Source organism: Limnovirga soli (assembly GCF_013106755.1).
Classification (GTDB): domain Bacteria; phylum Bacteroidota; class Bacteroidia; order Chitinophagales; family Chitinophagaceae; genus Limnovirga; species Limnovirga soli.
Genome location: NZ_WHPF01000023.1, coordinates 1 through 43,105 on the forward strand (window position 1 = coordinate 1; position 43,105 = coordinate 43,105).

The following is a 43,105-nucleotide window of genomic DNA, read 5'->3' on the forward strand; positions in this document are numbered from 1 at the left end:
TCATCAAACTTGCTCCGTCATTCATCAAATTTGCTCCGTCATCCATTAAACTTGCTTCGTCATTCATCAAACTCGCTCCGTCATCCATAAGTCTAAAAATAGCAGGCTTAAATCTACATTATGGTAAAAGCTAAATAATAATCCAACCGTACAAGTGTGCGACGCAAGGATGCTAAATGGATGAGTTATGGCCCGGCTAATAATGGGCTGTTTTGTTTCAGGGCTTTTTAACCAGGGTACTGTCGGTTATGATAGCGGGGCGGGTGGTATCGGCGGTTAATACATTGGGCTCGTCTTTTGGAAAATCGAAAGTGTACGATATACTTACGCCCTGCCTGATGCGGCGGCCAATTAAGCCGGTACTTACATCTAAGCTGCTTTTATTAAATACAATGGCCCGCAACTTTCTATCTCTTGACAATACAAATTGAACCGAGATATCCGGCAGCCATTGAAAATTACCCGTTTGTACGGCGGAGCCGCTAATATTAAAATCGAGCCCCGTACCAAAAGTGATGATGATTTTATTGTTGGCCAGGCTTTGGCTTAATTTTAAATTGATGGATTGGCGGTCTAACCGGTTACTGGACGCACTGGAGGTATTGCCATATAATTGTGCACTGCTATAGGTAGAAGTGTTTACATCGAACTGTAAACTTTTATCTCCGGTAATTTTTGAGAGCAGGTTGGAGACCAGTTTGTTTACCTCGCCGGTAATTTTTTGTGAGATGGTATTGATACCTGTATTGCGTGCCACATTACCGCCACCGCCGCCAATATCGCCATAGGGCGCAAAGGAATTAAATACAATTAACCAGGTAACCTGTTTCAGCATTTCGTTGTCATCGCTTTGAACTTTGTCCAAAAATAGTTTCAGGTTATTGTCGTTTTTAATGGGGCTGTTATCGGGAAAATCGAACCCGAATTTAATTTGCGGATTGGTGAGTTTGCCGGTGAGGGAAGCCAACACATACACATCGCCTCGATAGCCGCTAACAGTGCCGCCCAGGTTGTAACCGGTATTGGAAAGCAGGTCTCCAAAACCAATATTTTTGGCAGTGTATTGGGCGTCTACATGCATATCGGCCTTATAAGGATCTCCGGTCCATTCTATATAACTACCCGCTTCTCTTTTAAGATCAAAAGGTTTACGCAGAAAGGATTGAAAATTAAAATTATAACGGCCGCTTTCTATATTGTACCGGCCATTCATGGTAAGGTTGCCGCTGGCGGGTACATTAATGCGCAACCGGCCATTACCGGTAGCACTGATGATATCGCCGGTTAGTTCATCTAATATCATATCAATCTGCGCCTGGTTATTGGCGGTAAGATCAAGATCGATATTGAGTTTGGTATTGGTAGCGGGTTTTACTTTTTCGGCATCTTCGCCATATTTTTTAAATACGATAAAATCGGCATCGGCACTTTCTTTACTGGTAGATGTGGGAATAGAAATATGAGTAGAATCATTTACCGAACCGGTGATATTCATCCGCATATTTTCCTGAGGGCCTTTCAGGCTTAAGGTAGCTTCGCCAATGGCTTTGCCATAAAATTGCTGGTTGTCTTTGGCCTTGGTATCTAAAAGCAGCATTTTATCGGTAGCCATATCAAAATCGAAACGCATTTTTTCAAATCCTGCTTCATATAAATAGCCCCTAACGCTGCCGGTATTTTTGTATTTATCCTTTACAGTAAAATGACCAAAGTCGATACCATTTTCATTAAAATTAAACAGGGCAGAATCTATATTGTAGCGCACCTGGGTATAGTCTACCGTTATGGCCGCATCTCTTAGTGCCACTTTACCCAGCAATTGCGGAGTGTTGGGGTTGCCTTTTATAATCAGGTCGCCGGTGGCATAGCCATCCAAATCAGAAAAAAGACCCACCAGAAACTGACTGATGAGGTTTATTTTGGTATTGTTTAAATGAATGCTGGTATTTAGTGGCTGGCTAACCGAATCTTTAATATTGTAGTAACCCTGCGAGTTAAACGTATAGTTCTCGTTATCTGAAACCACATCCCAATTTATTTTACCCTGTGTGCTGTTATAGGCGGCTTTTAGTTTTACAATACCAATAGAGTCATTGTCCAGCCTGAATTGACGGGCGGTAATATCTGCATCAGCATGAAATTTATTATAAAAATCCTGCAGATATACGGAGCCATTGGCAACACCTTCTATAGCTGGTTTTTTGGTAAAGAGCGGCACAAAATCACCGAGGTTTACATCTTTTAATTTTACCACCAGGTTACTGGTATTGCCACCATCTTCTTCCTCGGTTTCTACCGTTATTTCCTGAAAACCCTGTGTAAATTTTACATTGCGGGCAGTAGCAAAATTCTTTCTTATCACCAGTTCGCCTTCTTTATCCAGTTCCCACTTATTGGTGTTTAAAACAAAGGATGAAGGCAGGAAATTGATACGCACACCATCTTCCAAAGTAATAACTTCTGCATTTAAACTGGCATCGTCTAAGGTGGCATTGGCACGTGTACTAATGTGTACGCTGGAATGATCCTGACTGGAAAGTATGTCAAAGGCTGAGCCGGGAAAATAGAAACTATCTTTCAGGTATACATTACCCAATGTGCCGTTAAGTTGTAAACTATCTATACTGCCCAGGCCTGTAATAAGGGCATTTTCCATTTGGTAGGTATCAAATTTTACCTGTGGTATATTGGCATAAATGTATAGGCCAGAGTCGGGCCGGTTGGTATTTACACCGCCAATGATTTCAACATTATTCAGGCCCGATAGCCTGCGATCTATTACATTGGCATACTTGTCAAAATCCATAGTATGTAATACCAATTGAAATTGCTGGTTTTTAGGCGTGGTTTTAGGGGCATTAATATAAGCAGGATAATACCTGTTTAAAAACAGCTGGAAACTATTGGGTAAATCCAGGATATTGTATTGCCCTGTAACGCTGGCATCAAACTGATTGCTTTGAACGCTTAATATTTTTTTATTGATATCATCATAGGATGCGTTTACTGACAAAGAATCAAAGTCCAGTTGTACGTTATCATGCAACAAAGTGGCGTTCAATATTTTTGCCGAGCCCAGGAATTCATCAATATTTCTACCGGTAAAGTTTAAGTCGAACAGGCCGGTAAGTAAAACATTTTCTTTGGTAAAATTGAGTTTTTGAAAATTAGCATTGGCCAAATCTCCCAATATATTAAAGCGGGGTTGCTGTCCGGTAAAATCAATATTGATGCTACTGGTAAAATCAAAATTGGGGTCGCTGGCTTTAAAATCACCTATAAATTTTCTTTTTTCAACAGCGCCATCAAAATTGAGGTTATGGTAGGTATATCCATTAAAATCTAGTGAATCAAAGCCAATATTTACCTTCGTTTTAGCCCTTTCTATTGCAAAGCTTTTGCCTTCGATGGTGCCTTTAAAACTGGCTTTGCCAAGGGTGGCTTCGTCCAGAAATTTGCCAATATCAAATTGTTTGGCTTGTAAAGTGCCACCATACGAAGGTTCTCCTCTCGAAGGCAGTTTCATATTGATATCGCTGTACAGTCCACCCAACTTGGTAGTGATATTGCCCTTGGCGGTAAAATCATGTACCGTACCATTAAAGTCGCCCAAAAAGCGAATATTACCCAGCGCTGCCAAATTAGGACTGGTTATTTTGGTAATGTCGGGGTACAAAAAGGCCAGTTCCCTGTTATTGGTTTGCACCACGGCCCTGTTTAAACTAATCTTTGTTTTATCAATATCCGGTAAGCCCTTCATATCCAGTTCTCCGCTGGCATACATGTCGGGGCCGGAGCGCATAAACAGGTTTTGAACACTAAAATCTTCAACAGTGCCAAAGAATTTTCCATTCATGTCTACCTGCCGGTTCCAGTCGCTTAATTCGGGGGCAAAGTAAGCTACATCTTCACTGCTAACACTACTGTTTCTAATGCGGATGTCCATGGTTACCTTGCTAATATAATCCTTCATATCCTCATTAAAATCCCGGTAACGCATGGCGTAATAATTGCCAATCCTGCTTTCTGGTGTTTGAATATCCAAATGGTCAAATTCCATTATTTGCGGTGTAAGCTTAACATCTGCTTTTAATTTTTTTAGTTCCAGTCCACTGCGTTCTACGGCACTTAATTCCACCTGTGCCTTCATGGTATCTTTTATAAAACTAAAATGGTTAAATACCCCGTTAATTTTATTTACTTTAATGTAGGCGCCGTCAAATAAACCTTTCTCTGGCACATCGCCGCGTACTATGCTGGCAAAAGTGCCATCTGTTATATGAAGGGTATTTATTTTAAGTGAAATATCACCGGCATTAAAATACATGCTGGTATCATTGGGGTCGGGCTTACGCCTTAAACTATCCGGCCGGCGGCCATCAAAGTCTTCTAACAAAAAATAGGGCCGGTCAATATCCAGTGTATTTACTTCGTATTCGTTGCTGTTTAGGTTGGTACGTTTGGCATCCAGTAACATGCTGCCTACCCGTGCCACCATTTTCTGTCCAATCCATTCATCGTTCTGAATAAAAGTTACTTTCTTCAGGTCTATTTTCTGAATGTTAAGGGCAATGGTTTTTGGTACCGAATCCTTTACCGTTTTAGGCGATGCAAAATGATCCGCAATAAACGCATAGTTCCAAACCGAATCTTTGCGATGCAGGTTTATTTTGGCATCTTCCAGGCCAATATATTTCAGGTCTGTCTGGTCCGATAAAAAGAACCAGTCTGTTACCCGCAGTTTCATGGTGCCTGCATACAACAGGGTATCTTTTTGGCGGTCTTTTATCAGCACCCCTTTCAGGTCCATCTTATCAAAAAACGAAAAGCTGATGTATTTAATCTTTACCTCGGTTTGCAAATCGGCCGATAGGCGGTGGGTAACCTTATGCAATATAAAATTCTGCACCAGGTCTGTTTGCAGTAATAGCACCAAAAAAAGTAATAAACCCAGTAAACCCAACAGGCTGCGGCGTACATGCCTGATGGTAGTAATGCCGTGTAATACAACGCCTATAAGCATTAGTGTAATTCTGTTCGACCACATGTGCGACAGTGGTACAAATATCAACACCAGCACCAAAGCCACTGTGAGTACCCAACTAGATATTTTCAGCAATTTTTTAAGCAAATAGCGGTGTATTATTCAAAAAATAAAGATAAAGCCTTATGTACTAATACAATGCCAAAAGCTGGTAAGAGTTTGTAAAAATTAGGGTATATATTGTCTTAATGCATGTATTGAGCCCGGCATATGCACTATTCCCCGGCACCGCTTGCGTCGCACTCTTGTACTGTGGCAAGTTGTATGGGCAATTAAACAACATACATAAAGCGATCTACAGCTTGTTTTGTGGGCAACAATCATTACCTGTATAATGCAAATGCAAAGCTTAACTATTACATTAATAGCAGCTGCAATACTTGTTGCAGCACAAGTGAGCGACGCAAGTAAAGCCGATGCTTATTCCTTAGCCCGGCCCAAAAAAATTAAATGAATTGATGTAGTACCTTGGATAAATAATCAAGATCCTCCTTAGTGTGCAGCGCATTTATTACCACCCGGTTAAAAATAGTACCCGATGCATCGGGATAGGCAAAGGAGGAAATAATAATGCCCTTATTATGCAATTCGTGCACAGGAAATGTATGCGGCAAAATAATTACAGGTAATTCTTTATGCACCAGCAGTCCCGGTATATTGGCCACTATTGCATGAAAATAGGCAATCAGCTGCCGCAATTTTTCTCTTTGCATTGCATATACATCCTGCCCATGTACAAACGCATGCAGCAATGCCGGCGAAGGGGGCGTAGCGGCTGCATAGGCAGGTAATTTTTTTATGGCATCAGCCAGTGTTGCGCTACAACTTATGGCTCCTGCATTTACCTGCCAGGCTTTAGACATGGAATAACTGTACACCAATTGGGTGTTTGTGATGGTTTGGGTATATGCGGCAATGCCTTGTCCATTGGGGCCAATTAGCCCAATACCATGCGAGTCGTCGATAATGCAAATTTTGGGCGGAGTATTGGTTGCCAGCAAAGCGGGTATATTGGTAATGCTTGCGGTAAGTGTATCTACAGCATCTACTGCTACAAATGCAGGCGGTATGCCGGGGAGCTGTACATTGTTTCTTTGTACCGCCGGGTGCGATGGCTGCAGGTTTACCAGGTTGTTTTGCCATAATTCGGTAGCCAGCTGCCCTGCCGTAAAGCCTGAGGAAACCAGCACGGTAGCTTCACTGCCGGTAATGCTGCTTAACAAATTTTCTGCCTGCGCAAATAGCCGGAGTTGTGTATTAGAAATGCGGGAGGAGGGATAGATCCAACCATACCTGTCAATACCTTCTTTTACCAATTGAGTGAATGCACTTATCTGGTGCATACCCAAATAAGCATAGCCGGAGAAGAATAACATTTCTTGTCCATCTGCTATTGCCGTTCTGCCCGGTGTTACTGAAAATTGGTAAGCTTGCATGGTGTTGCTTTGAATGCTTATTGGCCCTGTTTTATTTGCTGGTTAAACTGCTGGCTTTGCCCTTTGGCAATGCTTAACGATTGCCATTGCGCATCTTTAATCATTTTACCAATATACAGTATTTGCCCAATATGGTATGGGTAATGCGCCAGTTGCCTTAGTAGTGCATCGTACACCAGCAGGGGTTCTGTTCTTATGTAAATGGTATTGGTTAGTTCTTGTGGCTGCAGGTTTTCTTTGGCAGTAAATACAATTTTCCAGCCTTCTTCCCATTGTGCAATTACCGCAGCTTTTGTGGTGATATTTGTTCCAAACTCTGCATCACGTTCACGCCAGGATTTTTCGCCATCTTCAGTTAAAAAATTGGTGAAGCGGCTGCGCATATTGCCATACAGGTGTTGTACAATGATAGCAATACTATTACTCTCCTCCGATGGTTGAAAAAAGAAATCTTTTTCTTCCAGTTGCGCAAAAGTTTTATCGCCTAGTTCTTTGTAATAGCGTAATCTTTTAACGGTATCCTGTATAAAGCTGGTTTCGAACGACATAAAAATAATTGTAGGTAAAATTATTAATTAATGCAGTTGGGCATAATCCCGTTTGATTAATCTGTAATAAATAATATTGCGGGGATCTAAAATTACATACCGTTGCTAAACAAATAATCAGTAAACAGACTAAATAATTAAAATGCAGTAATTATTTATTTTGGGGAAGAGTTGTATTATTGCGAATATTATACTTTATGAAACTAACTAAATCCCTGTTGGTACTTTGCCTTTTTGCAAATACCAGCTTTGCCCAAAAAAACATGCAGCCCGGTCTGATAGTATTAAATAGTGCTGATACTCTAAAAGGTTTTATAGATTATCGGGAGTGGTATAAGAACCCATTAAGCATACAGTTTGCAACAGCAAAAAATGTACAAACCAAAAAATACACAGCGGCAGATATCAGCTACTTTGAAGTAATGGGTAAAGAAGCTTTTGCAAGCCATACCGTTTCAATTTCAACAGGCACTACCAATTTGAGTGCCTTAACTGCAAAAGATACCAATAGCATTGTAAATACTGTTTTTTTAAAAGTGATTGAAAAGGGTAAAACTGTTTCGCTTTTCTCTTATACCGACGATGTTAAACTTAGGTTCTATTTGCAAATGCAAAATGCAGATACGCCTTTGGAATTATTAAATACCATATATGTGCAGGACGAACAGGTTAAATACGATTATGCCTACCGTTCTACGCTGATTGGCATTTCAAACCAGGCCGTTCCCGATGATGAGGCGGTTAAATCATTAATCGCAACTGCTGCCTATACAAAGAAAGACTTAACGGCTATCTGTAGTAAAATAAATCACCAGGTGAATACAAATATTGCACCATTGTATAAAAAAAATAAGGGAGTTATATTTTATATAGGTGCAGGAGTAAATTATGGCAAACTTGAGCTTACGGGTAATAATATATTTGCGGGCTTAACCAATGATGCTTCCTTATTGCCAGTTCTTAGTGCAGGGGCTAATATTTATACTAATCCGGCAATTGGTAAGCTGTATATTCAAACACAACTTTCTGCCACGGGGTTTACCACCAAAGCAAACAGGTCTATTACTTATTTTGAAGCTACCGAAAATCATGCATTCAATTTCAAGCAAATCAATGTGGCGGTATCGGCACAATTACATTACAATCTCTATAATGGCCCAACGGTTAAATGGTATGTGGGTGCAGGTGGTGCAGCCAATTTCTCCTCTTATCCCGTTAATGAAGAAAAAACTGAGCGGGTGGCATTAACCGGCACCACGCAAAGTGAAAACAATGCCTATATAAAATTTACAAGAGGTTTTTGGTTAAATGGGGTACTAAAAACCGGTGTGAATATAAAACGGGCTGGCTTGTCCATTAGCTATCATCCCAATGCAGGCATTACCAGTTTTAGTGAGTACACACTTACCAATAGTGGTTTGCAAATGCAGGTAAATTATCAATTTTAACTGCAAGAATATTTATCATTTTCATTGTCCCGGCTTTTGATAGCAATGCAGCTTTACTTGCGTCGCACTCTTGTGCTTGTATAACATTTGGCAGCATTTTTTGGGTGCTTATTTTGGCATTCACCTGTTATAATAAGCCGCGCAAAGTACCAACCGTACAAGAATGCGACGCAAGTATAGCCCAATAGTTAATTGTGCGCTGCGTTAACTATAACGCAAATGTTTTTGTAGCCATTACATGTTTCGGCGGTACTGTCCGCCAACTTCGTAAAGTGCATTGGTTATTTGGCCAAGACTGCAATATTTTACGGTTTCCATTAACTCGCTAAATAAATTGCCATGTTGTATGGCCGTGTGTTGCAGTTGCTGCAATGCCGCTGCCGACAGGCTTTTATTGCGTGTATGAAATGCCTTTAGGTTTTCTATTTGTAATTCTTTTTCCTCCATAGTACTTCTAATTACTTCTGAAGGTATAATGGTGGGGCTGCCTTTTTTATTCAGGAACGTATTTACGCCAACAATGGGTAATTCACCGGTATGTTTCAGCATTTCGTAATGCAGGCTTTCTTCCTGTATTTTATTGCGTTGGTACATACGTTCCATAGCGCCTAATACGCCGCCACGTTCAGTAATTCTGTCAAACTCGGTTAATACCGCTTCTTCAACCAGATTGGTAAGTTCTTCTATTATAAACGAGCCTTGAATAAAGTTCTCGGTAGTAGCACTGCCCAGTTCGCGGTTAATAATTAGCTGTATGGCCATGGCGCGGCGCACACTTTCTTCTGTTGGTGTGGTAATAGCTTCATCGTATGCATTGGTATGCAGACTATTGCAATTGTCGTAAATAGCATATAAAGCTTGCAAGGTAGTACGAATATCGTTAAAGTCTATTTCCTGTGCATGCAGGCTGCGGCCACTGGTTTGAATATGGTATTTTAACTGCTGGCTGCGTTTATTGGCTTTGTATTTATACTTCATGGCTTTGGCCCAAATACGCCTTGCCACACGGCCAATAACGCTATACTCTGGGTCCATGCCATTGCTAAAAAAGAAACTCAGGTTGGCAGCAAAATCATCAATATGCATGCCGCGGCTTAAATAATATTCAACATAGGTAAATCCATTGCTTAAGGTAAATGCGAGTTGCGTAATAGGGTTGGCACCTGCTTCAGCAATATGATAGCCGCTGATAGATACACTATAAAAATTGCGCACTTTTTCGGCAATAAAATATTCCTGTACATCGCCCATTAATTTAAGCGCAAACTCGGTACTAAAAATGCAGGTATTTTGTGCCTGGTCTTCTTTTAAAATATCGGCCTGTACTGTACCCCTTACCTGCGCAAGGGCCTGTGCTTTTACCTGTTGGTATATATCTGCGGGTAATACTTCATCGCCGCTTAAACCCAGTAACTGCAAGCCTAAGCCGTTATTGCCTTCGGGCAAACGTTCCGGGTAGGAGGGGTTATAATACAGCGGTGCAATGCCCGATGCATATTTTTTTGCCTGTATAGTTTTTACGGTTTCCCATAAACCCAGTTCGGTAATTTTTTTCTCGCATTGCTGGTCAATGGCAGCATTCATAAAAAAGGCAAGCAGCACCGGTGCCGGGCCATTTATCGTCATGCTTACTGAGGTTTTGGGGTCGCACAAATCAAAACCGCTGTATAGTTTTTTTGCATCGTCTACGGTAGCAATGCTAACACCGCTATTACCCACCTTGCCATAAATGTCAGGGCGTTTGGCCGGATCTTCCCCATATAAGGTTACAGAATCAAATGCGGTGCTTAACCGTTTGGCTGGTTGCCCCAACGATACATAGTGAAAGCGTTTATTGGTACGTTCAGGCCCGCCTTCACCGGCAAACATACGGGTGGGGTCTTCGCCCTCTCTTTTTAAAGGAAATACACCACTGGTAAATGGGAAAAGGCCGGGTGCATTTTCCTGGGTTTGCCAGCGCAATATATCGCCCCAGTCGCGGTATTTTGGCAATACCACTTTTGAAATGCGGGTACCCGATAAGCTGGTACTAAACATGGGCTGACTAATCACTTTATCCCTTACTTTATACTCATAAGTATCGGCTTCGTAGGCTTTAATTTTTTCGGGCCATTTGGTAATTAATTTTTTACTAACCGGGGTTAATAAATTTTCTGTAACCGTAATTTGTTGCTGAATGGCATCTAGGGCAGCTGGTGCAGCATTCACTTTTTGCAGCGATTGCAGGGCCCCGTGTAACCTGTACAGGGTAGAGGCAATATCTGCCTGTTCTTTTACCAGGGAATCGTAGCCCCGGCTGCTATCGGCAATTTCGGCCAGAAAGCGTACCCTTTTTGGCGGAATAATCATCGATTTACTTAATCCCGCTTTATCTGTTGCCTGCTGTATGGCACTGATAAATATATCACCAAAATGCACGCCGGTTTTAACGGTAATAGTGTGTATTAATTTACTAAACAAGGCATTTATACCGGCATCATTAAATTGTGCGGCAATGCTGCCTACAATGGGCAGGTCTTCATCTTTGGCGGTAAATAAATTGTGGTTGCGTTTATATTGTTTGCGTACATCGTGTAATGCATCCAATGCGCCGGCTTTATCAAATTTATTGATGCAAACCACATCAGCATAATCCAGCATATTTATTTTTTCAAGTTGCGAAGCAGCACCATATTCGGGTGTCATTACATATACACTTACATCGCAATATTCCAGAATGCTGGCATCGCTTTGGCCCACACCGGCACTTTCTACAATAATGCAATCAAAGCCAGCAGCTTTACAAATGCCAATGGCTTCGGGTATGTGGGCGCTAAGGGCGGTATTGTCGTCACGGGTGGCCATAGAGCGCATATAGGCGCGGCCATGTGCAATGGCATTCATGCGAATTCTGTCGCCCAATAAAGCGCCGCCTGTTTTTTTCTTTGAAGGGTCAACACTTATAACGGCAATGGTTTTATTGGTAAAGCTATTCAGGTAACGGCGTACAATTTCATCGGTAACAGATGATTTGCCGGCACCGCCTGTACCGGTGATGCCTATAACGGGGATGCTGGTGCTGCTGCTTTCCTTGCCTTGCACTATACCGGCTCCGTTCTCGGCAATTGTTATGGCGCGGGCAATGCTTTGTATATCTTTTACTTCGCCTAAAGTATTGGTTTGGTTGCTTACTGCGGTGTGTAAAGGAAAATCGCAACTACGCACCACTTCTTCAATCATTCCTTCCAAACCAAGGTGCCGACCATCATCGGGTGAGTAAATTTTTGTGATGCCATATTTATGCAGCTCCAGTATTTCTGAGGGCAGAATAGTGCCACCGCCGCCGCCAAATATTTTTATATGGCCGCAACCATTTTCTTCCAGCAAATCTTTCATGTATTTAAAAAACTCAACATGGCCACCCTGGTAACTGGTAATGGCAATGCCCTGCACATCTTCTTCAATAGCGGCTTCTACAATTTCTTTAACGCTGCGGTTATGCCCCAGGTGAATAATTTCTGCACCCTTGCTTTGCATTATACGGCGCATAATATTTATGGCAGCATCGTGGCCATCAAATAAACTGGCGGCGGTAACAATTCTAACTTTATTTACAGGTAAATAGGCCATAGGTTCTTTTTTGTACAGGCCACAAATGTATGCTTTTAAGTGCTGCTGTTAACGGGTGTTAGTTTAAAGAATTTGCTATGCTGCTAAAATCATCATGGCGGGGGTATAAATTATTGTTTGGGCGTTCCCTGCGGGTCGGGCTTTTCACTGCAAGTCCTCGCTGCGCTGCGGGCTTTCCGTTGCAATCCCTAACGCGGTAATTTGGTTTTGAATAAAGCTTTTTACTTGTATCAAATGTTTCTCTATTGCTGTAGATGTTGCTGCCATAACAGCCAACCGCACAAGAGTGCGACGCAAGCGGCGATGCCATCATAACCATTAGCCGGGTACCTGCACCCGGCTGTTAAATTTTGTATAGTAGCTTTTTACTTGTTATATTCATTTACTTATTTAACCAGCTATGTCTTTTACCATTTTTAATAAACTCTTTGCCAGCGGTCATATTAGTGCCGATGAACTGCAACATATACAGGCACCTTACCCCAAATCGGTACATTGGGAACTGCGTACTCTTTTGTATTTGGGTATTGTATTAACCACCACCGGCGCCGGTATTTTGGTATACGAAAATATTGACACCATTGGCCATACCGTTATTATTAGTGCAATTGCTTTGGCCTGTGCCGCCTGCTTTGCATATTGCTTTAAAACCAGTGCCGGATTTGTGCGTGGCAAAGCAACCACTACCCATGTTTTGCAGGATTATATTTTGCTATTGGGCTGTCTGTTATTGCTAAGCTTCATTGGCTATATACAATACCAGTATACTGTATTTGGCAGCCGGCTGGGGATGGCCAGTTTTATACCCATGGTACTATTGTTTGCCAGCGCATATTATTTTGATCACCTGGGGGTACTTAGTTTGGCCATTACCAATTTGGCGGCCTGGGCAGGTATTGTTGCCAGCCCCTTGAATATACTATCTGATAATGATTTTAATAATGTTTACCTGATTTATACCGCCATATTATTAGGGGTTATACTTATTGCTATGGCTGTACTGTCTACGAAAAAGCAGCTAAAAGCACACTTTGCATTTACCTATAAAAATTTTGGTGCGCATATATTATTTATTGCTTTGCTGGCGGCTATCATTCAAATTGAGCAGATATACCTGTTGTGGTTTTTGGTATTGCTGGGTGTGGTATTTTATTTTTTTACTACTGCCGTGGCCGAGCAATCTTTTTACTTTTTTGTAATTACCGTGTTATATGCCTATTTCGGTATAAGCTATGTTATCATGGATTTTTTAATTGCTGTAAGCGGGTATGCCATCGCCTATTTCATCATGATATATTTTATAGCATCGGGCATTGCATTGATTCGTTTGTTTATGTATTACAATAAAAAATTAAAGCAGCATGACAGCCTATAATACCACCGATCTATACAATAAAGCCATTGCTGATACGGTAGAAGAAGTAAGTGAACGCAATTGTATTAGCAAAGAAAGAGCTGCAGCCATCATTGAAGCACACCCCTGTACTTTATATACGCCCAATTTTATGATAAGAATTGGGTTAAGTATACTCACGCTTATTTGCACCTTGTTTTTTGGCGGCTTACTGGCAATGATGTTTGATGTAGAGGATAGTGCATCAGCAATTGTATTAATGTTTATGCTCTCCATTTTCTTGTATGTGGGGGTAGAAACATTTATAAAGAACAACCGATACTATAATGCGGGTGTTGATAATACCCTGATGTTACTTTCCTTAGTATTATTTGTAGTTGCGTTTGTAATAAATGATTATTCCAATAACTATATTCTTGCTGCACTGTTTGGGCTATTGGTAAGTGGCTGGTTCTGTATTCGTTTTACAGATGCTTTTATGGCGGTGCTGGCTTTTATTGCGTTGTTCTTACTGGTGTTTTTGCTATATATAAAATTGGGCACCATCGCCAAAGCTACTGCGCCCTTGCTTATGATGATTGTAGCAGCATTGTTGTATGCAGCCATGCAAGTTCTTGCCAAAAAAGACAGCCTGCTATTTTACCAATTTAGCATACAGTGTGTAAGCATTTGTGCCTGTATCAGCTTTTATGTCTGTGGTAATTATTTTGTAGTAAAGGAATTAAGCAATGCCATGTTCCACCTTCAACTGGGTGTAACAGATACCATTCCCATGGGTTGGTTATTCTGGTTGTTTACCATTATCATTCCTCCTGCTTATATGGTGTATGGTATTTATACAAAGCGTTTAGATTTTATTCGCACCGCACTGGTACTAATTGCCGTATCGGTGTTTACTGTGCGTTATTATTATCATGTGCTATCTCCCGAAATGGCTATGTTTATTGGTGGTGTAATTTTGATAGCTATTTGTTACTGGTTAATACGTTATCTGGCGCAGCCCCGGGCAGGGTTTACTTTTGAGCCGGCGGGCAAACAACAAAATATATTACGCAATGCCGAGGCATTAATTATTGCTCAAACTTTTAATGCCGGCACTCATCAGGAAGCCTCAGGCGTGCAGTTTGGCGGCGGCAGTAGTGGCGGAGGCGGGGCAGATGGTAGTTATTAAATGGTGCCATATTTTTTACCCGGCCTATCACTTGTTTCAGCTTAACTTGCGTCGCACACTTTTACGTTCTAATCAATGGGCAGCCATTACAATACAAATACAACCATGAAAACATTTGCCATATTTTTCGCCGCCCTCTTATTGTTTACAGCCTGTAATGTTGGTACAACAGATACAGCTGCACAAGCTGCAAATATGGATACATTGGCAACGGCCTATCCATGGGCTTTGCTACCTTTTAATAAAGCCGATAGCAGTAACCCCGTAATGCAACCCGGTACCAATGTATTTTACTGTCCCATTACCCAAAAAGAAATTGGCTGGGAAGCTAAGAATGTGTTTAACCCCGCCATCGTAGTAAGAAACGATACTGTTTTTATGTTGTATCGTGCACAGGATAGTGTGGGCAAGCCTGCGGGCACATCGCGTATAGGTTTTGCCTGGAGTGTGGATGGTATCCATTTTAACCGTATGGCCGCCCCGGTGTTATATCCGGATAATGATGTGTTTAAAACATACGAATGGCAGGGCGGCTGTGAAGATCCCCGCATAGTAGAAGACAGTACCGGCCTCTATTATCTTACCTATACCGCTTACGATGGTAATACTGCCAGATTAATGATTGCTACTTCCAAAGACCTGTTGCAGTGGCGCAAGTATGGCCCCGTTTTTGGCAGCGATAGTACCTATAAAAATATATGGTCCAAATCGGGTGCTATAGTATCAACCTATACCAATGGCAAAATAGTAGCTACCAAAATAAACGGACAATACTGGATGTATTGGGGCGATAAATACATATGGGCCGCCACTTCCACCGATCTTATTCATTGGCACCCGGTAACCACTAATCAAACAGAAAATGCCGGCTACGATTCTATCTATGCCGCTGCCAATATTAGTCGCCTTAAAATTGCCGTACCCACACGTAAAACTTTTTTTGATGCCGATTTAGTAGAAAGCGGCCCGCCGGCCCTGCTTACCGATAAGGGCATTGTTTTACTCTATAACAGCCGAAACATAAAAACCATTGGCGATACTACCTTGCCCGAAGGTACATATGCAGCTTCGCAGGTCTTATTCGATAAGCAAAACCCGCTAGCCATCATCAGCCGCATGAACACCTACTTTATAAAACCCCAGCAACCTTACGAGCTAACAGGCGAGGTAAATAATGTGTGTTTTATAGAAGGACTTGCGCAGTTTAAAAACAAGTGGTTTTTATATTATGGTACTGCCGATTCCAGGATAGCCGTTGCCATAAAAAATACACCTTAAACAGCTTTTAGCTAAAAAGCAATCGTTTGAGTTTTTTTGCATAACAGAAATATGTAGCTTACACAAAAATCATAGCATGTCATTTTTAATCCATATCAATACCGATGATATTTTTCCGGTAATCACCTTAACCAATAATACCAATACCTGCAGTGCCACCATATATGCAACCGGCGCCTTATTAAATGCATTTACTATTACAGGCCCAAAGGGTAGTACCAATATTGTAGATGCATTCAGCTCACCGCAGGATGCTTTGGATAATTTTACCAATGGGTTTAAAAGTGCCAAACTAAGTCCATTTGTATGCCGATTAAATAAAGGCGTATACCAATATGATGGCCAGCAATACACCATCGAAAAACATTATTTGGGCGACTCTGCCATACATGGTATTGTGTACGATGCCCCCTATAAAATTATTCACTCCGGTGCCGATGAAACCAAGGCTTTTGTGGTATTGCAATACCATTACCGGGGCACCGATAAGGGATATCCGTTTCAATATGTTATCACGGTTACTTATTTGCTCAGCAGGCAACATACACTTAGTATAACCACCAGTGTTTCCAATATTGGTAACCATGCCATTCCGCTGGCAGATGGCTGGCACCCTTACTTTAGTTTGGGCGCTACGGTTAATAACCTGCAACTGGGTTTTAACAGTAAAGAAATGGTGGTATTTAACGAGGCGTTAATTCCCACCGGAGCGGTGGAGCCATACCATGTATACAATACCCCAAAATTATTGGGCGACACATTTTTTGACAATTGTTTTGTATTAGCCAATACTACCGAAATAGCCTGCAGCCTTACCGATGAACAGGCCGGCATACAATTAAATATTATGCCCAATGCAGCCTATCCCTATTTACAAATTTATACGCCACCGCACCGTAACAGCATAGCCATAGAAAACCTAAGCAGTGTGCCCGATGCATTTAACAATGGTATAGGTTTAATACTAGCAGCGCCGGGCAGTACACACGAATTTACCACCAGCTACCAGGTGCTGGCCATATAAAAACAATACCATCTATTTTTTGTAGCCAGACAGGCGGATAATCAATAAAGCTTTACTTGCGTAACACTCTTGTGAGGCAATAACTTTATTGGGCTTTTACTGCAGCGTTGCCCAAAGCAAAGATTTTGCTAAACAGCTTTTATGTATTCGCTTTTATGGTAACTCAATCGGTTGTAAATAGTTTTCCTTTTGATAAAGTCAAAGAAATTTGACCTGCGTGATGAGCGTTATGAAAAAGAACATGAGAAAAAAGACGCATTCGGGAAACGGTTCCAAAAAATGGCGTATCAATTGTCAATAACCAATCTTCGTCTGTCGAATTTTCAATTACATTTTCCAGCATTTTATACCCCGAATCAATATATAACTTACTTGTTTCAATTGCATAGTCATTTCCTGTATCTTGTTGACCCATTGTAGTATTTTTAATGTCAGACGGAATACCAAGAAAGTAACCAAACAAATTCATTGTTTCACCTATATGTCTGTAAATAAATCCAACAGATGCAGCTTCCCCATTCAGTTTATATCTTTTATTCTCGTTAGTGATGCTGTCCAAAGCATATGAGTTAGTAATCTTATTTTGAACCAACATTTCCCGAAGTAATTCCTTTTGAGTATTCATGCAAATATTTTAGTGTTTAATAAAATGAGCACCACTCAAAAATACCCGAACTAAACAGCCAAGCCAAAAAAAGGCTGCGGTTTATCATCAATACTTGTCCGAAGCGTTATTTTCCAGTTCAATTATTGGCCCGGCAAAAGAATGGCTATTCAACTTTACTTGCGTCGCACTCTTGTGCGTTCGGAATTTTGTGGAGCTTTTATCAAAGCGTAGATTAGCGCGAATGTCGTTGGAAACAACTCCAACGATGAAGAGCGACATAAAAATGTACTTCAGATGATTACTTCAATCTTATACACCAATTGTTCAAAACCAGATGTTAATGGTTCTTTGCTTGTAATTTTTGTCCGCCCGCTTTAATTTGTGTAAAGTCTTCATATTTGGTAAAATACTCTAGTCCTACAACTAATAGCATCGAACAAATAATATATACTTTCTGCATGATCACTGTCAAACCCAAATAACCAAAACCATATAGGGTAAAGAAACTGTAATAAGTTAATAAGCAAATAATACAGCAGACTTTTAGTAAATGAAGTTTTGATTGTAGTAAAAATATGGTAATAGTAAATAAACCAAGCAATGTTAAAATGATGGATATTGTTCCCAGGTCATGCAAGGGTGTTGCGATTAAGAAAATAAATATAATGTTGGCAGCGCCAATATATTTTAAAATGCTTGCCCATTGTTTTGAAGGGATTTTTTTTGACATATTGATAAAAAAAATTCCATAACCAACCGAGTGGAATGCCATTCCAATAAGTGCCCAAATCCAGCCAGGGTTTGCTGAACCGTTTATCGCTTTTCTGGTAAATAAATTACTTAGGAAATTTTTTGACCATTGAAACCCAATAGAATTTTTGTCAATCAATGAGCCGCCTGGGTAGAAATAGGATGCTATTGTTATTAATATTACTGAAGTAACCAGACATATCAACACCAAATACTTCTTCATCATCTGTTTAATATTTTGGTCAAAGATTTTTATTGGAAAATTTGGCAAGGCCCTTTGTGATGACCATCAACCCAAAAATAGACTAACTTAACAGGCAAGCCAAAAAACTATTGCATTGACAATTGTGCTTGTAAAGTGCTGGTTTTATAAAATAGTATGTTTCTGTTTTTTTCATGCAAATATTTCCGAAAAGCAGGATGCCAATCATTGTTGGTCGGCGACCAACAATGGCGGAGGCACAGGCCATCGAAGGCAACTCCAAAGAAGGCGAACAGTTATTCTCTCATGCGATTGAGAAAGTCATCAAAAAATTTCCAGCCAAGTCTTTCTTCCAAAATATTTCTTTCTTCAATTGTTAACCTCATATAAGTTACATCCTGCCCAAACCATTCCTCTTCAGGTCCCAGGCAAATATGGAAACGCTCATTGATTACATTTGAAATTTCCTCCAAAATAGTGTCAATAAAAGCTTGGTCAACCCAATCGTCTAAGTAATGAGGTTGTGAAAACTTTTCGTCACCATTAAGCTTATACCTTAATTCTATTGGGCCTGCTTCGCTTTTCCATTCCTCAATAACATCGGTTAAGATGTTATCTCTTCCTGAAATCTCGCCCAATCTCTGTAAAAGCCAGGTATAAACCTGATTTTCCATGCAAACATCTGCTTCAAGGTCTAAATGCAATACTTTAAGCGTGTCTTGAGAAGCAAGTTCTTGATCACTTAAATTGCTTCCTGAGTCGTAGGGGTAGCCAATGTTATTTGTAAAGGCATCCTTTCTTTCTTCAAGTATTTTGCCCAGAATTTCATCATCTGTTAATGAACCAAACTGTTTAAAAAAACCAGCTTGTCTCAATATTTTTAATGTATCTATCATAGATGTATTTAATGCAAATTTGAATTGCCCATCACAGGTTAGATTTTGGTGAAAAACTGATATTCGCATTTCTTTCAACCAGTTTTTTTTAGCCTGATGATATGCATACCTCATTTGTCAAAATTATTACTGCCTATAACGAAGTCATACGTATAACCTTTATACCATCGGGTAACAACAAGTTTTACATAGCTTGAATCTTTTCCCCAATCTGCTCGCCAGCGTTCATTAAAATCTGTTTTTGCTGCTGTTATCCAATCTCCTGAAGTGTCAACAACAAAACCGTCGTTTATAAGAGCATCTTTGAACCTTTCTTTTGAATAGATTCTGCTTGCTTCGTTTGTCTTGTTATTTCGCAAAAGTAAAGTCCATGCTGAGTCAAGGGCTTTCAGACAATAATCTTGTACTTCATAGTTATAAGGTTTAGAACACCCTGAAAATCCATACTTATCTATACTGTCCTGAACTACAGTTGTTAACAATGAAGTATTATATAATTGCTTGTTTTGATAACTGTCTATAGGTTGATAGGTACAACTGGAAAGCATCAAAACAAGGATGATTATAGTCAAAGATTTTGTCATAATTATTTCGCCTAATGGAAAAGTATTGAAGCGATTGCAGAATACTCTTCAGTCGTCTATAGCTTTCCGTCGCTCAACTAAGTTACAAAAGATCATGATATATTCTACTGCCGATTAGAATTTCATCAGCCGGAACTGATGCTGAGATATTTACTGCAGTTGAAGAACATTATTCCCCAGCTCCAATCGCTGCAACGCACTGTTTTGCGCAACACTTCAACTGGGTATTACACTTTTCCATTTATCTGATTCTGCAAATTTCTTTATTGTGGTATTTCGCCTCTCAAGTAATTGCTGAAGATGTTTTGATAGAATTGATTTACTAACGATTTTGCCAATGAATCCAAATGGGGCTTCAAAATCGAAAATATCTGTCATTATTGTTTTGCCATTTTGGCTTTCAAAATAGTGATCATGAATTATATATTTGAAAGCTCCTTTTATTTGTTCATCTCTAAAGTGTTGGGGGCGCTGATAGGCAGTTATTTGTGAAGATAGTTTTTGAGTAATGCCGAAATGTGTAGCCTCCCAGGTGACAAATTCATTGAGATTAATTAGCCCGGTAACTCTTCCGGCAATTGCTTTTTCGTTGGTTTGTGCAGTCGAAATTTTATGAAGGTCAATGCTTCTGGATAAATCAAAGCATATTTCAATTTCAGCATTAATAATTGTTTCTAACCTGAGTATCGGCATCTTAGATGTTGTTAATTCCCAATAGGAGCGTGCTGAATCCCGGCTGCGCACCACTCAAAAAAAGTCTGGCGTTGATAATTAATGGCTGGCTACTGCGTTTTTAAAATATAGTGTATTTATTGTATCTCATGCAATTTCCGCCGCAAAACCCTATGTTCATCTTTGTTGTTCAGCGACCAACAATGGCGAAGCATTTGCATGATACCCATCTTGGTAGCAGTGGTGATACTTGTGCCTTAAGTATTTAATTACGGTTGTCGTAAAATCTTCTCCATCTTCCTGCCTTTCGCCAATTCGTCTACCAGTTTATCCAAATATCTTGCTTGTTTTGTTAAAGGCGTTTGGATTTCTTCTATCCGATAGCCACAAATTACTCCTGTAATCAGGTGAGCATTAGGGTTCAATTTTGCGCTCTTAAAGAATGTTTCAAAATTCGCTTTTTCATCAATCAGCTCCTGAATTTTTTTATCATCAAATCCGGTCAGCCACTTTATCACCTGGTGCAATTCTTGTTTAGTCCTGCCCTTGCTCTCAACTTTTCTAACATAATGCGGATATACCGATGAAAAAGTCATTTTTGCAAATTTTTCATCATGTTCAGGTGTTGTTGTCATAACTGATGATTTAAGTAAAAGTCAATCCCCTTTATTGTTTTATAAAACCGGTCATGCGGCCGTCTAGCCCTTGCTTTCCTCACTTTCATTTTAAACGGGCGTTAACATTGCTGCCAACTCAAAAATAAACGAACTAAATAGTTGTACAAAAAATAGTCTGCGGTTGATAATCAATGCTTGTACGAAGCGTTATTTTGCTGTCCAATTATTGGCCCGGCATAAGAATGGCTATTCAACTTTACTTGCGTCGCACTCTTGTGCAGCAGGAATCTTGTGGAGCATTTATCAAAGTGTAGATGCGTGCGAAGGTTGTTGGAGACAACTCCAATGAAGGTGAAAGGTACAGTGTACCAACCAGTTCGAGCACCCAAACAACCAGCAACCCTAACACATACGCCCCACCCGCCCTGCAACAACACTCGCCACCCTGCAACAATAATATGATGACCTACAAAAGGAAAGTAGTTTGTAAGTACAATTTTATGTTGATTTTAAGTCAACCTTTTGCATGATGAGTCAATCAAGATAGAGGAAATATTCGGAAAGGTCAATAATGCTAAACCTAATGGTACAGGCTGTTAAATCTTGTCCTTTTAAATATGTATTTATCCAAGTCAGTTTTTATTATTTTCCTATTCTTATAAACACCTATTATTACTAAAAGGTACAACGTAAACCAAAGTAATAATTTACTTTCTAAACTTGAAGCAGCTATTTTGTTTGCATTTTCTATGTCAATATAATTTTTCCCTCCAATTAAGAGTTGATAAACTTCAATAGTAGAATTATTATCGTCTTTATATTTCTCTAAATTGTCTTTAAGTGTGTATACAACAAATTCTAAGTTGTGATACAATAAGGTGTCTGTCAATTCAGTTAAATCAGTTATCGAACTGAAGCGTTCGGCAGAAATACTAAATTTATGTTTATTAGTAGATTCAAATGCAAAGCCAGACTTGCTAGGTTTTCGTGATGAATACATGTAAGCTCTGTCTTTTAGATGAAACGACCCCAGTTTAATAAGGTCAGTCTTACTGATAATATAATTTTTTGAGAAATAGCAATAGATATCAATTGTTGAAAAGACGATTGTAACGATAAAAATAATAGATATACAAATTATACCTATTCTACTTGTTCGTCTATATACAGGATTTTTATCTGGCATTATAAATGGTCAAAGTAATAGCATGTAACTCAAAAATAAACCAACTATGCAGCCATGCCAAATAAAGTATGGCATTGATAATTATTAATTATACAGTGCGGGTTAAAAAAATGGTGTGTCTTTTTTTCAGGCATTTACTTCCGAAAATCCGGTTGATAATCTTAGTTGGGCGGCGACCAAATAAGGAAAAGTTTTGGAGTTGAACAAGATCGAATTTTAAACTTTAGTTCAATTTTAGTAAGTTATATCATTTCTAAAAATCAACAGAGATTTTCATAGTATAATTTTAGTTCTTCACTTTCACTCCAACCATTACATCCATGCATGGATTTTATTAAATAGACTTTAGCCTCATCAAGAGATTTAGCTACCCCTTTTATATATGCGTTTTCCCAAGGACTTTTCTCTTCTGGAATTAAATATTCAAAATAGAATTCGGTAGAGCTACCATTCGCAATTATAACATACCAATTAGACCTATAGTCGTCTTCGTTCATAAGTACCAGTCTTTCGATTGAGGTCAATGCCCAAATGACGGTATCTGGGAACATACTATTGATAAGTCTTGTTAAGTCTATTAACCGAATATATCTTTCTTTAAAATAATATTCTTCGCAATTATTTAATTTATACGTATATAATTCTTCAATTGAATTATGTCTTGAAGAATGCTTTGAATTAATTTTTAAAGGCATCGATTAATAATTTAGTTGTTTGTAAATAGCGACTAACTCAAAAATAAACGAACTAAATAGTTGTACAAAAAAGAATACGTTTAAAGCAAACCAACCAGTTCGAGCCCCCAAACAACCAGCAACCCTAACACATACGCGCCACCCGCCATAAAAAGCCCTGCAACAACAACTCACCGCCCTGTAATAACAATACGATGACCTTAATAAAGAAAGGGATTTGTTGAAGGAGATTGTGATGAAGTGAGGGGGGAAGGGGAATAAACTGCTCGTTAATGTCTGGTTTTAGTTTGATTTTTAGTCAACCTATTTCAGGACTAGACACAGAAATGCCGTTAGAGTTATTGTCAACCAAGGCTGAAAGTGGCGGATAAAATGTAACGTCACTACTTTCCAGGTCCAAATAAGTGATTTGAGGATTTTGGAAAACACTGTCAGGTATTTCTTTTAAATGCTGACCGCTTAAATCAACTTTTACTTGTCGTTGGGTCATGTGCCCATGTGAGCAACAGTTTAAAGTCAAAACAAATAATATGCATGTTAGTAGTCTCATTAGTATTGCAGGCAACGGAAAAGTGTTTATGAAGTTGTGGCAATTGAAAAACTCCGGATCAATTAACCACAAAGGCAAAATAGCGATTGAAAGTTGAATGCTTGACGTCCTGCCACAATTTTATAAACACACTGTTAGCCGTAGTTTTGGTCACCTGATTGAGTATACAAACTCTTCAGTTGGAATGAGCAAGTCTGTTTTCATGTCGCGAATTGTAATTACAAACTTTATTTTGTATCCTTTCTCAAACTTTATTTCATTGTCATTGTGAAATGGGTCATTCAAACTGATTTCTGTCCCACTACACATCTTAAGGTGTCCAATTAAGTTCCCGTTATTGTCTAAAATTTCTGGCTCAAAAAAGCGACCTATTTTATATCTTTTGCTGATTGGTTTTGATGTTAAGCTGTCACTCAAAGTGAAAGATATAATCGTGTCTTCTGTATAGTGATCTGATTTTAGTTTGACTATTACTGTAGGAGGTGTAATTGCTTTAAACGTGTTTTTCGTTTGAATTGTGTCATACTTCTTGCCATTCCCAACCTCTTGAATGCTATAAACGTTAACATTTCCTGTCCTTTTAGGTGTTATAGCATAATTAGTTAGATAATAATCTCCGGTGTCGATAGTGCCATTGTCGGTCCAAACCTTTAGTATTCTAAAATCACCAATGTAGTTTGATGTAATAGGGTTGATTTTTCCTTGCCATAAGTTCTTTGTCTGCCAGTTAAAAGGAGAACCATCGTCCTTAGGCACTACTATGTCCACAGATTTCTGTCCTACTGATAGGATGCAAAATAATAAACAAATTGGGAGCATCAAGTGCTTCATAAAATTACTGCTAACTCAAGGATTTATGCTATTAGCTATTATACTTTATATTGAAAAATTGTTAATAATCAACAAACTAGTATTATACATTTTGTATTGTTAATAGCATCAATCCATTTTAATTAAAAATATTTACTTAGCGTAAATTACTACTTTATTTTAAAGTACTTATTAATAGCTATTTTTTGGTATCGTTGTGTTCTCTGTACATCACTTCAATCCTCCCTCCAATAAAAGCCCCCCAAACCATCCAACCGTACAAGAGTGCGACGCAAGCTGTGCTGCACATGGCGCTTTTGCCGGGCTCCAACTGTTTCCATATTATTATTTCAATATCTTGTGTGTTGAAATATTCAAGTTTATGAAAAAGGTTTTTTTGCTGCTGGTTATTATATTGGCGGGTAGGGTGGTTAGGGCGCAACAGTTTTATGCCCAAACACCACAGGCCATGCATTGGGTAGATAGCGTGTATAAATCGCTTACCAAAGCACAACGGGTGGCGCAATTGATTGTTATGCGGGAAAGTGAACGTACCCCCAACGGCCCTAAATACTACGACTCAGCCGTGGTGGCCAATATTATTAAGTACAATATTGGCGCCTTGTGCCAGTTCCAGGGCAACCCCGTACAGCAGGCCCTGTTTACCAACCGGTTTCAGCAATTGGCCAAAACCCCTATTATGATGTGTATTGATGGCGAAACCGGTATAGGTATGCGCATGATAGATAGTGTAATGAAATTCCCTGATCAGCTTACCCTGGGTGCCGTACAGGATACCGCACTGATTTACCGTATTGGCCGTGCCATGGGTGCCCAATGCAAGCGGGAAGGCATACAGGTAGATTATGCACCCGTGGTGGATATTAATAATAACCCCAATAACCCGGTAATTGGTTTCCGCTCTTTTGGAGAAGATAAATACAAAGTGGCTTTGTTTGCCACCATGATTATGCGTGGCCTGCAGGATGAAGGCGTATTGGCCTGTGCCAAACATTTTCCCGGTCATGGTGATGTGTCGGTAGATTCTCATGTGGATTTACCGGTGATTAATAAAACCATGGCGCAATTAGATTCGATGGAACTATACCCTTTTAAACAACTGTTTGCCGCCGGTGTGGGTAGTGTTATGGTGGCGCATTTAAGTATTCCGGCCATTGATACCACCACCCATTTGCCTACCAGCTTATCAAAAAATAATGTGAATGATTTATTGCGCCATCAGCTGGGCTATACCGGTATTTCTTTTACCGATGCCCTGGAAATGAAAGGCGTTGCCAAATATTACCCCGATAGTGAAGGTGCCCTGCAAAGTCTGATGGCCGGTAACGATATGCTTTGTCTGCCCGGCGATATTGATGGCAGCATTGCCAAAATTTTACTGGCCATAAAAAAACACCAACTGGATAAAAACGATATTGCCGCCCGTATAAAAAAAGTGTTACTGGTAAAATACCATTTGGGCTTGCATACCGTGCAACCCATCAGCACCGATAATATTGCTGCCGATTTAAATGCCGCCGTGCCAGCACTAAGGGCCGAAGTAGCACAAAATGCGCTTACCTTATTACAAATGAAACAACCCGGTTTGGTGCCTGTGCAAACCAATAAGCGCCTGGCCTATGTGGGTATTGGCTTAACCGAAGGCAATACCATTAGCAATGCCCTGCGTAACCAGTTAAATGCAGATGTGTATTATTTTGATTATAAGGCAGACAGTGCCAAAGCTTTATTGCTTTTGCAGAGTTTACAGGGCAAGTATGGTACGGTAATTATTGGCTTACATAAATTGTCAAAATACCCGGCCAATAATTTTGGACTTAGTAAAACGGCTATTCAGTTGGTGAAAGATCTTCAACAGGTGGCACCTGCTATTACAATGGTTTTTGGTAATCCATATGCGGTTAAGAATGTATGCGCTATGCCCAATTTAATTGCTTGTTATGAGGATGATGCCATTTTTCAGCATGCCGCTTTTGATTGGCTAATGGGCAGGTTTAATGCCAATGGTAAATTACCGGTGAGTGTGTGTGAGGCATTTCCTTTTGGCTATAGTGTTACACAGCAATCGGTAGCATTGCCATTTGCCTCGCCTGAATCGGTTGGTATGAGCACGGCTGCACTTGCCGGCATTGATTCTGTGGCCAACGATGCCATTGCCAAACATGCCACGCCGGGTTGTGTGGTATTGGTGGCCAGAAAGGGAAAGGTAGTATTTAATAAAGCCTATGGTTTTATGAGTTACGACAGCACACAAGCCGTTACCACCGGCACTTTGTACGATTTGGCCTCTGTTACCAAAATATCTGCCACAACAGTTAGCGTAATGAAACTGTACGAACAAGGCAAACTGGATATTACCAAAACCCTGGGCGATTATTTGCCCTGGGTGCGTGGCACGGATAAAGCAGGCTTAACACTGGAAAATGTGTTATTGCACCAGGCAGGTTTAAACCCTTTTATTCCTTTTTATACCGAAACCATTGATACGGCTACCGGCAAACCCAAAAAAGGTATCTATGCGTCAGTGGCGGATAGTGTTTATATTATTCCTGTGGCAAAAGATATGTACCTGCGTAAAGACTGGACAGATACCATGTACCAGCGTATTTTAAAAAGCAAACTGGGTACCTCCGATAAATATGTATACAGCGATAATGATTTTATTTTTCTGGGTAAAATTGTAGAGCAAATAACCGGCAAAACCTTAGACGCCTACACGCATGAAACTTTTTATGCGCCGCTGCAAATGGCTACTACTATGTTTAATCCCTCAAAAACTATCGCACTTAAAAATATAGCGCCCACGGAGACGGAGAAAATTTTCCGCAACCAGTCTTTACGTGGTTATGTGCACGACCCCGGTGCTGCTATGTTTGGTGGTGTGGCCGGCCATGCCGGTTTGTTTAGCAGCGCTTATGATCTGGCTAAATTATACCAGCTACTTTTAAATGGCGGGGAGTTAAACGGACTGCAATTGCTGGATAAAAATACGATTAGTTTTTTTACGGCCTATCATAGTAATATAAGTCGCCGCGGCTTGGGTTTTGACAAGCCGGAGAAAGATAATGCCATGCGAAAAGAAGCTTATCCCAGTATCAGTACATCGCCTGCCACCTTTGGCCACACAGGTTTTACGGGCACTTGTGTATGGGCAGATCCTGCCAAAGATTTAATCTATATTTTTCTTTCCAACAGGGTAAATCCGCAGGGGGGTGCCAATGGTAAACTGGGCGAATTAAATGTGCGGCCAAAAATTCAGGAAATTATTTACCATGCTATTTTGCCGGAATAATAGTTGTGTCCTGGCTATCTACAAGCAGCAGCTTTACTTGTGTCACTCACTTGTACTTCCTTATCATTACGCAGCAAAATAATACCAGCAATAATGTAGTTATGTTTTATGATGCAGTTACAAGAAATAACATTATTTACAGCCAGCCTTGCAGATACTTTGCATTTCTATGCAAGGGTATTGGGTTTGCAGGTATTGTATCAAACCAATAATGCAATTGCATTTGCAGCAGGGCGAACCAAATTAATTTTTACCCATGCTGCAACTGAGCAGCCGGTATATCATTTTGCATTCAATATTCCATGCAACCAATTACAGGAAGCATTGGAATATATGCAGGAAAGGGTAAACATATTACCGGTATCACCCACATCCACCATTGCCAATTTTGACGATTGGCAGGCAAAGGCTTTTTACTTTTTAGATAATAATGGCAATATACTGGAATGTATAGCCCGCCGGCATTTGAACAACATATCCACGCAGCCATTTAATAGTAATTCCCTGCTTAATATCAGTGAAATTGGCTTGCCTGTACATGATGTGCCGGCATATGCCAATCATATACAACACACATATGGTTTGCCCTATTTTACAAAGCAATTACCCGCCCCGGGTTTTACTGTTTTTGGCGATGATGAAGCCTTACTCATTATAGTACCCGAAGGTAGAAACTGGTACCCTACACAAATAGCTGCCAATGGCTTTCCAGTTAAAATAATGCTTGAGAATAATGGTGCTATTATAGAGATAAGCGCATAAAAAAAGGATAATGCTACAGCAATGATTACCGTTTGCATTATCCTTATTAAAAAATCGTTTGTTTTAATCCTGTCTTCTTCCGCGGCTATACTGTACCTTATAACGGTTGGTATTTTTTATTACCGTCATAGGTTGTTTGGTTGCCGTGGGGTGTGGGGCATGTTGTTGTTGCATCATTGCTGTTGCAGGTGCCAAAATACCATGCTCCAAAACAGGTACTGTTATACCAATTAGTTTATTTATATCTTTTAAATAAGGTCTTTCTTCGCTATCGCAAAAAGATAAAGCCATGCCCGTAGCGCCTGCACGGCCGGTACGGCCAATGCGGTGTACATAGGTTTCCGGAATATTGGGCAGCTCGTAATTTATTACAAATTGCAAACTGTCAATATCAATACCTCTCGCTGCAATATCGGTAGCTACCAATACCCTTATATGGCCGGTTTTAAAATTGTTTAATGCATTTTGCCTGGCGTTTTGAGATTTGTTACCATGTATGGCAGCTGCTTCAATATTTTCTTTGTGCAGCATTTTAACCACTTTATCTGCACCATGTTTGGTACGGGTAAATACCAGAACGGTTTCCATTTTATTCGCTTCCAGCAAATGCACCAATAGCGCTAATTTGTTGGGTTTTTCTACAAAATAAACACCCTGTTCAATTTTTTCTACTGTGGTGGCAGGTGGTGTTACTTCTACTTTTGCCGGGTGCACCAAAATTGTATTGGCCAGTTTTTGAATTTCGGGCGGCATAGTGGCCGAAAAGAAAAGTGTTTGCCTTTTAACCGGTATTTTTTGAATTACTTTTTTTACATCGTGTATAAAACCCATATCCAGCATACGGTCGGCCTCGTCTAACACAAATATTTTTAAATTACGCAGGTCAATAAAACCCTGTTGCATTAAATCCAGTAAACGGCCGGGTGTAGCCACCAGAATATCTATGCCAGCTCTTAAGGCATTGGTTTGTGCCAATTGAGATACACCGCCAAAAATAACGGTATGTTTTAGGCCTGTAAAACGGCCATAGGCGGCCAGGCTTTCGTCAATTTGAATGGCCAGTTCACGTGTAGGCGTAAGTATTAACGCTTTTATGGCTACAGGCCCTTTTTCTCTGCCTTTTTCGGCAAAAAGTAATTGTAAAATTGGAATAGAAAACGCGGCTGTTTTACCGGTGCCGGTTTGTGCGCAACCCAAAATATCTCTTTGTTCCAGTGCTAAGGGAATGGCTTGTGCCTGTATGGGAGTGGGTGTAGTGTATCCTTCGGCTTCCAATGCTTTAAGGATAGGTTCAATTAGTGATAACTTACTAAATGTCATGAATGTTTTTTACTGTGGCTGGCAAAGACGTTGCATATTCTGTATCAGCGGGGAAATTATTTATTATACCACAACGGCTTACAACCTGCCGTAACTATTGTATACTGTGGACTGCAAACATACGCTTTTGTTTTTTAATGGCCCAGCGCTAGGCAAATCATTAACATTTAGGCTGTAATTGCCCAAGGCTTATAGTAGGCAGTAATTTTTTTTTGAGCCATGCAAATCCTACGCTTCCCGGGCTTTACTTGCGTCGCACTCTTGTACTGGAGGAATGCTATTGAGCAATGAAAAGTTTACTGCGAATTGCTTTTTTTACGACAGTGTATTTGCGCTGTTAGTATTGCATTTTATTTTGCTGCATAAAGTGCAAGGCGTACAAGTGAGTGACACAAGTAAAGCTGCATAGCTGTTATTAGCTGGCAAACAAATGCTGTATTAAAAAATAGCATCAGGCATATTGTTCAACAAAACGGTATAGGTTAAATGTGGCAGGTGGTGCAGCTTCTATCGCAGTTTTAAGTGCTGCTTTTGATATATGTTTCATGCGGCTATGTTGTATAAGCTGATATGCTTTCTCAGCCAATAGCCAACCTTTTTTTGTGTGCGTATGCTCAGTTTGCTGGTGCGTAAGAATGGCCTGATATAATTCGGTAATACCCTGCTTTTGTGCGGCAATGGTTTTTAATACCGGCACTTCGGTAGTGGGGCCGGCATGCAGCGGCATCAACATTTGCCGAAGGTTGCGGATAAAGGTATCAGCATCGGGTCTGTCGGCCTTGTTTACTACAAAAACATCGGCAATCTCCATTAATCCGGCTTTCATGGTTTGCACTTCGTCACCTGCTTCGGGCACTACCACCACCACTGTAGTATCAGCCAAACCTGCAATCTCTACCTCGCTTTGTCCAACACCCACGGTTTCAATAATAATATGATCGAATAGGGCGGTTTTCATAATATCCGTAATCTCAATAATCTTGGGGTTCAATCCACCCATACTACCCCTTGAAGCCAGCGAACGAATAAATACATTGGGATTATTGTACCACTCGCTCATGCGGATTCTGTCGCCCAGCAAAGCACCAAAATTAAAAGGAGAGGAGGGGTCTACACATAGTACGCCTACCTTTTTGCCGGCAGCCACCCAGGTAGCAATCAGGGCATCTGCCAGTGTGCTTTTGCCAGCACCGGGCGGGCCGGTAATGCCTGTTACTTTGGTGGCAGAAAAAGGTAAATCTTTTAATACCTGCGCATAATTACCCGTTTCATTTTCAACCAATGAAATCATCCTGGCAAGTGCTTTAATATTGCCTTCCTGTATCTGAGCAATCAATAGTGAACTATTTAACATGGTACTCCAAAATAATGAATTAAATCCTATTACACCTTATGTTTTGCATGGCTGATGATAAATGCATGCTTGATATAGGATATCCACGGGAATGCCCGCTTTTTATGCGAAAAAAGTACCGGACTATATTTTACAATGCCTGCAAAAAGCGAAAATGAAAATGCCCTGTTGGCTAATGTGCTAAAGCCCTGCAATAATTGCTTTCCCAATACTGCGTATGCCGGATTTAACTGTGGCATAGCCAGAAACGCCTGCAGGTTGTGGATGGTTTGCTGGTAGAAAAAACTTGTTTTTTCTACATTAACCGTGGCATTATGTGCATGTATTCTTTGATAAACCAATACCTTATTGGTGCCATTGATTTTACCCACCGTAGTAGCGGCAGCACATAACCACCAATCGTAAAAAATTTTATCGGGGAAAGGTAAAATATGCGGCAATAATGTTTTTTTGAAAATAATATTATGGCCACTAATTAAACTATATAAAAAAAAGCTTCTGGTATCGTTTCCTGTAAATGCTTTTTTGTAAGTGCTTGATTTTATTTTGGGCGGTTGGTTGGTTTCAAAACGGGCTGAAGCACAGTGCACTACAACCGTATGGTTGTCCCATAAGTTTTCCATCATAAAACTTATTTTCTGCAGGTCCCAAATATCATCCTGGTCTGCAATAGCAATGTATTCGCCCTTTGCCAGCTGAATGGCTTTCTCATAATTTTTATTGTATCCCAGGTTGTGCTCATTTTGGTATACTATTATGTGGTTGTTGGTGGCGGCCATTTTTTCCAGTAATGGCAATGTGTTATCGGTGGAACAATCGTCCAGAATAACTATTTCCAGGTTAGGATAGGTTTGAGCAAGCAGGCTATTCATTTGTTCTTCCAAAAAAGCTGCCCCATTATAGGTACATAACACCACCGACACCAGTGGCGCTTGCTGCAGATGGCTATCTATGGCGGTTGTATTCATGTAATTAATTCGGGTTATTGGCAGCTAAATATTGTTGTACCCCATTTTCGCAACGCACTGCTTTTTCCTGGATGGTTTTTTGTAAAATAAGATGATTGGCAGTCACATTATCCCTGCTTTTTTCGGCATGCCAAAGATGGTAAACTATACCACGCAATTTAAAATAGGTTCTTTTCAATCCGCAGTTATAAAATCGCATCACCAAATCTGTGTCCTCCAGTCCCCAGCCGGTTTGCGCTTCATTATATCCATTCACGGCAATAAAATCTTTTTTCCAGTAACCCATATTACAGCCCCTTATGCCTGATGCATCTTTTGAAGGTATTAGTCGGCTAAGCACTTTGCCCATCAGGCTGCTGTGTATGCCATTTAAATGATTGCTTACCCCTTTTTGAAAAAGACTTATTTCCCTGCTTTCTTTGGTTAACAATTGGGCTGAAAGTGCCTGGTTTAAAATTACCCTGCTGCCACCAATAAAACAACCCTGCTTTGCCGCAGCTATATGATCTTTAACAAAATCCTTATGCAACAACAGGTCGCCATCTATTTGTATAATATAATCCCCTGTTGCTTTTGCATTGGCCTTGTTTCTAATGGCGGCGAGTTTAAATCCTTCATCGGGGTGCCAAACATGTACCACAGGTATGGTAAATATTTCCTTGTATTTGGCAATCAGTTGCCTGGTGTCATTGCCCGATCCATCATCTGCAATCACAATCTCATCAGGCATTTGCTGTTGCTGCAATACTGATTTCAAACAGGCTTCCAAAGCTTCGGGCCAGTTATAAGTGGCAATTACCAACGAACTAGTAAAAGGCAAATGCATTGTTTTCCTGTTTTTATGTTTGTATTTGTTTTACCAATAAAAAGCGAATGTATTTTCTATTTCGTAAAAATGGTATTAATGCTTTTTAGTAAGTTCACTTTTATTTACATAACAGCATGACAAATTTTATTCCCATCTTTCCTTTGGCTATTGTGGTATATCCCGGCGAAATACTAAACCTGCATATTTTTGAAGAACGTTATAAACAATTAATTACCGATTGCTATGCTGAGAAAAAGCCCTTTGGTATCCCTTCTGTTATTAAAAGCAATGTATCAGATATTGGGTGCCTCCTGGAAATAAGCGAAATAGTAGAAGTGTACCCCGATGGTAAAATGGATATCCGGGTGCAGGGTTTGGGTTTATTCCGCATTCTCGAAATTGTAAAACAGGTGCCCGATAAACTGTTTAGCGGTGCCATTGTAAAACACCTGCAAAACCAAACTACCCGCCGCCCTGTTACCATGCTGCAGTTGCTTTTGTCCATCCGCGAATTGCATAAATTGCTGCATATTACCAAAGATTTTAAACAGCCCGATGAATCACTATCCAGTTACGATGTGGCGCATCATGCCGGCCTGTCGTTAGAGCAGGAATACGAACTGCAATGTTTGTTAAGAGAAGATCAGCGGCTCGAATATTTAAAAAGACATATTCAAAACCTGCTGCCCATGTTGTTGGGCGTAGAACATTTAAAAGATAAAATAAAGCTCAATGGCCATTTCAGGGAGTTAGAGGGTTTTAATTTTGACACCTGATTTTTTTATTGGCCCGGCAAAAAATCAATTGTCAGGCTTTACTTGCGTCGCACACTTGTACGTTCATAACAATGGGCAGCAAAAGCCAAAAAAAGGCAACCTGCACAGGTTTGGTGCACAATCATTTGTTTTATCAAAAAAAATCCCTTTGTTTGCGGCGATAGCGTATTAACTCCCAATCTCGTAATGGGATGGAGTTGTCAGCGGTTACTTTTGCACACTAAATCAGATTCTTGGCTCAACAACAATTGCATATAGCTTTAGTAGGCAACCCAAACAGCGGAAAAACTTCCCTGTTCAATGCATTAACAGGCCTTAACCAAAAAGTGGGCAACTTTCCCGGTGTTACGGTAGATAAAAAAACCGGTAATAGCCAGCTTTCCGAGCACCTTGTTGCCAATATTATCGATTTGCCCGGCACTTATAGCCTGTACCCCCGCCGTGCCGATGAATGGGTGGCGTATAAGGTAATGATGGATGCCGACCCCGAGATTAAACACGATCTTACCCTGCTGGTAGCAGATGCCAGTAATTTAAAACGTAACCTCCTTTTTTGCAGCCAGATATTAGATTTAAAACGCCCTGTAGTGGTGGCTTTAACCATGATGGATTTGGCCAGCAAAAAAGGCATAGAAATAGATGTGGCTGGTCTGGAACGCGATTTAGGTGTACCGGTAGTAACCGTAAATCCACGTAAAAATAAAGGGCTCACCCAGCTAAAAAAGGTATTGGTACAGGCGGCCAAACAAGTTAATCCGGCCAATAGCCGCGATTTTATTCCCAATAAAGAAATGGCGCCGCAGGCAGTAACCCAAATGCAGCAGCTGCAACCGCAGTTAAGCGATTATGGGGCTATCCATTACCTTATTAACCACGAAAATTTTCCTTTAAATAGCCAACTACAACATTCAATAGAACAAATTGAGATAGACAATAAGTTCAACCCCAGTAAAACGCAGGCGGATGAAATTATGCAACGCTACACCCGCATTAAAACCATTATGCAGCAAAATGTAGTAGAGCCCGATCCCCTGCAACGTAAATTATTTACTGAACGGCTGGACAATCTTTTACTGCACCGAGTTTGGGGCTATCTTATTTTGTTGGCGGTGCTATTTCTGTTATTTCAAAGTATATTCTGGCTGGCACAATTTCCAATGGATGCCATCGACTGGAGTTTTTCGCAGCTTACCGGTTGGTTTAACAGCCATTTGCCCGGCGTCTGGTGGAGTAATTTATTGGTAAACGGACTGGTAGCTGGCGTTAACGGGGTATTGGTATTTGTACCACAAATCATGATTTTGTTTGGCCTTATTACCATACTGGAAGATAGCGGCTATATGGCCCGCATTAGCTTTTTAAGTGATAAGCTGATGCGCAAAGTGGGTCTTAATGGTAAAAGTGTTATGCCCATGATCAGCGGTTTTGCCTGTGCCGTACCTGCCATTATGAGTGCACGCAATATTGAAAATAAAAAAGAGCGCCTGCTTACCATTTTGGTAACCCCATTAATGAGCTGTAGTGCCCGACTGCCCGTTTATACCATTCTTATTGCACTGGTAGTGCCCAACCATTATTATTTTGGGTTTTTAAGTATGCAGGGACTGGTTATGATGGGCCTATACCTGTTGGGCACCGTTATGGCACTGGTGGTAAGTTATGTGCTAAAATTTACCATTAAACTAACTGAAAAAAGCTTCTTTATACTGGAACTGCCCGTGTACCGTGCCCCCCGCTGGAAAAATGTTGGTGTTACCATGATAGAAAAGGCCCGCATTTTTATTACCGATGCAGGCCGCATTATTATTGTAATTAGTTTGTTGCTATGGTTTTTAAGTAGCTATGGCCCTTCCTCCAAAATGGATGCGTTGGATGCCCGTTATGCCGTATTACAACAAAAGGCCACCACCGAAGCACAGCAGGCAGCTTATACCCGGCAATACAATTCCGAGAAATTGCAAAATTCTTATGCCGGCATATTGGGTAAAAGCATCGAGCCCGTTATTACCCCATTGGGTTTTGATTGGAAAATTGGCATTGCCCTTATTACCTCCTTTGCAGCCAGAGAAGTATTTGTGGGCACCATGGCTACCCTGTATAGCGTAGAAGAAAACGACAATAGCACGCTTAAAGAAAAAATGAATGGTGCCCTTAGAGAGGATGGTACCAAAGTATATACCCTGCCTACGGCGATGTCATTAATGGTGTTTTATGTGCTGGCCATGCAATGTATGAGTACCCTTGCCGTAGTAAAACGCGAAACCCGCAGTTGGAAATGGCCCACCATACAATTTATTTATATGACCGCCCTGGCCTACCTGATGAGTTATATTGCCTATCATATTTTTTAAAATTTTTTGGGCCCGGCAGTAGTAATGCTATGATGCTTTACTTGCGTCGCACACTTGTACTGTATAGCTATGCGCAGCGGTGGATGAGGGGATGTGCAGATGGGCAAACAAGGCGAATTGGTGGGTTTGGTTATGCGATAGTGGGATTATGGGAATGGCAATTTGGGCAGTACGCATCATTTTTTTACTGCCATTTTTGCTGCCACAAGGGAGGAACCCTGAACCGAGCGTGGCAAGTAAAGCTTAATGATTGATCTGTTGCCGGCTACATAAAAGGCAATTTTTGATTTTCTATTTTTCTGGTTGAAAAGCATTAGCCTACCAGTCCTACATGCACTTCCAGATCGGGGTTGTTTAGCAGATAGGTGGCCATTTCTTCGTTCATGGTAAAGCCTTTGTCTAAGGTGTACAATGTGATTTTCAGGTTTTCTACCGGTTCGTATACATTAAAACGCAGGCTTGATTTGCCGGGATTTTCCTTGACATTTTTTTCAATAAACTGCACAAATTCTTTTGTAATGGCCAAGGGCGAAATGCTGATATCTACCTGCCTTGTAAGGGTTTGTTTGGCTACTTCCAGCAGGTTCATGCTGGTTACCTTAAACTCAAACTGATCGCTGTTATACCGGCTTTTAAAGAACCCGTTGATAAGCAGGTTTTTACCTTTTTCCAGGTAGTTCTGGCATTTTACATAATCATCGCTCCACAACATTATTTCGGTTTTACCACTAAAATCTTCAATGGTTAATGCACCAAAATTGCGGCCTGTTTTTGTTACCCGGTGCTGCGCATCGGTAACCAAACCGGCAATGCGGAAATTGCGGTTAATATGGGCACTTACCAGTGTGGGCGAATCTTTTATCTCATTAAAATCGCTTAACTGCATGATGCCATAATGCTTTAGTTCAAACTTGTAATGGTCTAAAGGGTGGCCACTCATAAACATGCCGGTTACATCTTTTTCGTATTCCAGCTTTTCGGTAAGTGTCCATTCTTCGCAGGCAGGTAATTTGGGGGCAGCAATTTCGGGCATAACGCTATCTCCAAACAGGCTGTTGGTGGTTTGGTTTTTATTGGTTTGGTATACATTGCCAAAGCGGATAATGCGTTCTATACCATTCATCGTATCGCCATTGGGGGTATAGAAATATTGCGCCCGGTGCAGTTCTTTAAAACAATCAAATGCGCCTGCATGTACCAAACTTTCTATCGATCGCTTGTTAACGGTACGTTGGTTTACGCGTTTTATTAAATCAAAAATATCTTTGAAATGTCCGTTTTTATTGCGGTCTTCAATAATGCTTTCAATAGCTGCTTCGCCCACGCCTTTTAAACCACCTAAACCAAAACGTATTTCGCCTTTTTTGTTTACTGCAAAGCCTTTCAGCGATTCATTAATATCTGGCCCCAATACCTTTAACCCCATGCGTTTGCATTCCTCCATAAAGAAGGTAATTTTTTCTATGGCGCCTGCATGGTTAAGTACTGCCGCCATATATTCACTGGGGTAATGGGCTTTTAAATAACCGGTTTGATAAGCCACAAAGCCATAACAAGTGGAGTGAGATTTATTAAATGCATATTGTGCAAATGCCTCCCAATCCGTCCACACTTTTTCCAAAATTTCTTTTGCATAGCCTTTGGTGGCAGCGCCATCCATAAACTTGCCTTTCATCTTGTCCAGTGTTTTGCGGTCTTTTTTACCCATGGCTTTACGCAGAACATCTGCATCGCCCTTGGTAAAGCCGGCTATACTTTGGCTTAATAGCATCACCTGCTCCTGGTATACGGTAATACCATAAGTTTCTTCCAGGTATTCCTTCATTTCCGGAATATCGTAGCTTACTTCCTCCCGACCATGTTTACGGGCAATAAATTTGGGGATGTAAGCTATGGGCCCGGGGCGATACAGGGCATTCATGGCAATAAGATCGCCAAATTTGTCGGGTTTTAATTCCCGCAGGTATTTTTGCATACCCACACTTTCAAACTGGAAAGTACCATTGGTTTCGCCATGCTGGTAAAGCATAAAAGTTTTGTCATCATCCAGTGGAATAGTATCCAGATCTATTTCTACACCATGGTTTTGTTTGATTAGCTCCAGCGCAGTTTTTAAAATAGACAGGGTTTTTAAACCCAGGAAGTCCATTTTAATAACCCCCGATTCTTCAATAATGCTGCCTTCAATTTGGGTAACCCATAAGGTAGAGTCCTTTGAAATGGCAACGGGTATTAAATCGGTAAGATCAGTTGGCGCAATAATGATACCTGCCGCATGTATACCGGTATTACGAACAGAGCCTTCCAGCCTTTTGGCTTCTACCAGTACCTGTGCCCTTATATCGGTGCCGTGATATATTTCCCGTAGCTTTTTTATATTGTCAATATCCTCGGGGCCAAAACCTTCTTTTTCTTCCAGCGATTTTTCCCCGTCTTTGGCTTCTTTGGCAGTATATGGGGCGGACAAAACACGGTTTAAATCGGTGCCCGGTTTATCGGGTACCAGTTTGGCCAGGGCATTGCTTTCGCTTAAGGGCAAGTCCATCACACGGGCCACATCCTTAATACTCATTTTGGCGGCCATGGTGCCATAGGTGATAATTTGGGCTACCTGATTTTTGCCATATTTATCAACTACATAATCAATTACTTTCTGGCGGCCATCATCATCAAAATCGGTGTCAATATCGGGCATTGATTTACGGTCCGGATTTAAAAAACGCTCAAACAGCAAGTTGTACTTGATGGGGTCTATATTAGTAATACCAATACAATAAGCCACCACACTACCCGCTGCAGAACCACGGCCCGGACCCACAAAAACGCCCATATTACGGCCGGCCTTAATAAAGTCGCTTACAATTAAAAAGTAACCGGCAAAGCCCATGGTTTTAATGGTAAATAATTCAAAATCCAGGCGTTCTCTTACTTCCTCGGTTATTTCGCTATAACGTAAGCGGGCACCTTCGTAGGTAAGGTGGTGCAGGTAATTCCATTGGTTGGTATTACTATCATCACTGGTTTTAAAAGCTGCTGGTATGGGAAATGCCGGCAGCAGAATATCTTTTTTTAAATTTAGTACTTCTACTTTATCTACAATTTCATTGGTATTGTCCAGCGCTACGGGAATATCGCTAAACAGGGTTTCCATTTCTTCTTTGGTTTTAAAGTAGAACTGGTTATTGGGAAATTTAAAGCGGCGGTTTTTTAGCTGTATTTCATCGTTTACAAAATCGTCAAAACCGGGTGTGGATTGTTTTTCACCCGTATTAATACAGAGCAGAATATCATGTGCATTGGCATCATCCTGGTCTACATAATGACTATCATTGGTGGCAATCACTTTTACATTGTACTTTTTTGAGAAGCCAAGCAGGGTATTATTAATCAGCTCCTGTTCTTTAATATTATGGCGCTGTAGTTCAATATAGTAATCTTCACCAAAGCGGTCAAGCCACCATTGAAATTCTATTTCAGCAGCGTCTATACCTTCGTGTAAAATGGTTTGTGGTACATAGGCACCTATACAGCAGGTGGTGGCAATAAGGCCTTCTTTATATTGTTCAATCAGTTCTTTATCGATACGGGGGTATTTGCTGTACATGCCTTCAATAAAACCCAGTGAGGTAAGTTTTACCAGGTTTTGGTACCCAATTTTATTTTTAGCCAGCAATACCTGATGAAAGCGCTGGTCTTTTTGTTCTTTGGTAAATGTTTTGGCATGGCGGTTTTTAACTACATAAAATTCGCAGCCAACAATGGGTTTAATCAGGGGTTCCAGTATATCTTTTCCATCGGCGGTTTTGCCAACTACTTTGGTTTTATTCCAGGCTTGTTTTACAAATTCAAAAACGCCAAACATATTACCATGATCGGTAATGGCCAATGCCGGCATATTGGCTTTGGCAGCTTTTTTATACAGTCCTTCAATAGAGGCGGCGCCATCTAATAAAGAATATTGGGTATGAACGTGTAAATGTGAAAACTGCATATAATAATTGTTTGCCTTTAAGCTGCCTGCCCGTTGGGCCAGACGCAAGCTGCAAATTTCGTCTTTTTCAAGCGCATGATAATGCTAAATATTTATCCACATGTGTATATTTTTTTGGTAGCCGGCACTAGTACTATTGGCAACAGTACTTGCCACGCTCGGTTCAGGGTTCCTCCCTTGTAGCAGCAGTAAGAAATGAAAGATGCTACACTAATTCACACATCCGCACACGCAAATCTGCACATCTCCATATCCCCACATCCGCACATCCCCCCATCCGCACATCCCCACATCCGCAAATTCCCACATCCGCCTTTTTGCTGCCCAATGCTATACCGTACAAGAGTGCGACGCAAGTAAAGCCTCATTTCTATTTTTTGCCCGGTACATCAATTGCCTTTTACAGGATTTTTTTGCACCATTGTTGTATGGCTAATGAATGCACACTATATTGCACACCTTGATGAAAAAAACGGGTATTGCATATTTATTGACGCTGTTTACCATGACGGTAAGCTGTAAGGCAATTAAAAACCTTACGGCAAAAGATAATTCTGCCACGTCAAAAACAGCCAAAAAAGAAGAAACACCGGCAGACCGCACTTTTCTGGAATCTTTTTCTGTAGTGCCCGGCGGTGCCCGCACCAGCGTGGCCGAAAATGGCAAGGCCAAAATCTATACACCTACCCTTAGCAAACCCAAAACCAGCTTTAACATAGAAACAGCATCCAGCCTGCAGTTTAAATATGCTACTATTATGGATGTACCGGTAGAAGACCTGTATAATATTAACCTGCTAAAAGAAATTGAGTATTGGTGGGGTACCAAATATTGCATGGGCGGATCTACAGAAAATTGTATTGACTGCTCAGCCTTTACGCAAAATGTGCTGGCCGACGTGTACCATATTAATTTGCCCCGCACCGCACAGCAACAGTTCGACAGTTGTATGCACATTGACCCAACAGCCCTGCAACAGGGCGATTTGGTGTTTTTTCAAACCTCCCGCCGCGATATTTCGCATGTAGGCGTGTATATGGGTAACAATAAATTTGTTCATGCTTCTGTAAGCAATGGCGTAATTATCAGCGATTTAAATGAAGCCTACTGGAGACCCAAATTCAGGGGTGCAGGCAGGGTAATAAAATAAGGCTGCCCGCTTAGTTCATTTGTAATGATGGCATTCTGAATAATTGCCCATCGTACACAAACAATTCTTCAATTACATAGGTCCAGTATTTATATAGCGGAGATTTTACCAGGTATTGGTCTACCTCGGTTTTGGTTTCGGCATTAATGGTAATCCATACTGTTTGCGACTCCATGCTTACGGCATAGCTATCAACAATATTCTTGTTTATTAGGTAATTAATGTAAGTGCGGTGCGGTGGAACAAGACCCATAAACGCATCGTCCATTTCGAAGTGAATGATTGCCTGAAATTTTTTCATAACACGTTTTTTATTTGTAGGCAAGCGTCGTTAAATTTTCCAATCGGTAATAGCATTGGCCAGTGCTGCATTGTAGGGTACGGACAGGCGAATATAATTATCTGTATAGCCTTCCATCATACCGCCCTTCTCGTGCCCTTCAAACAATACTTTGCGTGTTTGTCCGCTATGTTGTTGTGTAAAATACTGCATTTTCATGTAACTCAGGTTACGCAATGTTTTATTTCTGTCATTTCTTACGCTAATGGGTACAACGGGTTTAATGTCAAGTGCCCTGGTATTATCCCTTTCTGAGTAGGTAAATACGTGTAAATAGGCAATGTCCAAACCATGTAAAAAATTAAAGGTCTCCATAAAATCTTCTTCCGTTTCACCGGGAAAACCCACAATTACATCTACTCCAATAGCGCAATGCGGCATCAGGGTTTTAATTAGTTGTACCCTTTCTGTATATAATTCCCTTTTATAGCGGCGGCGCATTAAGCCCAGTATTTTATTACTGCCGCTTTGCAGGGGAATATGAAAATGCGGCATAAACTTTTTACTGTTGGCCACAAAAGCAATAATATCGTTGGTAAGCAGGTTGGGCTCGATGGACGATATGCGGTAGCGCTCAATGCCTTCCACCATATCCAACGCCTTTACCAGGTCAAAAAAGTTCTCTTCATATTGTTTGGCGCCATCGGGGCCTTTGCCAAAATCGCCCAGGTTTACGCCTGTTAACACAATTTCTTTAACGCCGGCGGCGGCCAGTTCATGGGCATTACGTACCACATTGGCAATACTATCGCTGCGGCTTTTGCCACGGGCCATGGGTATGGTACAAAATGTACAGCTATAATCGCAGCCATCCTGCACTTTTAAAAAAGTGCGGGTTCTGTCGTTTAGCGAGTAGGAGGCGGTAAAACCACTCACGTCTTCAATATCGCAGCTGGAAATTTTGGTGGAGTCGCCCTTGGCCAGTTCTTTTAAATGGGCACCAATGTTAAATTTTTCGGCAGCACCCAATACCAGGTCAACCCCCGGTATACTGGCAATTTCTTTTGGTTTTAGCTGGGCATAACAACCGGTAATTACCACCAGACTTTCCGGTGCTTTGCGTTGAATTCTTCTTACCAGTTGCCGGCATTCTTTATCGGCATTATCGGTAACAGAGCAGGTATTAATTACATACACATCGGCATGGCCGTCAAAATCTTTTTTCTCAAAACCATCCTGCTCCAGCATACGGCTAAGCGTAGATGTTTCTGAGTAATTTAATTTACAGCCCAATGTATGAAATGCCACGGTTCTCCTCTTATCCATAAGGCGGCAAAGATAAGAAGAGTTTAGAAGTTGTATTTACGTGTTAGGGAACAGGTGTGCAATGCCTGTGTTATAAAAACCAAGAAGCAGGGCCATTATGGGCCCGGCAGCAGGCCTGTAATGCAGCTTTACTTGCGTCGCACTCTTGTGCGGTTGGATTATTATTTAACTATTACTATAATTTGATACATGACGGAGCAAGTTTGATGGATTACGGAGCAAGTT

General features: G+C 40.7%; 30 protein-coding genes. 10 read left to right on the top strand and 20 right to left on the bottom strand.

Going from position 1 to position 43,105, the window contains the following annotated elements; all coding sequences use genetic code 11:
* Nucleotides 1-217: 217 nt before the first annotated feature.
* From GD597_RS21205 to GD597_RS21215, 3 genes are all read right to left on the bottom strand, one after another.
* Nucleotides 218-5,023 carry a translocation/assembly module TamB domain-containing protein gene (locus tag GD597_RS21205; RefSeq protein WP_171609930.1) on the bottom strand — a complete coding sequence of 1,602 codons (4,806 nt, stop codon included), beginning with the start codon at nt 5,021-5,023 and terminating at the stop codon, nt 218-220.
* A gap of 467 nt (nt 5,024-5,490) precedes the next feature.
* Nucleotides 5,491-6,480, bottom strand: a complete 990-nt coding sequence (locus GD597_RS21210; protein WP_171609931.1) for an aminotransferase class I/II-fold pyridoxal phosphate-dependent enzyme — start codon at nt 6,478-6,480, stop codon at nt 5,491-5,493.
* Between the two features lie 17 nt (nt 6,481-6,497).
* Nucleotides 6,498-7,028, bottom strand: coding sequence for a DUF1572 family protein (locus tag GD597_RS21215; RefSeq protein WP_171609932.1), 531 nt, complete (start codon nt 7,026-7,028; stop codon nt 6,498-6,500).
* Between the two features lie 197 nt (nt 7,029-7,225).
* Here GD597_RS21215 and GD597_RS21220 point away from each other — a divergent pair, with 197 nt between their 5' ends.
* On the top strand, nt 7,226-8,476 hold the full coding sequence (locus GD597_RS21220; RefSeq protein WP_171609933.1) for a hypothetical protein: 1,251 nt from the start codon (nt 7,226-7,228) through the stop codon (nt 8,474-8,476).
* 234 nt (nt 8,477-8,710) lie between these two features.
* Here GD597_RS21220 and GD597_RS21225 read toward each other — a convergent pair whose 3' ends face one another.
* Entirely contained in the window at nt 8,711-12,085 is a 3,375-nt protein-coding gene (locus GD597_RS21225; RefSeq protein ID WP_171609934.1) for a methylmalonyl-CoA mutase family protein, read from the bottom strand.
* Nucleotides 12,086-12,485: 400 nt separating this feature from the next.
* Between GD597_RS21225 and GD597_RS21230 the strand changes: the two genes are divergently transcribed.
* From GD597_RS21230 to GD597_RS21245, 4 genes are all read left to right on the top strand, one after another.
* Nucleotides 12,486-13,460, top strand: coding sequence for a DUF2157 domain-containing protein (locus tag GD597_RS21230; RefSeq protein ID WP_171609935.1), 975 nt, complete (start codon nt 12,486-12,488; stop codon nt 13,458-13,460).
* Nucleotides 13,447-14,610, top strand: coding sequence for a hypothetical protein (locus tag GD597_RS21235; RefSeq protein ID WP_171609936.1), 1,164 nt, complete (start codon nt 13,447-13,449; stop codon nt 14,608-14,610). The genes GD597_RS21230 and GD597_RS21235 overlap by 14 nt, the downstream gene beginning before the upstream one ends.
* Before the next feature lie 105 nt (nt 14,611-14,715).
* On the top strand, nt 14,716-15,888 hold the full coding sequence (locus GD597_RS21240; protein ID WP_171609937.1) for a glycoside hydrolase family 130 protein: 1,173 nt from the start codon (nt 14,716-14,718) through the stop codon (nt 15,886-15,888).
* A 76-nt stretch (nt 15,889-15,964) separates the two neighbouring features.
* On the top strand, nt 15,965-16,912 hold the full coding sequence (locus tag GD597_RS21245) for an aldose 1-epimerase (protein ID WP_171609938.1): 948 nt from the start codon (nt 15,965-15,967) through the stop codon (nt 16,910-16,912).
* A 163-nt stretch (nt 16,913-17,075) separates the two neighbouring features.
* Here the strand turns inward: GD597_RS21245 and GD597_RS21250 are convergent, their stop codons facing one another.
* The 9 genes from GD597_RS21250 to GD597_RS21290 all read right to left on the bottom strand — a co-directional run bounded on the left by GD597_RS21250 (nt 17,076) and on the right by GD597_RS21290 (nt 24,427).
* The gene (locus GD597_RS21250) at nt 17,076-17,537 is read right to left on the bottom strand and encodes a DinB family protein (protein ID WP_171609939.1); all 462 of its coding nucleotides are present in this window, start codon (nt 17,535-17,537) and stop codon (nt 17,076-17,078) included.
* A gap of 319 nt (nt 17,538-17,856) precedes the next feature.
* Nucleotides 17,857-18,495: a hypothetical protein gene (locus GD597_RS21255; RefSeq protein ID WP_216368649.1), complete on the bottom strand. Its 639-nt coding sequence runs from the start codon at nt 18,493-18,495 to the stop codon at nt 17,857-17,859.
* A gap of 272 nt (nt 18,496-18,767) precedes the next feature.
* On the bottom strand, nt 18,768-19,481 hold the full coding sequence (locus GD597_RS21260; protein ID WP_171609940.1) for a hypothetical protein: 714 nt from the start codon (nt 19,479-19,481) through the stop codon (nt 18,768-18,770).
* Nucleotides 19,478-19,951: a hypothetical protein gene (locus GD597_RS21265; RefSeq protein WP_171609941.1), complete on the bottom strand. Its 474-nt coding sequence runs from the start codon at nt 19,949-19,951 to the stop codon at nt 19,478-19,480. The genes GD597_RS21260 and GD597_RS21265 overlap by 4 nt, the downstream gene beginning before the upstream one ends.
* Nucleotides 19,952-20,167: 216 nt before the next feature.
* Nucleotides 20,168-20,644 (bottom strand): SRPBCC family protein, encoded by a 477-nt coding sequence (locus GD597_RS21270; protein ID WP_171609942.1) that lies wholly within the window; start codon nt 20,642-20,644, stop codon nt 20,168-20,170.
* 248 nt (nt 20,645-20,892) lie between these two features.
* The gene (locus GD597_RS21275) at nt 20,893-21,258 is read right to left on the bottom strand and encodes a DUF2200 domain-containing protein (protein ID WP_171609943.1); all 366 of its coding nucleotides are present in this window, start codon (nt 21,256-21,258) and stop codon (nt 20,893-20,895) included.
* A gap of 562 nt (nt 21,259-21,820) precedes the next feature.
* A complete protein-coding gene (locus GD597_RS21280) occupies nt 21,821-22,240 on the bottom strand; it encodes a hypothetical protein (protein ID WP_171609944.1) in 420 nt (139 codons plus the stop codon).
* Nucleotides 22,241-22,686: 446 nt separating this feature from the next.
* A complete protein-coding gene (locus GD597_RS21285) occupies nt 22,687-23,121 on the bottom strand; it encodes a hypothetical protein (protein WP_171609945.1) in 435 nt (144 codons plus the stop codon).
* 700 nt (nt 23,122-23,821) lie between these two features.
* Nucleotides 23,822-24,427 carry a hypothetical protein gene (locus tag GD597_RS21290; RefSeq protein WP_171609946.1) on the bottom strand — a complete coding sequence of 202 codons (606 nt, stop codon included), beginning with the start codon at nt 24,425-24,427 and terminating at the stop codon, nt 23,822-23,824.
* Between the two features lie 436 nt (nt 24,428-24,863).
* On the opposite strand from GD597_RS21290, the gene GD597_RS21295 reads away from it, so the two are divergent.
* Nucleotides 24,864-27,794: a glycoside hydrolase family 3 N-terminal domain-containing protein gene (locus GD597_RS21295; RefSeq protein WP_171609947.1), complete on the top strand. Its 2,931-nt coding sequence runs from the start codon at nt 24,864-24,866 to the stop codon at nt 27,792-27,794.
* A gap of 108 nt (nt 27,795-27,902) precedes the next feature.
* Nucleotides 27,903-28,556 (top strand): VOC family protein, encoded by a 654-nt coding sequence (locus GD597_RS21300; protein ID WP_171609948.1) that lies wholly within the window; start codon nt 27,903-27,905, stop codon nt 28,554-28,556.
* A gap of 63 nt (nt 28,557-28,619) precedes the next feature.
* Here the strand turns inward: GD597_RS21300 and GD597_RS21305 are convergent, their stop codons facing one another.
* The 4 genes from GD597_RS21305 to GD597_RS21320 form a co-directional block, all read right to left on the bottom strand.
* The gene (locus tag GD597_RS21305; RefSeq protein WP_171609949.1) at nt 28,620-29,876 is read right to left on the bottom strand and encodes a DEAD/DEAH box helicase; all 1,257 of its coding nucleotides are present in this window, start codon (nt 29,874-29,876) and stop codon (nt 28,620-28,622) included.
* Between the two features lie 451 nt (nt 29,877-30,327).
* On the bottom strand, nt 30,328-31,212 hold the full coding sequence (gene meaB, locus GD597_RS21310; RefSeq protein ID WP_235954391.1) for a methylmalonyl Co-A mutase-associated GTPase MeaB: 885 nt from the start codon (nt 31,210-31,212) through the stop codon (nt 30,328-30,330).
* A gap of 47 nt (nt 31,213-31,259) precedes the next feature.
* Complete coding sequence (locus tag GD597_RS21315) at nt 31,260-32,198, bottom strand: glycosyltransferase (protein WP_171609951.1); 939 nt, start codon at nt 32,196-32,198, stop codon at nt 31,260-31,262.
* Nucleotides 32,199-32,202: 4 nt separating this feature from the next.
* Nucleotides 32,203-33,018, bottom strand: a complete 816-nt coding sequence (locus GD597_RS21320) for a glycosyltransferase family 2 protein (protein ID WP_235954392.1) — start codon at nt 33,016-33,018, stop codon at nt 32,203-32,205.
* Nucleotides 33,019-33,140: 122 nt separating this feature from the next.
* Here GD597_RS21320 and GD597_RS21325 point away from each other — a divergent pair, with 122 nt between their 5' ends.
* Entirely contained in the window at nt 33,141-33,782 is a 642-nt protein-coding gene (locus tag GD597_RS21325) for an LON peptidase substrate-binding domain-containing protein (RefSeq protein WP_171609953.1), read from the top strand.
* Nucleotides 33,783-34,015: 233 nt separating this feature from the next.
* Entirely contained in the window at nt 34,016-36,133 is a 2,118-nt protein-coding gene (gene feoB, locus GD597_RS21330) for a ferrous iron transport protein B (RefSeq protein ID WP_171609954.1), read from the top strand.
* 313 nt (nt 36,134-36,446) lie between these two features.
* On the opposite strand, the gene dnaE is transcribed toward feoB, so the two are convergent.
* Nucleotides 36,447-40,124: a DNA polymerase III subunit alpha gene (gene dnaE / locus GD597_RS21335; protein WP_171609955.1), complete on the bottom strand. Its 3,678-nt coding sequence runs from the start codon at nt 40,122-40,124 to the stop codon at nt 36,447-36,449.
* A 463-nt stretch (nt 40,125-40,587) separates the two neighbouring features.
* Here dnaE and GD597_RS21340 point away from each other — a divergent pair, with 463 nt between their 5' ends.
* Nucleotides 40,588-41,274 carry a C40 family peptidase gene (locus GD597_RS21340; RefSeq protein WP_235954393.1) on the top strand — a complete coding sequence of 229 codons (687 nt, stop codon included), beginning with the start codon at nt 40,588-40,590 and terminating at the stop codon, nt 41,272-41,274.
* A gap of 10 nt (nt 41,275-41,284) precedes the next feature.
* Here GD597_RS21340 and GD597_RS21345 read toward each other — a convergent pair whose 3' ends face one another.
* Both GD597_RS21345 and mtaB read right to left on the bottom strand, forming a co-directional pair.
* Nucleotides 41,285-41,575, bottom strand: a complete 291-nt coding sequence (locus GD597_RS21345) for a hypothetical protein (protein ID WP_171609957.1) — start codon at nt 41,573-41,575, stop codon at nt 41,285-41,287.
* A gap of 30 nt (nt 41,576-41,605) precedes the next feature.
* The gene (gene mtaB / locus GD597_RS21350) at nt 41,606-42,880 is read right to left on the bottom strand and encodes a tRNA (N(6)-L-threonylcarbamoyladenosine(37)-C(2))-methylthiotransferase MtaB (protein ID WP_171609958.1); all 1,275 of its coding nucleotides are present in this window, start codon (nt 42,878-42,880) and stop codon (nt 41,606-41,608) included.
* Nucleotides 42,881-43,105: the final 225 nt, after the last annotated feature.

Excerpts from the sequence above, each read along its gene's own strand:
- GD597_RS21255 (WP_216368649.1), bottom strand. The coding sequence starts at position 18,495 with ATGATGAAGAAGTATTTGGTGTTGATATGTCTGGTTACTTCAGTAATA.
- GD597_RS21275 (WP_171609943.1), bottom strand. The coding sequence starts at position 21,258 with ATGACAACAACACCTGAACATGATGAAAAATTTGCAAAAATGACTTTT.
- GD597_RS21285 (WP_171609945.1), bottom strand. The coding sequence starts at position 23,121 with ATGCCTTTAAAAATTAATTCAAAGCATTCTTCAAGACATAATTCAATT.
- GD597_RS21315 (WP_171609951.1), bottom strand. The coding sequence starts at position 32,198 with ATGAATACAACCGCCATAGATAGCCATCTGCAGCAAGCGCCACTGGTG.
- GD597_RS21325 (WP_171609953.1), top strand. The coding sequence starts at position 33,141 with ATGACAAATTTTATTCCCATCTTTCCTTTGGCTATTGTGGTATATCCC.
- GD597_RS21225 (WP_171609934.1), bottom strand. The coding sequence starts at position 12,085 with ATGGCCTATTTACCTGTAAATAAAGTTAGAATTGTTACCGCCGCCAGT.
- GD597_RS21235 (WP_171609936.1), top strand. The coding sequence starts at position 13,447 with ATGACAGCCTATAATACCACCGATCTATACAATAAAGCCATTGCTGAT.
- GD597_RS21280 (WP_171609944.1), bottom strand. The coding sequence starts at position 22,240 with ATGTATTCATCACGAAAACCTAGCAAGTCTGGCTTTGCATTTGAATCT.
- GD597_RS21240 (WP_171609937.1), top strand. The coding sequence starts at position 14,716 with ATGAAAACATTTGCCATATTTTTCGCCGCCCTCTTATTGTTTACAGCC.
- GD597_RS21210 (WP_171609931.1), bottom strand. The coding sequence starts at position 6,480 with ATGCAAGCTTACCAATTTTCAGTAACACCGGGCAGAACGGCAATAGCA.
- GD597_RS21245 (WP_171609938.1), top strand. The coding sequence starts at position 15,965 with ATGTCATTTTTAATCCATATCAATACCGATGATATTTTTCCGGTAATC.
- GD597_RS21265 (WP_171609941.1), bottom strand. The coding sequence starts at position 19,951 with ATGACAAAATCTTTGACTATAATCATCCTTGTTTTGATGCTTTCCAGT.
- GD597_RS21220 (WP_171609933.1), top strand. The coding sequence starts at position 7,226 with ATGAAACTAACTAAATCCCTGTTGGTACTTTGCCTTTTTGCAAATACC.
- GD597_RS21295 (WP_171609947.1), top strand. The coding sequence starts at position 24,864 with ATGAAAAAGGTTTTTTTGCTGCTGGTTATTATATTGGCGGGTAGGGTG.
- GD597_RS21270 (WP_171609942.1), bottom strand. The coding sequence starts at position 20,644 with ATGCCGATACTCAGGTTAGAAACAATTATTAATGCTGAAATTGAAATA.
- GD597_RS21340 (WP_235954393.1), top strand. The coding sequence starts at position 40,588 with ATGAAAAAAACGGGTATTGCATATTTATTGACGCTGTTTACCATGACG.
- GD597_RS21250 (WP_171609939.1), bottom strand. The coding sequence starts at position 17,537 with ATGAATACTCAAAAGGAATTACTTCGGGAAATGTTGGTTCAAAATAAG.
- GD597_RS21345 (WP_171609957.1), bottom strand. The coding sequence starts at position 41,575 with ATGAAAAAATTTCAGGCAATCATTCACTTCGAAATGGACGATGCGTTT.
- mtaB (WP_171609958.1), bottom strand. The coding sequence starts at position 42,880 with ATGGATAAGAGGAGAACCGTGGCATTTCATACATTGGGCTGTAAATTA.
- GD597_RS21305 (WP_171609949.1), bottom strand. The coding sequence starts at position 29,876 with ATGACATTTAGTAAGTTATCACTAATTGAACCTATCCTTAAAGCATTG.
- GD597_RS21215 (WP_171609932.1), bottom strand. The coding sequence starts at position 7,028 with ATGTCGTTCGAAACCAGCTTTATACAGGATACCGTTAAAAGATTACGC.
- GD597_RS21260 (WP_171609940.1), bottom strand. The coding sequence starts at position 19,481 with ATGAGGTATGCATATCATCAGGCTAAAAAAAACTGGTTGAAAGAAATG.
- GD597_RS21300 (WP_171609948.1), top strand. The coding sequence starts at position 27,903 with ATGATGCAGTTACAAGAAATAACATTATTTACAGCCAGCCTTGCAGAT.
- dnaE (WP_171609955.1), bottom strand. The coding sequence starts at position 40,124 with ATGCAGTTTTCACATTTACACGTTCATACCCAATATTCTTTATTAGAT.
- GD597_RS21205 (WP_171609930.1), bottom strand. The coding sequence starts at position 5,023 with ATGCTTATAGGCGTTGTATTACACGGCATTACTACCATCAGGCATGTA.
- GD597_RS21230 (WP_171609935.1), top strand. The coding sequence starts at position 12,486 with ATGTCTTTTACCATTTTTAATAAACTCTTTGCCAGCGGTCATATTAGT.